At 61.2% G+C, this 57,428-nt stretch carries 49 protein-coding genes and 3 tRNA genes (2 of these 52 running past the window's edge); 31 read left to right on the top strand and 21 right to left on the bottom strand.

Translation table 11 applies throughout. The annotated features are described in order from the left end of the window. From AB7M32_RS14505 to AB7M32_RS14485, 5 genes are all read left to right on the top strand, one after another. Positions 1–593: the 3' portion of an N-formylglutamate amidohydrolase gene (locus tag AB7M32_RS14505; protein ID WP_072405318.1), read on the top strand. It extends 160 nt beyond the left edge of the window; only the last 593 of its 753 coding nucleotides appear in the window; its start codon lies beyond the left edge, outside the window; its stop codon occupies positions 591–593. A 71-nt stretch (positions 594–664) separates the two neighbouring features. Then, a complete protein-coding gene (locus AB7M32_RS14500) occupies positions 665–2,014 on the top strand; it encodes an APC family permease (RefSeq protein WP_454250296.1) in 1,350 nt (449 codons plus the stop codon). 111 nt (positions 2,015–2,125) lie between these two features. Continuing rightward, positions 2,126–3,142 carry an arginine N-succinyltransferase gene (locus AB7M32_RS14495; protein ID WP_454250295.1) on the top strand — a complete coding sequence of 339 codons (1,017 nt, stop codon included), beginning with the start codon at positions 2,126–2,128 and terminating at the stop codon, positions 3,140–3,142. 61 nt (positions 3,143–3,203) lie between these two features. Further along, the gene (astA, locus tag AB7M32_RS14490) at positions 3,204–4,238 is read left to right on the top strand and encodes an arginine N-succinyltransferase (protein ID WP_454250294.1); all 1,035 of its coding nucleotides are present in this window, start codon (positions 3,204–3,206) and stop codon (positions 4,236–4,238) included. Between the two features lie 416 nt (positions 4,239–4,654). Beyond that, positions 4,655–5,524 carry an isocitrate lyase/PEP mutase family protein gene (locus AB7M32_RS14485; protein ID WP_060738292.1) on the top strand — a complete coding sequence of 290 codons (870 nt, stop codon included), beginning with the start codon at positions 4,655–4,657 and terminating at the stop codon, positions 5,522–5,524. 227 nt (positions 5,525–5,751) lie between these two features. On the opposite strand, the gene AB7M32_RS14480 is transcribed toward AB7M32_RS14485, so the two are convergent. Next, positions 5,752–6,981, bottom strand: coding sequence for an acyl-CoA dehydrogenase (locus AB7M32_RS14480; RefSeq protein WP_434656871.1), 1,230 nt, complete (start codon positions 6,979–6,981; stop codon positions 5,752–5,754). Between the two features lie 177 nt (positions 6,982–7,158). Between AB7M32_RS14480 and AB7M32_RS14475 the strand changes: the two genes are divergently transcribed. The 3 genes from AB7M32_RS14475 (at position 7,159) to AB7M32_RS14465 (ending at position 9,726) form a co-directional block, all read left to right on the top strand. Further along, complete coding sequence (locus AB7M32_RS14475; RefSeq protein WP_072405323.1) at positions 7,159–8,088, top strand: LysR family transcriptional regulator; 930 nt, start codon at positions 7,159–7,161, stop codon at positions 8,086–8,088. 187 nt (positions 8,089–8,275) lie between these two features. Beyond that, the gene (locus tag AB7M32_RS14470; protein WP_072405324.1) at positions 8,276–8,677 is read left to right on the top strand and encodes a MerR family transcriptional regulator; all 402 of its coding nucleotides are present in this window, start codon (positions 8,276–8,278) and stop codon (positions 8,675–8,677) included. A 149-nt stretch (positions 8,678–8,826) separates the two neighbouring features. Next, complete coding sequence (locus AB7M32_RS14465; RefSeq protein WP_072405325.1) at positions 8,827–9,726, top strand: hydroxymethylglutaryl-CoA lyase; 900 nt, start codon at positions 8,827–8,829, stop codon at positions 9,724–9,726. Positions 9,727–10,376: 650 nt separating this feature from the next. Here the strand turns inward: AB7M32_RS14465 and AB7M32_RS14460 are convergent. After that, the gene (locus AB7M32_RS14460; RefSeq protein WP_454250293.1) at positions 10,377–12,074 is read right to left on the bottom strand and encodes an AMP-binding protein; all 1,698 of its coding nucleotides are present in this window, start codon (positions 12,072–12,074) and stop codon (positions 10,377–10,379) included. Positions 12,075–12,270: 196 nt separating this feature from the next. Between AB7M32_RS14460 and AB7M32_RS14455 the strand changes: the two genes are divergently transcribed. Genes AB7M32_RS14455 through AB7M32_RS14440 form a run of 4 tightly spaced genes read left to right on the top strand, consistent with a single transcriptional unit; the run spans position 12,271 to position 17,834 of the window. Then, positions 12,271–13,434, top strand: coding sequence for an isovaleryl-CoA dehydrogenase (locus tag AB7M32_RS14455; RefSeq protein ID WP_454250292.1), 1,164 nt, complete (start codon positions 12,271–12,273; stop codon positions 13,432–13,434). 11 nt (positions 13,435–13,445) lie between these two features. Continuing rightward, complete coding sequence (locus tag AB7M32_RS14450; protein ID WP_454250291.1) at positions 13,446–15,053, top strand: carboxyl transferase domain-containing protein; 1,608 nt, start codon at positions 13,446–13,448, stop codon at positions 15,051–15,053. A gap of 13 nt (positions 15,054–15,066) precedes the next feature. Continuing rightward, positions 15,067–15,888 (top strand): gamma-carboxygeranoyl-CoA hydratase, encoded by an 822-nt coding sequence (locus AB7M32_RS14445; RefSeq protein ID WP_060738298.1) that lies wholly within the window; start codon positions 15,067–15,069, stop codon positions 15,886–15,888. Beyond that, positions 15,885–17,834: an acetyl/propionyl/methylcrotonyl-CoA carboxylase subunit alpha gene (locus AB7M32_RS14440; protein ID WP_454250290.1), complete on the top strand. Its 1,950-nt coding sequence runs from the start codon at positions 15,885–15,887 to the stop codon at positions 17,832–17,834. Before AB7M32_RS14445 ends, AB7M32_RS14440 begins: the two co-directional genes overlap by 4 nt. Positions 17,835–17,863: 29 nt before the next feature. Here AB7M32_RS14440 and AB7M32_RS14435 read toward each other — a convergent pair whose 3' ends face one another. Next, on the bottom strand, positions 17,864–18,511 hold the full coding sequence (locus tag AB7M32_RS14435) for a LexA family protein (protein ID WP_454250289.1): 648 nt from the start codon (positions 18,509–18,511) through the stop codon (positions 17,864–17,866). 130 nt (positions 18,512–18,641) lie between these two features. Between AB7M32_RS14435 and AB7M32_RS14430 the strand changes: the two genes are divergently transcribed. Then, positions 18,642–18,983, top strand: coding sequence for a DUF6124 family protein (locus tag AB7M32_RS14430; RefSeq protein WP_454250288.1), 342 nt, complete (start codon positions 18,642–18,644; stop codon positions 18,981–18,983). Positions 18,984–19,490: 507 nt separating this feature from the next. After that, the gene (locus AB7M32_RS14425; RefSeq protein ID WP_454250287.1) at positions 19,491–20,642 is read left to right on the top strand and encodes a M14 family metallopeptidase; all 1,152 of its coding nucleotides are present in this window, start codon (positions 19,491–19,493) and stop codon (positions 20,640–20,642) included. Positions 20,643–20,843: 201 nt separating this feature from the next. On the opposite strand, the gene AB7M32_RS14420 is transcribed toward AB7M32_RS14425, so the two are convergent. Both AB7M32_RS14420 and AB7M32_RS14415 read right to left on the bottom strand, forming a co-directional pair. Beyond that, the gene (locus AB7M32_RS14420) at positions 20,844–21,380 is read right to left on the bottom strand and encodes a cytochrome b (protein ID WP_454250286.1); all 537 of its coding nucleotides are present in this window, start codon (positions 21,378–21,380) and stop codon (positions 20,844–20,846) included. Then, positions 21,377–22,459, bottom strand: coding sequence for a catalase family peroxidase (locus AB7M32_RS14415; RefSeq protein WP_454250285.1), 1,083 nt, complete (start codon positions 22,457–22,459; stop codon positions 21,377–21,379). The genes AB7M32_RS14420 and AB7M32_RS14415 overlap by 4 nt, the downstream gene beginning before the upstream one ends. Positions 22,460–22,626: 167 nt before the next feature. On the opposite strand from AB7M32_RS14415, the gene AB7M32_RS14410 reads away from it, so the two are divergent. Both AB7M32_RS14410 and AB7M32_RS14405 read left to right on the top strand, forming a co-directional pair. Further along, positions 22,627–23,133 carry a sigma-70 family RNA polymerase sigma factor gene (locus tag AB7M32_RS14410; RefSeq protein ID WP_454250284.1) on the top strand — a complete coding sequence of 169 codons (507 nt, stop codon included), beginning with the start codon at positions 22,627–22,629 and terminating at the stop codon, positions 23,131–23,133. Further along, positions 23,130–23,882: an anti-sigma factor family protein gene (locus AB7M32_RS14405; RefSeq protein WP_454250283.1), complete on the top strand. Its 753-nt coding sequence runs from the start codon at positions 23,130–23,132 to the stop codon at positions 23,880–23,882. The genes AB7M32_RS14410 and AB7M32_RS14405 overlap by 4 nt, the downstream gene beginning before the upstream one ends. A gap of 134 nt (positions 23,883–24,016) precedes the next feature. On the opposite strand, the gene AB7M32_RS14400 is transcribed toward AB7M32_RS14405, so the two are convergent. Further along, a complete protein-coding gene (locus tag AB7M32_RS14400; RefSeq protein WP_454250282.1) occupies positions 24,017–24,853 on the bottom strand; it encodes an IclR family transcriptional regulator in 837 nt (278 codons plus the stop codon). Between the two features lie 247 nt (positions 24,854–25,100). On the opposite strand from AB7M32_RS14400, the gene AB7M32_RS14395 reads away from it, so the two are divergent. The 8 genes from AB7M32_RS14395 to AB7M32_RS14360 all read left to right on the top strand — a co-directional run bounded on the left by AB7M32_RS14395 (position 25,101) and on the right by AB7M32_RS14360 (position 33,499). After that, entirely contained in the window at positions 25,101–26,126 is a 1,026-nt protein-coding gene (locus tag AB7M32_RS14395; RefSeq protein ID WP_454250281.1) for an ABC transporter ATP-binding protein, read from the top strand. Continuing rightward, positions 26,123–26,992, top strand: a complete 870-nt coding sequence (locus tag AB7M32_RS14390; protein WP_454250280.1) for an ABC transporter permease — start codon at positions 26,123–26,125, stop codon at positions 26,990–26,992. The genes AB7M32_RS14395 and AB7M32_RS14390 overlap by 4 nt, the downstream gene beginning before the upstream one ends. Before the next feature lie 6 nt (positions 26,993–26,998). Further along, positions 26,999–27,793 carry an ABC transporter permease gene (locus AB7M32_RS14385; protein WP_072405341.1) on the top strand — a complete coding sequence of 265 codons (795 nt, stop codon included), beginning with the start codon at positions 26,999–27,001 and terminating at the stop codon, positions 27,791–27,793. A 7-nt stretch (positions 27,794–27,800) separates the two neighbouring features. Beyond that, entirely contained in the window at positions 27,801–28,091 is a 291-nt protein-coding gene (locus tag AB7M32_RS14380) for a (2Fe-2S)-binding protein (RefSeq protein ID WP_454250279.1), read from the top strand. 301 nt (positions 28,092–28,392) lie between these two features. Next, a complete protein-coding gene (locus AB7M32_RS14375) occupies positions 28,393–29,748 on the top strand; it encodes an FAD-dependent oxidoreductase (protein WP_454250278.1) in 1,356 nt (451 codons plus the stop codon). Then, positions 29,745–30,860 carry an NAD(P)/FAD-dependent oxidoreductase gene (locus tag AB7M32_RS14370; RefSeq protein ID WP_454250277.1) on the top strand — a complete coding sequence of 372 codons (1,116 nt, stop codon included), beginning with the start codon at positions 29,745–29,747 and terminating at the stop codon, positions 30,858–30,860. The genes AB7M32_RS14375 and AB7M32_RS14370 overlap by 4 nt, the downstream gene beginning before the upstream one ends. Before the next feature lie 18 nt (positions 30,861–30,878). Next, the gene (locus AB7M32_RS14365; RefSeq protein ID WP_072405345.1) at positions 30,879–31,940 is read left to right on the top strand and encodes an ABC transporter substrate-binding protein; all 1,062 of its coding nucleotides are present in this window, start codon (positions 30,879–30,881) and stop codon (positions 31,938–31,940) included. A 233-nt stretch (positions 31,941–32,173) separates the two neighbouring features. Next, positions 32,174–33,499 (top strand): leucine-rich repeat-containing protein kinase family protein, encoded by a 1,326-nt coding sequence (locus AB7M32_RS14360; RefSeq protein ID WP_454250276.1) that lies wholly within the window; start codon positions 32,174–32,176, stop codon positions 33,497–33,499. 202 nt (positions 33,500–33,701) lie between these two features. Here AB7M32_RS14360 and AB7M32_RS14355 read toward each other — a convergent pair whose 3' ends face one another. Next, positions 33,702–34,406, bottom strand: a complete 705-nt coding sequence (locus tag AB7M32_RS14355; protein ID WP_003183149.1) for a YebC/PmpR family DNA-binding transcriptional regulator — start codon at positions 34,404–34,406, stop codon at positions 33,702–33,704. 219 nt (positions 34,407–34,625) lie between these two features. Between AB7M32_RS14355 and AB7M32_RS14350 the strand changes: the two genes are divergently transcribed. Then, a complete protein-coding gene (locus tag AB7M32_RS14350; RefSeq protein WP_454250275.1) occupies positions 34,626–36,029 on the top strand; it encodes a type VI secretion system Vgr family protein in 1,404 nt (467 codons plus the stop codon). 122 nt (positions 36,030–36,151) lie between these two features. Then, positions 36,152–36,700: a cytochrome b gene (locus AB7M32_RS14345; RefSeq protein WP_454250274.1), complete on the top strand. Its 549-nt coding sequence runs from the start codon at positions 36,152–36,154 to the stop codon at positions 36,698–36,700. A 7-nt stretch (positions 36,701–36,707) separates the two neighbouring features. On the opposite strand, the gene AB7M32_RS14340 is transcribed toward AB7M32_RS14345, so the two are convergent. Both AB7M32_RS14340 and AB7M32_RS14335 read right to left on the bottom strand, forming a co-directional pair. Further along, positions 36,708–37,616: a 1-aminocyclopropane-1-carboxylate deaminase/D-cysteine desulfhydrase gene (locus AB7M32_RS14340; protein WP_454250273.1), complete on the bottom strand. Its 909-nt coding sequence runs from the start codon at positions 37,614–37,616 to the stop codon at positions 36,708–36,710. A 187-nt stretch (positions 37,617–37,803) separates the two neighbouring features. Further along, positions 37,804–39,843 (bottom strand): oxidoreductase, encoded by a 2,040-nt coding sequence (locus tag AB7M32_RS14335; protein WP_454250272.1) that lies wholly within the window; start codon positions 39,841–39,843, stop codon positions 37,804–37,806. 238 nt (positions 39,844–40,081) lie between these two features. Between AB7M32_RS14335 and AB7M32_RS14330 the strand changes: the two genes are divergently transcribed. The 3 genes from AB7M32_RS14330 to AB7M32_RS14320 all read left to right on the top strand — a co-directional run bounded on the left by AB7M32_RS14330 (position 40,082) and on the right by AB7M32_RS14320 (position 43,642). Then, on the top strand, positions 40,082–41,299 hold the full coding sequence (locus AB7M32_RS14330; protein WP_454250271.1) for a DUF3422 domain-containing protein: 1,218 nt from the start codon (positions 40,082–40,084) through the stop codon (positions 41,297–41,299). A 172-nt stretch (positions 41,300–41,471) separates the two neighbouring features. Beyond that, positions 41,472–42,602: a carbon-nitrogen hydrolase family protein gene (locus tag AB7M32_RS14325; protein ID WP_454250270.1), complete on the top strand. Its 1,131-nt coding sequence runs from the start codon at positions 41,472–41,474 to the stop codon at positions 42,600–42,602. Between the two features lie 2 nt (positions 42,603–42,604). After that, complete coding sequence (locus tag AB7M32_RS14320; RefSeq protein ID WP_454250269.1) at positions 42,605–43,642, top strand: AraC family transcriptional regulator; 1,038 nt, start codon at positions 42,605–42,607, stop codon at positions 43,640–43,642. Between the two features lie 277 nt (positions 43,643–43,919). Here AB7M32_RS14320 and AB7M32_RS14315 read toward each other — a convergent pair whose 3' ends face one another. From AB7M32_RS14315 to AB7M32_RS14270, 10 genes are all read right to left on the bottom strand, one after another. Then, positions 43,920–44,807 carry a DUF2242 domain-containing protein gene (locus AB7M32_RS14315; RefSeq protein WP_454250268.1) on the bottom strand — a complete coding sequence of 296 codons (888 nt, stop codon included), beginning with the start codon at positions 44,805–44,807 and terminating at the stop codon, positions 43,920–43,922. A gap of 330 nt (positions 44,808–45,137) precedes the next feature. Next, entirely contained in the window at positions 45,138–47,009 is a 1,872-nt protein-coding gene (locus AB7M32_RS14310) for a SurA N-terminal domain-containing protein (protein WP_072405354.1), read from the bottom strand. Positions 47,010–47,233: 224 nt separating this feature from the next. Further along, positions 47,234–47,506 (bottom strand): HU family DNA-binding protein, encoded by a 273-nt coding sequence (locus AB7M32_RS14305; RefSeq protein ID WP_003183171.1) that lies wholly within the window; start codon positions 47,504–47,506, stop codon positions 47,234–47,236. 149 nt (positions 47,507–47,655) lie between these two features. Next, the gene (gene lon / locus AB7M32_RS14300) at positions 47,656–50,052 is read right to left on the bottom strand and encodes an endopeptidase La (protein ID WP_454250267.1); all 2,397 of its coding nucleotides are present in this window, start codon (positions 50,050–50,052) and stop codon (positions 47,656–47,658) included. Between the two features lie 161 nt (positions 50,053–50,213). Then, complete coding sequence (gene clpX, locus AB7M32_RS14295; protein WP_024778305.1) at positions 50,214–51,497, bottom strand: ATP-dependent Clp protease ATP-binding subunit ClpX; 1,284 nt, start codon at positions 51,495–51,497, stop codon at positions 50,214–50,216. 107 nt (positions 51,498–51,604) lie between these two features. Then, on the bottom strand, positions 51,605–52,246 hold the full coding sequence (gene clpP, locus AB7M32_RS14290; RefSeq protein WP_003183177.1) for an ATP-dependent Clp endopeptidase proteolytic subunit ClpP: 642 nt from the start codon (positions 52,244–52,246) through the stop codon (positions 51,605–51,607). 93 nt (positions 52,247–52,339) lie between these two features. Next, positions 52,340–53,650 (bottom strand): trigger factor, encoded by a 1,311-nt coding sequence (gene tig, locus AB7M32_RS14285; RefSeq protein ID WP_122568033.1) that lies wholly within the window; start codon positions 53,648–53,650, stop codon positions 52,340–52,342. Positions 53,651–54,072: 422 nt separating this feature from the next. Beyond that, positions 54,073–54,157 (bottom strand) — tRNA-Leu (locus tag AB7M32_RS14280). A gap of 58 nt (positions 54,158–54,215) precedes the next feature. Next, a tRNA-His gene (locus tag AB7M32_RS14275) sits at positions 54,216–54,291 on the bottom strand. A 41-nt stretch (positions 54,292–54,332) separates the two neighbouring features. After that, positions 54,333–54,409 (bottom strand) — tRNA-Arg (locus tag AB7M32_RS14270). Positions 54,410–54,690: 281 nt separating this feature from the next. Here AB7M32_RS14270 and folD point away from each other — a divergent pair. Both folD and pbpG read left to right on the top strand, forming a co-directional pair. Further along, complete coding sequence (gene folD, locus AB7M32_RS14265; RefSeq protein ID WP_053120836.1) at positions 54,691–55,545, top strand: bifunctional methylenetetrahydrofolate dehydrogenase/methenyltetrahydrofolate cyclohydrolase FolD; 855 nt, start codon at positions 54,691–54,693, stop codon at positions 55,543–55,545. Between the two features lie 331 nt (positions 55,546–55,876). Further along, complete coding sequence (gene pbpG / locus AB7M32_RS14260) at positions 55,877–56,815, top strand: D-alanyl-D-alanine endopeptidase (RefSeq protein WP_454250266.1); 939 nt, start codon at positions 55,877–55,879, stop codon at positions 56,813–56,815. Between the two features lie 44 nt (positions 56,816–56,859). On the opposite strand, the gene AB7M32_RS14255 is transcribed toward pbpG, so the two are convergent. Further along, a complete protein-coding gene (locus AB7M32_RS14255) occupies positions 56,860–57,054 on the bottom strand; it encodes a DUF6021 family protein (RefSeq protein ID WP_072405356.1) in 195 nt (64 codons plus the stop codon). Between the two features lie 100 nt (positions 57,055–57,154). Next, positions 57,155–57,428 carry the 3' end of a peptidase C39 family protein gene (locus AB7M32_RS14250; protein WP_454250265.1) on the bottom strand. It continues 404 nt past the right edge of the window, so 274 of the gene's 678 nt are visible here — the last part of the coding sequence; its start codon lies off the right edge, out of view; it ends in the stop codon at positions 57,155–57,157.

Below are 57,428 nucleotides of genomic sequence, written 5' to 3'. Positions count from 1 at the left end.
CCCAGGAACACATCGCCTGGGACATCGGTGCCCTGCTCCTGGCCGAACGCCTGTCCGAAACCCTCGGCGCGACCTTGCTGTCGGCCAATTACTCACGGCTGTTGATCGACCTCAACCGCCCGCTGCACGTACCGGACAGCATTCCGGCCCAGAGCGAGATCTACCAGGTCCCGGGCAACCACGACCTGGACGAAGCCACGCGCGAATATCGCCAGCAGTGCCTGTTTCATCCTTTCCATGATCGCTTGCGGGCGCTGATCGACCGCCGCCTGGCCGCCAATCGGCCGGTGCGCGTGGTGGGCATCCACAGTTTCACCCCGGTGTTCTATGGCCAGCCACGCGCCTTGGAGGCCGGCGTGCTGTTCGGCGAAGCCAAGGAATACGCCCAGCGCATCGTCGACGGACTGAGCCGGCATTCGCTGCGGGCAGCGGGCAACCAGCCCTACAAGATCAACCCCCTGACCGACATGACGGTCCCGGTGCACGGCGATGGCCGCGGCCTGGATTCGGTGCTGATCGAAGTGCGCAACGACCAGCTGCGCAGCCCCGAAGGGGTACGGACCTGGAGCGCCTACCTGGCGCCCTTGCTGTAGCGGCAGCGACAAGTTTCCAGCGACAGACAGCAAGCAAGCGCAACCCACACAGCTGAAAAGGAAAACGGCTCATGAGCATTGAGGCATTTGGCTACAAACAGGAATTGAAACGCGGCCTGTCGCTGACAGACCTGGTGGTATACGGGATGATTTTCATGATCCCCATCGCACCGTTCGGCGTGTTTGGCTACGTCAACGCCGAGGCACCGGGGATGGTGCCGCTGGCGTACATCATCGGTATGGTGGCGATGCTGTTTACCGCCTTGAGCTACGGCAGCATGGCCCGGGCGTTTCCGGTGGCGGGTTCGGTCTATTCCTACGCGCAACGAGGCCTTAACCCACACGTCGGGTTCATCGCTGGCTGGCTGATGCTGCTGGACTACCTGCTGATCCCGCCGCTGCTCTATGTCTACGCCGCCATGGCGCTGAACCATTTGTACCCGGACATTCCCAAGGTCGGTTTCATCCTGGCATTCCTGGTGAGCGCGACCTTCGTCAACCTGCGGGGTATCACGTTCACCGCACGGATGAATATCATTTTCCTGCTGGCACAGTTGGTGGTGCTGGGGATTTTCCTGTTCTACGCCTGGACTGCCCTGCACGGTGGGGCCGGTCACGGCCAACTGACCCTGGCGCCGCTGTACAGCCCGGAACACTTCAACTTCGCCCTGCTGATGCAAGCCGTGTCCATCGCGGTCCTGTCGTTCCTGGGCTTCGACGCCATTTCCACCCTGGCCGAAGAAATCAAGGGCGACCCGGGCCGCAGCGTCGGTAAGGCTGCCTTGGTGACCTTGCTGGTGATGGGGGCGATTTTCGTGGTGCAGACCTGGATCGCCACCGATCTGGCGGCCGGCATGGGCTTCAAGTCCGCCGATACCGCCTTCTATGAAATCGCCGAATTGGCGGCCGGCAGTTGGCTGGCCACCTTGACCGCGGTGGCCACCGCCCTGGCCTGGGGCGTAGCGGTGGCGATCACCTCCCAGGCAGCGGTGTCGCGCCTGTTGTTCGGCATGGCCCGGGACGGCCAGTTGCCCATGGTGCTGGCCAAGGTCCATCCGAAACACAACACCCCCTACATGAGCATCTACCTGGTGGCGGTGCTGTCGTTGCTGATCTGCTACCTGTTCATCAACGCCGTGGACACCCTGACCTCCCTGGTCAACTTCGGCGCCCTGAGCGGCTTCATGTTGCTGCACATCACGGTCATCAACCATTACTGGCGCCGCCAGCGGTCCGGCCAATTAATTCGTCACTTGATCTGCCCGCTGGTGGGCTTCGTGATCGTCGCGGCCATCATGTACAACATGGGCGTGGCCGCGCAGAAACTCGGCCTGATCTGGATCGCCGCGGGTGTGGTCTATCTGTGCCTGCTCAACAAATTCGGCAGTCGTACCGTCCTGCCCGATCCGGCGGGTCAATGAAAAGCGGCGGTCGAAGGGTTCGGCCAGCCGTGGCTGTAACGCGTGGACATCGACAGTGATCGTCAAGCCCGGTGCCGGTTACCGGGCTCTCTGGGAACAGGAGTGCAATCCATGCTGGCCTTACGTCCAGTTCAAATAGCCGATCTGCCGCAACTGCAACAACTGGCCCGTGACAGCCTGGTGGGCGTCACGTCGCTGCCGGACGATACCCGGCGGCTGGAGGAAAAAATCCTCGACTCGTGCGCCTCGTTCGCAGCCGATGCGCAAGGGCCGGGGGCGGAGAATTACTTTTTCGTCTTGCAGGACCTGGAATCCGGGCGCCTGGTCGGTTGTTCGGAAATCCTCTCCAGCACCGGTTGCAACGAACCGTTCTACAGCCTGCGCAACCGGCCGTTTTCCAGCGAATCCCGGGAATTGAACATCCAGCACGGCGTACCCGCGTTGTCACTGTGCCAGGACCTCAACGGGCAAACATTGCTGCGTGGCTTCCACATCGACGCCGAACGGGTGCGCACGCCGGAATCAGAGCTGCTGTCCCGGGCCCGGCTGATGTTCATCGCCGCCCACCCCCAGCGTTTTGCCGAATCGGTCATCACCGAAATCGTCGGCTTCAGCAGCGAAGACGGCCAGTCACCCTTCTGGGACGCCATCGGCCAGCATTTCTTCGACCTGCCCTACGTCGAAGCCGAACGGTTGTGTGGCTTGCAAAGCCGGACCTTTCTCGCCGAGCTGATGCCGCAGTACCCGATCTACGTGCCCATGCTGCCGCCCGCAGCCCAGGCCTGCATCGGCCGGGTGCATCCCGACGGCCAGGAAGCCTTCGACATCCTCGAGCGCGAAGGTTTCGAGACCAATAGCTACGTCGACATCTTCGACGGCGGGCCGACCTTGCATGCCCGTATCGCTAATATCCGCTCCATCACCCAGAGTCGCACCACTACGGCCAGGCAGAGCCCGCAGATCGACGCACGGGGCCTTTACCTGGTGAGCAACGAGCGCCTTGGCAACTACCGGGCCATCGTCGCCGAGCTGGACGTCGGCGCCGACGGCCCTGTGGACCTATCGCCCGCCATGCTGACGGCCCTGGACATTCAGGATGGCGCGCGGATCCGGGTGATTGCCCTATGAACCTCACTCGATCCCATGGCCTGCACCGACGTTTGGACCGACACGATGAAGGAGCTGCATCATGATTGTCCGTCCGGTGGCCATCACCGATCTGCCTGCCTTGCTGGACCTGGCCCGTTGCGCGGGCCCGGGGTTCACCAGCCTGCCGGCCAACGAAGAGCGTCTGGCCCACCGCATTCGCTGGGCCCAGCGGACCTTCGCCGGCCAAGTCGAACGTGCCGACGCCGACTACCTGTTCGTGCTCGAAGACGATGATCGGCAGGTGGTGGGGATCAGCGCCCTGACCGGGGCGGTGGGACTGCGTGAGCCCTGGTACAACTATCGGGTCGGGGTCACGGTCAGCTCGGCGCCGGAGTTGGGAATCCAGCGGCAGATCCCGACGCTGTTTCTCAACAACGAGATGTCCGGGCAATCGGAAATCTGCTCGTTGTTCCTGCACCCCGAGCAACGCCACGGGTACAACGGACGCCTGCTGTCCCTGGCGCGCCTGCTGTTCGTGGCCGAGTTTTCCCAGCTGTTCGGCGAAAAACTCATTGCCGAGCTGCGGGGCCATGCCGACGAACAAGGCTGTTCGCCGTTCTGGGACAGCCTGGGACGGCATTTTTTCCAGAAGGATTTCAGCTATGCCGACCAGTTGTCCGGGATGGGCAACAAGTCGTTCATCGCCGAGCTGATGCCACGCCAGCCGCTGTACACCTGCCTGCTTACCGAACAGGCCCAGGCGGTGATCGGCAAGGCTCACCCGAACACCGAACCGGCCCTGAAGATCCTCAGTGCCGAAGGTTTCAGCCATAGGGGCTACATCGACATTTTCGACGGCGGCCCGGTGATCGAAGCGCCGGTGTCGAAAATCCGCAGCGTACGCGACAGCCAGGCGCTGACCCTGGCCATTGGCACCCCGGACGAACGGGCGCCGGTGTGGCTGATCCACAACAGGCGTCTGGAAAACTGCCGCGTCACCAGCGCCCGCGCACACTTGCATGGCCACAGCCTGCTCGTCGATCGCCTCACCGCCAAACGCCTGCAGGTGCAACCGGGTGATACGGTGCGCGCCGTGGCGCTGCTCAAGCAGGGGCAGCAGGCAGTGGCGGCATAGCCTTTCTCGCGCCTCGTACATCGATATCCGATCACCGCCGCCCGGCGGCCGGTCCCATCGCCCTGCCAAAAGCGCAGAAACGTTCATCTATAACCTTGAACCACAGCCACGACTTCGAGATACATGCCGTTGGCTACAGCGGTGACAGCTATACCACTATCACCCGCGAGATACTCTACGACCTACCGCTGCAAAAGAATAAGAAACCGCTCCAGGGTGAAGAGTGCAGACAGAGCGATACACAAAGGACGCTTTCGCTGGCCGCAGACTTACCGGGTTGACGACCTTTTCCCATGCAGCCAAAGCATCGCCCATACACATTCGTCATCATCTTTACGCTTGCCACGTGATAGCCTTTGGCTCTTTCGGCGTTGACACTTTTGTTCAAGCCTTTCCATTCCATTGGTGGAACTCATATGTCCAGGCTTTCCCATCAAGATTTGCGTCGTAACTTTCGTCAACTGCTGGCTTCCAAGACCTGCTACCACACCGCCTCGGTGTTTGACCCGATGTCAGCGCGCATCGCCGCCGACTTGGGTTTTGAAGTAGGCATCCTGGGAGGCTCGGTCGCGTCGTTGCAAGTATTGGGCGCGCCGGACTTCGCCCTGATCACCCTCAGCGAATTTGCCGAACAGGCCACCCGTATCGGTCGCGTGGCCCAGTTGCCGGTCATTGCCGACGCCGATCATGGCTACGGCAATGCCCTGAACGTGATGCGCACCATCATCGAACTGGAACGGGCCGGCGTCGCGGCGCTGACCATCGAAGACACCTTGCTGCCGGCCCAGTTCGGACGTAAATCCACCGACCTGATCGGTGTAGCCGAAGGCGTCGGCAAGATTCGGGCAGCGCTGGAGGCACGCGTCGATCCGGAAATGGCGATCATCGCCCGGACCAACGCCGGGATCTTGCCGGTCCAGGAAATCATCAGCCGGACCCAGCAATATGAGCGTGCCGGGGCCGACGGGATTTGCATGGTGGGCGTGCAAGACTTCGATCATCTGGAAAAAATCAGTGAAAACCTGACGGTGCCGTTGATGCTTGTCACCTACGGCAATCCACTGCTGCGCGACGACAAGCGCCTGGCCGACCTGGGCGTACGCGTGACCATCGATGGCCACGGCGCCTACTTCGCCGCGATCAAGGCCACCTATGACAGCCTTCGCGAACAACGGCAGATCTTCACCCAGGCGTCGGACCTCAGCGCCACCGAACTGACCCACACCTACACCCAGCCCGAGGACTACATCCGTTGGGCCGAGGAGTACATGAGCGTCAAGGAGTAAGGCTCACTGTCCTGGAAACCGCCATCGCGAGCAAGCTCGCTCCCACAGGGTTTGCGGTGCGACGTCTATCTCGGGCACACCCCACACTCCCAGTGGGAGCGAGCTTGCTCGCGATAGCGGTGCTTCAGCTTGCACGAGTGTTGGATGTGCCAACGCCATCGCGAGCAGGCTCGCTCCCACAGGGGATTTTTGTGAGCGCGATGGCGTTGCCAGGGTGAAACAGGCCTTCAGCGGCCGCTACGCAACATCTCCTTGGGCACGTACTTGCCGATCTCGAACTTGCCGATGGCGGCGCGGTGGACTTCATCCGGGCCGTCGGCCAGGCGCAGGGTGCGCTGCATGGCGTACATGTAGGCCAGCGGGAAATCGTTGGAAACCCCGGCGCCACCGTGGATCTGGATCGCCCGGTCGATGACCTTCAAGGCCACGTTCGGCGCGACGACCTTGATCTGGGCGATTTCACTCTTGGCCACTTTATTGCCGACGGTGTCCATCATGTACGCCGCCTTCAACGTCAGCAGGCGCGCCATGTCGATCTCCATCCGCGAGTCGGCGATCTTATCGATGTTACCGCCCAGGCGCGCCAACGGCTGGCCGAAAGCGGTGCGACTGATGGCACGCTTGCACATCAATTCCAGTGCGCGCTCGGCCATGCCGATGGAACGCATGCAGTGGTGAATCCGGCCTGGGCCGAGTCGACCCTGGGCTATTTCAAAACCGCGACCTTCGCCCAGCAGGACGTTTTCGTACGGCACTCGCACGTTGTCGAACAGCACTTCGGCATGCCCGTGAGGCGCATCGTCGTAGCCAAACACCGGTAACGGTCGGACGATCTTGACCCCGGGGGTGTCCACCGGGACCAGGATCATCGAATGCTGGGCATGGCGCGGCGCATCGGGGTTGCTCAGGCCCATGAAGATCAGGATCTTGCAGCGCGGGTCGCAGGCGCCCGAGGTCCACCATTTCTTGCCGTTGATCACCCACTGGTCGCCGTCACGCTCGGCGCGGGCAGCCATGTTGGTGGCGTCCGAAGAGGCCACGTCCGGCTCGGTCATGGCAAAGGCCGAACGAATCTCGCCGCGCAACAGCGGCTCGAGCCAGCGTTGCTTCTGTTCTTCGTTGGCGTAGCGCACCAGCACTTCCATGTTACCGGTGTCCGGCGCCGAGCAGTTGAACGGCTCCGGCCCCAGCAGCGAGCGCCCCATGATCTCTGCCAGCGGCGCATATTCCAGATTGGTCAGGCCGGCGCCCAGCTCGGATTCCGGCAGAAACAGGTTCCACAGGCCTTCTGCCTTAGCCTTGGCCTTGAGCTCTTCCATGATAGCCGTGGGTTGCCAGCGGTCGCCCTCGGCCACTTGTCGTTCGAACACCGCTTCGGCCGGGTAGACGTAGGCGTCCATGAACGCCGTGACGCGTTCACGCAGTTCCTGAACCTTGGGGGAATAGGCAAAATCCATGAGCAGCACCTTCTTGGCAGAGGTTGTTTTAGGTCATGAAATCGATGCTAGTTCAGCTACGAAAATTTACCTAACCTATTCTCGGCGTGTATTAACATTCATCACCGATATATGTTTCACTGATTCGCATCGCCACCCGGCACCTCACAACAAGCCCAAGAACAAGAGTGCAGCGCCATGAATCTGAGCAAGGTCGACCTCAACCTTTTCATTGTCTTCGATGCGATCTACACCGAAGCCAACCTGACCCGCGCCGGGCAGATCGTCGGCATCACTCAGCCAGCCGTGTCCAATGCCCTGGCGCGTCTGCGCGAGACCTTCAACGACCCGCTCTTCGTGCGCACCGCCCAAGGGATGGTGCCGACGCCCATGGCCCAGAACATCATCGGCCCGGTGCGCAACGCCTTGTCGTTGCTGCGGGTGTCGGTACAGGAAAGCCGGATCTTCAACCCGCTGCAGGCCGTCAAGACCTACCGCATCAGCATGACCGACCTCACCGAAGGCGTGATCCTGCCGCTGCTGTTCCAGCGCTTGCGCCGACTGGCGCCAACCGTGGCGATCGAGAGCTTCCTGTCCAAGCGTCGTGAAACCACCAAGGAACTGGCCGCAGGCCGCCTTGACTTCGCCGTGGACGCGCCGCTCAACACCGACCCACAGGTGCGCCACGTCAAGTTGATGGAAGATCGCTACGTGTGCGCCATGCGCAAGGGCCATCCGCTGGCGGGCAAGGAAAAGATCAACCTCGATGATTACCTGGCCCAGACCCACGTGCACATTTCCAGCCGCCGCAACGGACTGGGTTACGTCGACCTGGCCCTTGGCAAGATGGGCATCCAGCGCAAGATCGCCCTGCGTTCCCAGCATTACCTGATGGCCTCCCAGGTGCTGCAGCAGACCGACATGGTCATGACCGTCCCCGAGCGCTTTGCACGGCGTCACGATTTGCATGCCTTCCTGCTCCCGGTCAACGACGTGCCGCCGGTGGAGACCCATCTCTACTGGCACGAAAGCACCGACCAGGACCCGGCCAACCGCTGGATGCGCGAGCAGATGATCGAGCTGTGCCAACAGGTGACGGCCCATGAGAAGAAGCTCGATCAGGTTTAAAACATCAGAACTGTGGGAGCGAGCTTGCTCGCGATAGCGGTAGACCTGCCAATATCAATGGCGACTGGTCCGACGCCATCGCGAGCAAGCTCGCTCCCACAGGTTTTGTGTGCGGACCCCCATTGCTTGACGCGAACGTCAACCTGCCTTTAGCTTAGCGCCAGCCCCTTTCGTTTCGAGCGCTTCCATGAGCAGCCAGACCTACAGCATCTCCGACCTCGCCCGCGAATTGGACATCACCACCCGGGCCATCCGTTTCTATGAAGAACAAGGCCTGTTGAGCCCTGAGCGACGGGGCCAGGAGCGCATTTATTCGCCGCGGGACAAGGTCAGCCTGAAGCTGATCCTGCGCGGCAAGCGCATTGGTTTTTCCCTGGCCGAGTGCCGCGAGTTGATCGAACTCTACGACCCCTCCAGCGGCAATCAGAAACAGTTGCACAGCATGCTGGCGAAAATCGCCGAGCGCCGTGAACAGCTCGAACAGCAATTGCTGGACATCGAACAGATGAAGCTGGAACTCGACACCGCCGAAGAACGCTGCATCCAGGCGTTGGAGCAGACGATCGAGGGCGAGGAAATCGTCCAGTAACACTCTCCCTGTGGGAGCGAGCTTGCTCGCGATGGCGGCACATTCAACATCAATGCAAGCTGATCCACCGCTATCGCGAGCAAGCTCGCTCCCACAATGGGTTCATCATCGCGCTCGACATATTGGCAACTCACTACAGGTCAATCCCCATGTCCCTCCCCTCCTTTGTACGCTTGATCGAAGTCGGCCCCCGCGACGGGCTGCAGAACGAAGCACAACCCATCAGCGTCGCCGACAAGGTGCGCCTGGTGGATGCCCTGAGCGCCGCCGGCCTGGGTTACATCGAGGTCGGCAGTTTTGTCTCGCCCAAGTGGGTGCCGCAAATGGCCGGGTCCGCCGAGGTGTTCGCGCAGATCCAGCGCAAGCCGGGTGTGACCTATGGCGCCCTGGCGCCGAACCTGCGGGGGTTTGAAGATGCACTGGCGGCGGGCGTGAAAGAGGTGGCGGTATTCGCCGCCGCGTCCGAAGCGTTTTCCCAGCGCAACATCAACTGCTCCATCAAGGAAAGCCTGGAGCGCTTCGCGCCGATCATGGAGGCCGCAAAACAGCACGGTGTCAGTGTGCGCGGCTACGTGTCCTGCGTGCTGGGTTGCCCCTATGAAGGGGCGGTCAAGCCTGAGCAGGTGGCGTGGGTCGCCCGGGAGCTGTATGCGATGGGCTGCTACGAGGTATCCCTGGGCGACACCATCGGCACAGGTACCGCTGGCGCCACACGCAGGCTATTCGAAGTGGTGGGCGCCGAGGTACCCCGGGACAAACTCGCTGGACACTTCCACGATACCTACGGCCAGGCCATGGCCAATGTCTACGCCAGCCTGCTGGAAGGCATCGCGGTGTTCGACAGCTCCATCGCCGGCCTTGGCGGCTGTCCTTACGCCAAGGGCGCCAGCGGTAACGTCGCCACCGAAGACGTGCTGTACCTGCTCGATGGGTTGGGTATCGAAACCGGTGTCGACCTGGACGCACTGATCGCCGCGGGCCGGCAGATTTGTGATGTGCTCGGCCGCCCGAGCGGTTCGCGCGTGGCCAAGGCCCGCAACGCACAGTGAGGTGTTACCGCCGGCTTTGTAACAGCGGCGAAACGAGTAACACGGAAACAATTTGTCAGGTTTGGTCGGTCATACTTTTTAGCCAAAAATCGCAACCACTTGATTTATATAGATTTTAAAAAGTTGGCACGCCACCTGCTATATCTCTTGCATAACAAGAATAAAAAAAACGCAGCAAACCCAATAAAAACAAGACGAAACGACTCTGACATAACAAAAACAACACGGCAGAGACGCAGCTAACAGATTTTTTTGGAGAAGATGTGCTTTTCAGGGTGCTTCCAGAAGCAACCCGCAACCGGGCAGAGAACAATAAAACTACCTTCAGGTAGCTCCCGAATCGGTTGGATCGCGAGGCGAAAAAGCAGATCAGCGCTCAAAAAAATACGTTTGCTCTTGATCCCGGATGGGGATCGCCAAAAACAGTGGTAAAGGGCCACGGCTACTAAAAACAACAACAGGCCGCCCCTCAATAATAAAAAAGAGCACGCGACGACAAAATTAAAGGGGAGCTTCGGCTCCCCTTTGTGCTTTCTACCGTTTGGATTTTCTTGTGGGAGCGGGCTTGCTCGCGAAAGCGGTGTACCAAGCGACATAAATGTTGACCATGCCGCCGTCTTCGCGAGCAAGCCCGCTCCCACAGATATACCTCAGCCGTCGCTATCGCGCAGTTCTTCGATACTGATCTCGCGCATGCGAAATTTCTGGACCTTGCCGGTCACGGTCATTGGAAACTCTTCGACGAATTTGAAATGTCGTGGCGTCTTGAAGTGGGCGATGCGCTCCTTGCACCAGGCTTGCAGCTCTTGCTCGGTGGTGCTGTGGCCAGGATGAAACTTGATCCACGCCACGATTTCTTCGCCATAGCGTGAACACGGGATGCCGATCACTTGCACATCTGCCACCGCCGGATGGGTGAAGAAGAACTCCTCCAGCTCACGCGGGTAAATATTCTCCCCGCCACGGATGATCATGTCCTTGTTACGCCCGACGATGCAGACGTAGCCCTGCTCATCCATGGTCGCCAAGTCGCCGGTGTGCATCCAGCCATCCCGGTCGATGGCATCGGCGGTGCCCTTGGGGTTGTTCCAGTAGCCGAGCATCACGCTGTAGCCACGGGTACACAATTCGCCGACAGCGCCACGCGGAACGAGATTGCCCGCCTCATCGATAATCTTGCTTTCCAGTTGCGGCTGGGTGCGGCCGACGGTGGTTACACGCAGTTCCAGTTCGTCTGAAGGCCCGGTCTGCAACGACACCGGGCTGGTTTCCGTCATGCCGTAGGCAATCTGCACTTCGGCCATGTGCATTTCGTTGATGACCCGTCGCATCACTTCGATGGGACAGGTGGCCCCGGCCATGATGCCGGTGCGCAGGCTGGACAGGTCGTATTCGCCCCGCTGCGGCTGGTCCAGCAGGGCAATGAACATCGTGGGCACGCCATACAACGCAGTGGCTTTTTCCTCGGCCACGGCCTTGAGCGTCAGCAACGGGTCGAAGGCATCGTTGGGGTAGATCATGGTGCTGCCATGGGTCATGCAGCCCAGGTTACCCATGACCATGCCGAAGCAATGGTAGAGCGGCACCGGGATAACCAGCCGGTCACCAGCCGTCAGGCCCAGGCTTTCGCCAACCATGTACCCGTTGTTGAGAATGTTGTGATGGCTGAGGGTTGCGCCTTTGGGAAAGCCCGTGGTGCCGGAGGTGTACTGGATATTCACCGGCTGATCGAACCGCAGGCTGGATTGGCGCTCGGCCAGTTGTCCAGGCGTCACCGCCGCCCCCAGGGCGGCCAGTTGCGACCAGGGCAGGAAGCCTGACGGTGGCTGGGAATCGAGGCTGATCACACCGCGCAACTCCGGCAGGCGCTCGCTCTGCATCTGGCCGATCGATTGCTCTGCCAGCTCCGGCGCCAGCGCTTGCAGCATGGCGTGATAATCCGAGGTCTTGAACGCGCCGGCGCACACCAGCCATTGGCATCCGGATTGTTTGAGCACGTATTCGAGTTCGGAAACGCGATAGGCCGGATTGATGTTGACCAGAATCACGCCGAGCTTCGCACTGGCGAACTGGCTGATACACCACTGGGCGCAATTGGGCGCCCACACGCCGAGACGATCACCGGTTTTCAAGCCTAGCGCCAACAAGGCTCGGGCATGCAGATCGACGGCCTCAGCCAGTTGTTGCCAGGTATAGCGTAGCGATTGATGACGAACCACCAACGCCTCGCCCTCCGGATAACGGGCCACCGTCTGGTCGAAAACCTCGCCGATGGTTTGGGCCAGCAAGGCCTTGGCTACGGAACCACGGGTATAGCTGAGCTGCGAATGCGAACCGGGTTGATCCATGACGCCCCCTCTTGTCTTTATTAGTGGGTGTAGCGGTAACCTGATGCAACAACATGCCTTGGTGGGCACTTACTCTGGCCCAAGTTGACGTTAACGTAAAGGGCGATTGACAGCGTCTCGCCTCAGGCTTACGTTAACGTAAAGGTGAGAACCACTCCCCGCTCTCCGCACCCCATAAAAAAGCCAAAGGTGTCCCATGAGTTATCCATCCCTGAACTTTGCCCTCGGCGAAACCATCGACATGTTGCGCGATCAGGTGCAGGCCTTCGTCAAGGCCGAGCTGGCCCCCCGGGCAGCGCAGATCGATATCGACAACCTGTTTCCCGCCGACATGTGGCGCAAGTTCGGTGACATGGGCCTGCTGGGCATCACCGTACCGGAAGAATACGGCGGCGCTGGCCTGGGCTATCTGGCCCACGTGGTGGCGATGGAAGAAATCAGCCGCGGCTCGGCCTCGGTCGCCCTCTCCTACGGTGCCCATTCCAACCTCTGCGTGAACCAGATCAACCGCAACGGCAATCACGAACAGAAAACCAAGTACCTGCCCAAGCTGATCAGCGGCGAACACGTCGGCGCCCTGGCGATGAGCGAACCGAACGCCGGCTCCGACGTGGTTTCGATGAAACTGCGAGCCGACAAGCGTGGCGACCGTTACGTGCTCAACGGCAGCAAGACCTGGATCACCAACGGTCCCGATGCCAACACCTACGTGATCTACGCCAAGACCGACCTGGAAAAGGGTCCTCACGGCATCACCGCCTTCATCGTCGAGCGCGACTGGAAAGGTTTCAGCCGCAGCAACAAATTCGACAAGCTCGGCATGCGCGGCTCCAACACGTGCGAGCTGTTTTTCGATGACGTCGAAGTGCCGGAAGAAAACATCCTCGGCACGCTCAACGGTGGCGTGAGAGTCCTGATGAGTGGCCTCGACTATGAGCGCGTGGTGCTCTCGGGCGGCCCGACCGGGATCATGCAGGCCTGCATGGACCTGATCGTGCCCTACATCCACGACCGCAAACAGTTCGGCCAGAGCATCGGCGAATTCCAGCTGATCCAGGGCAAGGTCGCGGACATGTACACCCAGCTCAACGCCAGCCGCGCCTACCTGTATGCGGTGGCCCAGGCTTGCGAGCGCGGTGAAACCACCCGCAAGGACGCCGCCGGGGTGATCCTCTACAGCGCCGAACGCGCCACGCAAATGGCCCTCGACGCCATCCAGATTCTGGGCGGCAACGGCTACATCAATGAATTCCCCGCTGGTCGTCTGCTGCGTGACGCCAAGCTGTACGAAATCGGTGCCGGCACCAGTGAGATTCGTCGGATGTTGATCGGCCGCGAACTGTTCAACGAAACCCGCTAACGGAGCTGACCATGGCCACGCTGCACACTCAGCTCAACCCACGTTCGCCGGAGTTCATCGCCAACCGCGAGGCGATGCTCGGGCACGTCGAGGCCCTGCGCGCCTTGCTCGCGCAAATCCGCCAGGGCGGCGGCCTCAAGGCCCAGGAGCGGCACACCTCTCGGGGCAAGTTGCTCCCCCGTGAACGTATCAACCGGCTGCTGGATCCGGGCTCGCCGTTTTTGGAAATCAGCCCATTGGCGGCCCACGAAGTCTATGGCGAAGACGTGCCGGCGGCTGGCGTGATTGCCGGCATCGGCCGCGTGGAAGGCGTCGAATGCATGATTGTCGCCAACGACGCGACGGTCAAAGGAGGCTCCTACTATCCACTGACGGTGAAAAAGCACCTGCGCGCTCAGACCATTGCCCAGCAGAATCGCCTGCCGTGCATTTACCTGGTGGATTCCGGCGGCGCCAACCTGCCGCGCCAGGATGAAGTGTTCCCGGACCGCGAGCACTTCGGCCGGATCTTCTTCAACCAGGCCAACATGAGTGCCCAGGGCATCCCGCAGATCGCCGTGGTCATGGGTTCCTGCACCGCCGGCGGTGCCTATGTGCCGGCCATGGCGGACGAGGCGATCATGGTCCGCCAGCAGGCGACGATATTCCTCGCCGGCCCACCGCTGGTGAAGGCCGCCACCGGCGAGGTGGTCAGTGCCGAGGACCTGGGTGGCGCCGATGTGCACTGCAAGATTTCCGGGGTCGCCGACCACTACGCCGAGAGCGACGAACACGCCCTGGCCATCGCCCGCCGCAGCATTGCCAATCTCAACTGGCGCAAACTCGGTGAGCTGCAGCAACGCCAGCCCATCGCCCCGCTTTATTCGAGTGACGAGCTGTACGGTGTGGTGTCGGCCGATGCCAAGCAGCCGTTCGATGTGCGGGAGGTGATCGCACGCCTGGTGGACGGTTCGGTGTTCGATGAGTTCAAGGCGCTGTTCGGGACGACATTGGTGTGCGGCTTCGCCCATCTGCACGGCTACCCGGTCGCGATCCTGGCCAACAATGGCATCCTCTTCGCCGAGGCCGCGCAGAAAGGCGCGCATTTCATCGAGCTGGCGTGTCAGCGAGGGATCCCGCTGCTGTTCCTGCAGAACATCACCGGTTTCATGGTCGGGCAGAAATACGAAGCCGGCGGCATCGCCAAACATGGCGCAAAACTGGTGACCGCGGTGGCCTGTGCCAAGGTGCCGAAATTCACCGTGATCATCGGCGGCAGTTTCGGCGCAGGTAACTACGGCATGTGCGGCCGCGCCTATGACCCGCGATTCCTGTGGATGTGGCCAAACGCGCGGATTGGCGTAATGGGGGCCGAGCAGGCGGCCGGCGTGCTGGTGCAGGTCAAGCGTGAACAGGCCGAACGCAGTGGCCACCCCTTCAGCGCCGAGCAGGAAGCCGAGATCAAGCAACCGATCCTTGATCAGTACGAAGAACAGGGGCACCCCTACTATTCCAGCGCGCGACTGTGGGACGACGGCGTCATCGACCCGGCCCAGACCCGCGATGTACTGGGCCTGGCCTTGTCCGCGTCACTGAACGCGCCTATCGAACCGAGCCGCTTCGGCGTGTTCCGGATGTAAACGAGGAATGCCCATGGATAATTTCAACACCCTCGAACTGCACAGCGACCCACGGGGCGTTGCCACCCTGTGGCTCAGCCGCGAGTCGAAAAACAACGCGTTCAACGCCGAAATGATCCGCGAACTGATCCTCGCCCTGGACCACGTCAGCAGCGATCCAAACCTGCGCTTCCTGCTGATCCGCGGTCGCGGCAAGCATTTCAGCGCCGGTGCCGACCTGGCCTGGATGCAGCAATCGGCCGAGCTCGACTACCACACCAACCTCGATGACGCCCGGGAACTGGCAGAGCTGATGTACAACCTCGCCAAACTGAAAATTCCTACGCTGGCCGTCGTCCAGGGTGCCGCGTTTGGTGGCGCGCTGGGGCTTATCAGTGCTTGCGACATGGCCATAGGCGCCGATGAAGCACAGTTCTGCCTGTCGGAAGTGCGCATTGGCCTGGCACCGGCGGTGATCAGCCCGTTCGTGGTGCAAGCCATCGGCGAGCGGGCGGCGCGTCGTTATGCCCTGACGGCTGAACGCTTCGATGGGCAACGTGCGAAAGAGATCGGTTTGCTGTCGGAAAGTTATCCGGTCGAGACCCTGGACCAGCAGGTCGAACAGTGGATCGACAACCTGTTGCTCAACAGTCCGGCCGCCATGCGCGCGAGCAAGGAACTGCTGCGTGAAGTCGGCAACGGCGCCCTTACCCCGGCGCTGCGACGCTACACCGAAAACGCCATCGCCCGCATCCGCGTCAGTCCGGAGGGCCAGGAAGGCCTGCGCGCCTTCCTGCAAAAACGTGCGCCGAACTGGCAAGCCGAGTCGAACAATAACAAGGAGCCGCGTCGATGAGCGCCCCTGCCCTCACCACGTTGCTGGTGGCCAACCGTGGCGAAATCGCCTGCCGCGTAATGCGCACCGCCAAGGCCATGGGCCTGACCACCGTTGCGGTACACAGCGCCACCGACCGTGATGCCCGCCACAGTCGTGAAGCCGACATTCGCGTCGATCTGGGCGGCAGCAAGGCCGCCGACAGTTACCTGCAAATCGACAAACTGATCGCCGCAGCGAAAGCCAGCGGCGCCCAAGCCATCCACCCCGGTTATGGTTTTCTGTCCGAGAACGCCGGGTTCGCCCGGGCGATTGAAAATGCCGGGCTGATCTTCGTCGGCCCACCGGCTTCGGCCATCGACGCCATGGGCAGCAAATCGGCGGCCAAGACGCTGATGGAAACCGCCGGCGTGCCCCTGGTGCCCGGTTATCATGGCGAAGCCCAGGACCTGGAGACCTTTCGCGACGCCGCCGAGCGCATTGGCTACCCGGTATTGCTCAAAGCCACTGCCGGCGGTGGCGGCAAGGGCATGAAAGTCGTCGAGGACGTGAGCCAACTGGCCGAAGCCCTGGCCTCGGCCCAGCGCGAAGCACAGTCCTCGTTCGGCGATTCACGGATGCTGGTGGAAAAATACCTGCTCAAGCCGCGCCATGTGGAGATCCAGGTATTTGCCGATCAACACGGCAACTGCCTGTACCTCAACGAGCGCGATTGCTCGATCCAACGCCGCCACCAGAAAGTCGTGGAAGAAGCCCCCGCCCCCGGGCTGACCCCGCAACTTCGCCGGGCGATGGGGGAAGCCGCCGTACGCGCGGCCCAAGCGATCGGTTATGTCGGGGCCGGTACGGTAGAGTTCCTGCTGGATGCCCGGGGCGAGTTTTTCTTCATGGAAATGAACACTCGATTGCAGGTCGAGCATCCGGTCACCGAGGCGATCACCGGGCTGGACCTGGTGGCCTGGCAGATCCGCGTCGCCCAAGGCGAGCCATTGCCCATCACTCAAGCGCAAGTGCCGCTGCTCGGTCACGCCATCGAAGTGCGGCTGTATGCCGAAGACCCGGGCAACGATTTCCTGCCGGCCACCGGGCGCCTGTCATTGTATCGCGAGGCGGCCGAGGGGCCGGGTCGGCGGATCGACAGCGGGGTTGAAGAAGGCGATGAAATCTCGCCGTTCTACGACCCGATGCTCGGCAAGCTGATTGCCTGGGGTGAAGACCGTGAGCAGGCGCGTTTGCGGTTGTTGAGCATGCTCGATGAATTTGTCATTGGCGGGCTGAAAACCAATATCGGGTTTCTGCGCCGAATCGTCGCCCATCCCGCCTTCGCGGCGGCAGAGCTGGACACCGGATTTATCCCACGTTACCAGGCGCAATTACTGCCAGAGCCCGGCGAATTGGATGACGCATTCTGGTTCGCCGCCGCCCAGGGGGTCGCCTTGAGCCTGGCACCGCATGTACGCGGCGATGACGCCAGCTCACCGTGGGCCAGCACCACCGGGATGCGCCTGGGGTTGCCGAGGGAAACCACCTTGCACCTGAGCTGTAATGGTCAGGATCGTGCGCTGACGCTGGACGTCACAGGCCATGGCGCGGAACTCAAGGGTGAGCGACTGACGATCGAACACCACGGTGTGCGCCGCAGCCATCGGGCCATTCGCCAGGGCAACAGCCTGTACCTGCAATGGGAAGGGGACTTGCACCGGATCGATCTGCACGACCCGCTGGCCGCCGCCGAAGCCAGCCACAGCCATCAAGGCGGCCTGGCTGCGCCCATGAACGGCAGCATCGTGAGAGTCTTGGTGAGTGTCGGCCAGACAGTGGAAGCCGGAGCTCAACTGGTGGTACTGGAGGCCATGAAAATGGAGCACAGCATTCGTGCGCCCAAGGCCGGTGTGGTCAAGGCGCTGTATTGCCAGGAAGGCGAAATGGTCAGCGAGGGCAGTGCCCTGGTGGCGTTCGAAGAATAGGCATCGGCCCGCCCCCAGGGCCGATCCAGTCAGAACCTGATGGTGGCCTGCACCACCACACCGATGATGCGGCATTGTTCGGTGTACAGGTTTTTCGGGTAAGTCGGATTGAGCGGAACCAGGTAACGTTGCCCGCTCTCTTCGATCAATTTGCGAAAGGTCGCGTCACTGCTACCGGGCAGGCAGGCGACCACCAGTTTGCCGGGCACCGCCTCGATGGCCGGATCCACCAGGATCGACATGCCCTCGGGAATGCTCAACCCACTGGGTGCGGTCATCGCATCGCCCACCACCACCAGCCAGAATGCGTCGCCCAGGGCATGGTAGTCCGTCAGTTCGTAGCGCGCCTGGCCGTAGGCGCCGGGATCGCCTTCGCGAACCGCGCCAACCTGGTGCCACTCACTGACCGGGTAACGGAAGTACGGGTTGTACTTCTGCGCCAGGGCCATGCCTTCTTCGGTGGAGGTGTCCGGCTCGCGGATCACCATGGCCACTTCCAAAAACTCCAGCCCCAGCTCCCGCAGGACCCGGTTCATGTCGTCGACACTGGGCTGCCGGCGCTTGGTCAACCAATGGCCGACGCCGCCCTGGGACATTCCCAACCGCTCTGCGAGCACCACTTGCGTGATGCGCAGCTCCTTCATCTTGGCCTTGACCAACTCTATCCATTTATCCATGTGCGGCACGATACGTGGGTGACTCCGACCCGCAAAACACAAATTGTAGTATTTAAATTGTCGTCACAATTACGGTAAGTACTATTCTGGATCCAGGCGTTCAGCCCCTCACACGGAGATTTTCATCATCATGGACACACCCAATACAGACCAGCCCAGCAGCCCTTTCGACGGCACGTTCCCATCACTGCAGGATTGTCCGGCGGCCAAACGCGCCCTCGATTACTACTTGAAACCAGGTGTTTCGCCAGCCCAGACAGAACATCGCTTTTTCGAGGTCAGCCACAGCGTCAGCGCGGAAGAAGCCCTGGTCCATGCCTGCGACCTGCTGCGCTGTGCAGCGGCGACCGCCCATGAGTCGGCCAACCAGTTAGAAGGTTCGAGCCGTGACCTGGCATTCTCGGTGGTGCATATGATCGATCTGGTCAAGGTGATGCTTGACCCATCCTTAGATGGCTACCCTACTCGCTAGCGGTAACCCTTGGGAATGTCGTGGCGAACGCGGACGACGAGAAAATTTTTTCCAATCGATGCAATAAAACCATTTGACTTGCAAATGATAATGATTATTATTGCATCAGCTGGTCGCGAGATCAGTCGATAGACCAGAAGACCTTAGGTCGGACTTCTGGAATATCTCCTCATCAGGCTAATCACGGTTTTTGACCCGGCTTTTTGCCGGGTCTTTTTTTTGCCGATTTTTAGGCTTATGTCTTCAGGCTAATGAAGTCTTTTGGGGTGCTGCCAATTCGTTGGCGGCGATGATAGCAAATGAATATCCGTTTACAAGCGTCCCCCCGCCACACGGGCGAAAACTATCGACAACCAGCACTTGAGAATCAATTGCAGACTCTCTAAGCTGACTCGGCGTCCAGGGAGGACGTCCCCTCGTTTACGTGACGTAAATCGTCCCGGTTTCCCCTTTCTTGCGTGTTTCTTGCGTGTAAAGTAACGGCCATGAAAATCCTTTCCTGGAATCGTGACCGTGGCTAAATCTTCCTTTGATATCAGCGCCAATTTCGACAGCGGCAACATCGAGGTCGTCGACATCAGCAACCCGTTGCAGTCATTGCTCAAGATCAGGCCCGACACCCGCAGCGCCCATTTCCAGTGGTTTCACTTCAAGGCCAGCGGTTTGCACGTCGGCCAGGAGCATTCGTTCCGCCTGCTCAACGCCAGTCAATCGTCTTACAACAAGGCCTGGTCGGGCTACCAGACCGTCGCCTCCTACGATCACGTCAATTGGTTCCGCATTCCGACCCAGTTTGAAGGCGACGCCCTGCGCTTTCATCTGGAAGCCGAACAACCCCACGCCTGGTTCGCCTACTTCGAACCCTACAGCCGTGGCCGTCATGACTGGCTGATCGAACAAGCGCAGCGCAAGGCCGGCACTGAGCTATTGGCCGTTGGTAAAAGTGTGGAAGGCCGTGACATTCAACTGCTGCGCAAGGGCAACGGTGCCGAAGGCCGGCGCAAAATCTGGATCATCGCCCAGCAGCACCCCGGCGAGCACATGGCCGAGTGGTTCATGGAAGGCGTGATCGAACGCCTCCAGCAGCATGACGATGGGCAACTGAACCGGTTGCTCGCCAAGGCCGACCTGTACCTGGTGCCGAACATGAACCCGGACGGCGCGTTCCACGGTCATCTGCGGACCAACGCCATGGGCCAGGACCTCAACCGTGCCTGGCAGAACGCCAGTCCGGAAATCAGCCCCGAAGTCTTTTTCGTACAGCAGCAAATGGAAAAGTACGGCGTCGATCTGTTCCTCGACGCTCACGGCGATGAGGAAATTCCCCATGTCTTCACCGCCGGTTGCGAAGGCAACCCGGGCTACACGCCGCGCATCGCCGAACTCGAAGAGCGCTTTCGCAACCATCTCAAGCACCAGACCAAAGACTTCCAGACCGCTCACGGCTACACCCGCGACGAACCGGGCCAGGCCAACATGACCCTGGCCTGTAACGCGGTCGGGCAGAAATATGACTGCCTGTCCCTGACCCTGGAAATGCCATTCAAGGACCATGACGATCACCCGAACCCGATCACCGGCTGGTCTGGCAAACGCTCGATGCAGCTGGGCAAGGATGTGTTGAGCACCATCGAGGCCATGGTTGATGAATTGCGCTGATCCAACGACCTGATCAACCCTATCCAAAGTGGACACGCTGGGTGGGAGCAAGCTTTGCTCCCACCATTATCTAAGTCCCCTGAATCCCTGTGGGAGCGAGCTCGCTCGCGATAGCGGCGAATCAGCTTGCAGAGATGTTGGCTGTGCTGCCGTCATCGCAAGCAAGCTCGCTCCCACAGTATTTTGAGTCGTGCACCAACTTCAGCCCTTGCCGCGCAACATACTGCCCAACACCTCGTCCCGGCGCACCCACGCGTGAAACAGCGCCGCCGCCAGATGCACCAGCACAGTCAGGAACAACAAGTAAGCCAGGTACCCGTGGGCCTTGCGCAGCAGTGCGAACGTCTGAGCGTGGGCGGGCAGGATCGAAGGCAGTTGCAGCCAGTTACCGAGCATCACTGGATCCCCCGCCGCCGAAATCATGCCCCAACCCAACAATGGCAAAACCAGCATCAAGGCGTACAACAGCACATGGGAGGCGTTTGCCGCCAGTACCTGCCAGCCCGGCAGATCGGCCGGAAGCGGCGGTTGGCGGGTAGTAAAACGCACCACCAGGCGCACGATCACCAACAGCAAAATCGCGATGCCCAATGGTTTGTGCAACTGCAGCAGCCATTCATGGCGTGCGGACACCGAAGCGACCATGCCGGCGCCGATAAACAGCATGGCGATGATCATCAATGCCATCAGCCAGTGCAGCAGCCGAGCCAGCGGTGCGAAGTGACGAGGGGCGCTCATGGGCGGGACTCCTGGGTGGCGGGCAATTGGCTCACTTCGCTGGTACGACGCAGATAGGAACTGGCATAAGCAGCGGAACGTGCGACCAACAACGGATCGTCAGACCCTTCGATCCCTTGGGGCAGGATCAACGGGTCATAGTTGATGTCGCGGCATTCGCCGTTGTCCTGCGCCTGAGTGCGCTCCAGCACCAGCGTGCCGGCGTTGAGCACCTTGCGGTCAGCGGGCCAGGCCTTGCTGGCGTCGTTCACCGGGTCCCCCGGGTTGGCCAAGGTGATGTTCAGTTGCCAGCGCAACGGCCCGGCGGCGAGACGCTTCGCCAGGTCTTGCTCAAGGAAGTCGGCGCCCTGGGGTGGCGTCGCATCGGCAGCGTCCTGGCTCAGCGGTACCACGCTCCAGCGCACGGCCTGGCGCTGCCCGGCGGGGTTGACCAGATAGAAGGCGTTGATGCCGTTGTAGGTTTCCGTGGCGTAGCTGGCCGACGGTTTGGCGGTCTTGATCCATTGCAGGAACGGCACGGCCTCGGGATGCGCGGCAAAAAACGCCGGTACGGCCGCGGGATTCGGTTTCCCTGTGGCAGGGTCCGGCGACTGGGCTTGCTGGAGTTGGTAGAAGGCTTCGGGGGTGCCCACCGGAAATACGGGCATGCTGTTCATGCCGGTGCGCCATTGCTGGCCGTTGGCCTGGGTAAAACGCAGCGCCAGGCTGCGAATCGGCACACTGCCGTCCGGTGCATAAGGGTTGCCGCTGGGCAAGGCGAAACGCCCAACCACGGGCGTTTGCGGCAGCGAGAACACCTGGGCGCTGGAATAGGCGCTGGCCTCGCCCGAGCTTTGGAAATAACCCGCGACGCAGACCCCTTTCGAGTGGTTGCGTCGAAAGCCCGGGTGAACGCCGTTATTTTTTTCCAAGACGTTGACCAACGCTTCCGGTGTCAGGCGCTGTGGGTCAAGGCTGCCATTGACGTAGGCAAACAGCCCGGCCAGCGCGGCAACAATCACGGCAATGCCACTCAGGCGCAGTGTCAGGGCGGCGGCACTCAAGGGCGGCCGGCCCGTCGAGGGTGAAGGATCAACCATAAGAAAGCTCCAGGGCTCGAGGCCATTTGTTGGAAAGGACCTGTCAGACGAAGGCCTGGCAGGTTTATTCCCACGCTCCGTATTTATTTTTGCTGCTCTGGAATAATCTCGTTCGCGGATCGTCTTTCCAGTCCCGGCGCAGTGATTGCCTACAGAAGCCACCTTCCATGAATGCACTCGACGAACAGTTGCGCGAACTCATCCCCAGACTACGGCGTTTTGCCGTATCGCTGACGCGCAACCCAAGCAACGCCGACGACTTGGTGCAGATGTGCCTGGAACGGGCGTTGTCCAAATGGCACGACAAGCGCCCGGACAGTGATCTGCGAGCCTGGCTGTTTTCGATCCTGTATCGGCAGTTTCTCGACGGCCATCGCCGCTCCCGCCGGTACGCGCGCATGCTGGAGTTTTTCACCGGCCGCGACGATGCCCACCCTTCGGCCGAGCGCAGCGTGATCGCACAGTCGTCTTTGCAGGCCTTCGATCAACTCACCACAGAACAGCGTGCGCTGTTGTTATGGGTGTCGGTGGAAGGCTTGAGTTACCAGCAAATCGCCGACATCCTCGGCGTACCGACCGGCACGGTGATGTCCCGCCTGTCCCGCGCCCGCCAGGCCCTGCGCCAACTCAGCGACGGCGAAATCACCCGCCCCACCCTGCGGATACTCAAATGATCAGCATGCCCCCCAGCGATAGCGACCTGCACGCCTACGTGGATCGTCAACTGAGCGAGGCCGACCAGCGCCTGGTCGAGACCTACCTGGCCAACCAGCCCGAAGTCGCCGCCCGCATCCGGGCCTGGCAACAGGACGCACAGCATCTGCGCACGGCCCTGAGCGGAGCCTTGCAACAACCGCCCAACCCGGACCTCGACCCGGCCATGATTCGCCAACGCCTGAAACATCGCGCCCATCGCCACCTGGCCAGTGCCGCGGTGTTGCTGCTGGCGGTCAGCGTGGGAGGCTTCGGTGGCTGGCAGGCGCGGCAAATGACCCTGCTCAGCGCCGTTGCGCCCATGGCCGATGCCCTCCAGGCATACCGGTTGATTGCCCAGCAGGGCATCCTTCCAGCCGATTACCAGAGCGGCGACGAGCAGCACATGCAAGATTGGCTCGACCGCTACTTCACCCAGGCCGACCGGCTGCCCAACCTGTCCAGCGCCGGCTTCAAACCGGTCAGCGGGCGATTGCTCAGCACCGAGCAAGGCGCGGCGGCGATGGTGGTCTATCAGGACCCGGGCGGTCAGAAAATCAGCTTCTACGTGCGCCCACCCGGCCCGAAAAACTTCCTGCTGCCCCGGGGCAGTCGCCGCGATGGCGAGCTGGAAGCCGAGTACTGGTCTGGGCCGGGCTACAACTATGCGATGGTCATACCCAGTGACACGCCGACGATGCAAAGACTTAAGCAGACATTGGACTTCTGATCCGCGCAGATCCCTGTGGGAGCGAGCTTGCTCGCGATAGCAGTGTGTCAGTCAACATCATTGCTAATTGAACGACCGCCATCGCGAGCAAGCTCGCTCCCACAAGGGGATCAGCGGTGGTCTTGAGGCAGTATTCACCCCTGCCCAAACACCTGCGAAGGCCTGCGCAGCAACGGGTCGAACGGGTTGATCCGCGGCCCGATCAGGGCCGCCTCCCGCTTGAGCATGTCCACCACCGTCGGCAGGCGATCGGGCCCCAACCGGTCGCTCACGGTTGCCACGCTCAAGGCGGCCACGGCCCGGCCATCACGGTCTAGGATCGGCACGGCCACCCCGGCCATGCCTTGCAATACACCGGTGTTGCGCCCGGCGTAGCCCAGCGCGCGCACGTTCTCCACTTCCGAACGCAGGAAGACTTCGTCGTACAGATGGAAATCCTTGAGCCGTGGCAGGTTGTATTGAATCACCGTGTCGCGCTCCTCTTCCGGCAGGAAGGCCAGGATCGCCAGGCTGCCCTGCCCCACGCCCAACGCCACGCGGCCACCAATGTCACCGGTGAACGTGCGGATCGGAAACGGCCCCTCGCTGCGGTCCAGGCAGATGGCATCGAAACCACTGCGGGCGAGCAAAAACAGCGAGTCCCCCAACGACGCTGACAACCGCAGCATGGCCGGGCGCATCAGGTCGCGCAGGTTGCCGGTATTGCCGGCGCGGGCCGCCAGGGCGAAGAACTCCAGGCTCAAGCGATAACGTTTGCTGCGGGCATCCTGCTCGACCATGCCCTCGTCCATCAGGCTGCGCAGCAAGCGATGCGTGGTGGGCTGGGACAGGCCGATGCGTTGGGCCAATTGCGTCACTCGCTCGCCGCCTTCGGCGGTGTCACCCAAGCTGCGCAACACGGCAAACAGCCTGGAGACCGCTCCGACACCGACTTCGCCTCGCTCGTTATTCCGCTCAGTGGAATCAATCATGCTATTTCTCATTATTAAATTTAACCACTGAATAAAACTGAAAATAGTCTTCATCTCAGTGAAATAGTCCATTGAGCCCATCCTATTCTTCGTCCTACTCTTCGTCCAGACAGGGGCGATTCGAACAACAGCGGCAGCCGACTCGAGGTCGAGCGCCAACGCACCCCAGCAGCACCCTTTCGTATCTGCCCATATAAAAAAGCGCGCCCTTGCGGCGACGCATAACAATCCCAGGTGGAGCGCAGCGATGGCTTTTGTGCAACTTGAAGGACTTGGCAAACGCTACGGCGACATCGACGCCGTGGTCGCCACCAACCTGTCGGTGGAAAAAGGCGAGTTTGTCTCGCTACTGGGGCCCTCCGGCTGCGGCAAGACCACGACCCTGCAAATGATTGCCGGCTTCGTCGAAGTCAGCAGCGGGCGCATCCTGCTGGACGGTCGCGACATTACCCACGCCAAGCCCGCCAGCCGTGGTCTGGGGGTGGTGTTCCAGAGCTACGCGCTGTTCCCCCATATGACCGTCAAGGACAACGTCGCTTTCGGACTGCGCATGCGCAAAGTAGCCAGCACCGAACTACAACAACGGGTGGACCGGGTGTTGAAACTGGTCCGCCTGGACCGCCACGCCGACCGCTACCCGCGAGAACTCTCCGGCGGTCAGCGCCAACGCGTGGCATTGGCCCGGGCTTTGGTGATCGAACCGCCGGTGCTGTTGCTCGACGAGCCGCTGTCCAACCTCGATGCCAACTTGCGCGAAGAGATGCAATACGAAATTCGCCGCATCCAGCGCGAAGTCGGAATCACCACATTGATGGTGACCCACGACCAATCCGAAGCCCTGTCGATCAGTGACCGGGTCGTGGTGATGCAGGCCGGGCGCATCACCCAGATCGACGCGCCATACACCCTCTACGAGCACCCGCGCACCGAATTCATTTCAAGCTTCGTCGGCAAAGCCAACCTGTTGCCCGGCGTTCGGGACAGTGCGGGCGTCGTTCAAGTCTGCAGCCAGGCCGATGGCGAGCTGACCCTGAGCCTGCGCCCGGAAAAAATCGACGTGTGCGAGGCCGGTTCAGGGCGACTGCAAGGCACCCTTGTCAGCCGTTTTTTCCTGGGCAGCCAATGGCTGTACGGCGTGTCCACCTGCCTGGGTGAACTCTGCGTGGTACGCCGCAACGACGGCTCGGCGCCCTTGGTCGAAGGCACGGCGGTGGGCCTGGACTGGGATCCGGCACTGCTGCGGGTGCTGAGCGTGGACGAGGTGCCGGCATGAAACTGATCGATGCGATGCGCCGCGGTCGGCAAGGCTATCTGATGTCCGCGCCGGCCCTGGCCTTGTACCTCGGCTTGCTGGTGATTCCCTTGGGCTTGACCGTGGTCCTGTCGTTCAACGTCTTCGACTACAGTTCGGGCATCGACGGCGACGCCTACACCCTCGAGCACTACACCAGCCTGCTGGGTGACCCGTACTTCTACGAGATCTTTCTGCGCACATTCTGGATCAGCGCCCTGACCACTGTTTTGTGCGTGCTGATCGGCGTGCCCGAGGCGTACATCCTCAGCCGCATGGGCGCGCCGTGGCGCTCGATTTTCCTGATTCTGATTCTCACGCCGCTACTGATTTCGGTGGTAGTGCGAGCCTTCGGCTGGAGCCTGTTGCTCGGCGCCGACGGCCTGATCAACCAGGCCCTGCAAGCCTTCGGCGGTGCGCCGGTGAAGCTGCTCTATACACCGTTCGCCGTGGTCATCGCCCTGGTCCATGTGATGTTGCCGTTCATGATCATTCCGGTCTGGACCTCGTTGCAGAAACTCGACCCGGCCGCCGAACAGGCCGCGCTGTCCCTGGGGGCGAGCCAGTTCACAGTGATCCGCAAAGTCGTGTTGCCGCAAATCATGCCCGGCGTGCTGTCCGGCACCCTCATTGTGTTCGGCCTCGCCGCCAGCTCCTTCGCGATCCCCGGCCTGCTCGGCGGACGGCGCCTGAAGATGGTCGCCACGTTGATCTACGACCAGTACCTCTCGGAGCTGAACTGGCCGATGGGCGCGGCCATTGCCGTCGCGCTGCTGCTACTCAACCTGCTGATCATGCTGTCGTGGAACCGGATGATCGAAGGCCGCTACAAGAAGTCATTGGGATAATTCGTCATGTCCAGAAACGGTCCTTTCGCGCTGCTATTCCACGCCTTGGTGGTGGTCTTCATGCTCGCGCCGCTGGTGGTGGTCTGCCTCGTCGCTTTCACCCCGGAAAACACCCTGAGCCTGCCGACCACCGAGTTTTCCCTGCGCTGGTTTCGCGCGGTGTTCGAACGCGCGGATTTTGTCGACGCGTTCTACAACAGCCTGGTCCTGGCGTTCTGCGCGGCCTCCCTGGCGACGCTGATTGCGGTGCCGGCGGCCCTGGCGATCACCCGGCTGGAGTTCCCGGGCCGGGATTTCTTCAACGGCTTGTTCCTGTCACCGATCATCATTCCGCACCTGGTGCTGGGGGTCGCCTTGCTGCGCCTGTTTGCGCTGATGGGCGTGAACGGCAGCTTCGCCTGGCTGATCTTCGCCCATGTGCTGGTGATCACGCCGTATGTGCTGCGCCTGGTGCTGGCCTCGGCCATCGGCCTGGACCGCAGCGCCGAACAGGCCGCGCAATCGTTGGGGGCCGGGCGCTTCACGCTGTTCCGGCAAATCACCTTGCCAATGATCCTGCCAGGGGTTGCCGGGGGCTGGCTGCTGGCGTTCATCAACAGTTTCGATGAAGTCACGCTGTCGATCTTCGTCACCTCGCCGGCCACGCAAACCCTGCCGGTGCGCATGTACGTGTACGCCACCGAATCCATCGACCCGATGATGGCGGCGGTGTCGGCGCTGGTCATCGGGCTCACCGCGCTGACCATGATTCTACTCGACCGGGTCTATGGCCTGGATCGGGTCCTGGTAGGCAAACAATGAGGGTGTCATGGCACTGCTGAAACGACTGGCCGAAGGCGACCGCCCGGCCCTGGACTTCACCCTCGACGGCCAGCCCGCTACCGGCCTGCAGGGGGACACGCTGCTGACCGCCGTGCTGACCTGCAGCGAACACCTGCGCGGCAGTGATTTCAGCGCCGAGCCCAGGGCTGGCTTCTGCCTGATGGGTGCCTGCCAAGACTGCTGGGTGCGCCTGGGCGATGGCCGCCGCGTGCGCGCCTGCTCGACCCTGCTGGAAGCCGGGCAACACGTCAGCCGCGAACCGGGGCGCCAGGTATGAACATTGTCGACAGGCCGAGCCTCATCGCGAGCAAGCTCGCTCCCACAGGGGATTTGCGGCGTGCACAAGATAAAGCATCACCCCAAATCAAATGTGGGAGCGGGCTTGCTCGCGAAAGCGGTCTATCTACCGAAACCGTCGTTGGATGTGCCGCCGTCATCGCGAGCAAGCCCGCTCCCACGGGGGGACCGTGGCGTGCACAAAACCAGACGCCACAACCGATCTATTGTGGGAGCGAGCTTGCTCGTGATGGCGGCTTCGACAACCCCAAAAATCCCCCGGCCCTGCTCGTGAGGTGGCGATGAAACCGATAGCCATCATCGGCGCCGGCCCGGCCGGTATCCGCGCCGCGCAGACCCTGGTCACCTATGGCCTGTACCCGGTCCTGCTGGACGAAGCCGCTCGCGGTGGCGGCCAGATCTATCGGCGCCAACCGGCCAATTTCAAGCGCTCGCCTGGCAAGCTCTATGGCTTCGAAGCACACAAGGCCAACGCCATCCACCAGACGCTCGACGCATTGCGCAAACAACTCGATTACCGCCCCGACACCCTGGTGTGGAACGCCGAGGCCGGCTTGCTCGATACCCTGCATGAAGGCCGCGTCGACCGCCTCGAGTACGCCAGCGTGATCGTCGCAACCGGCGCCACCGACCGGATCCTGCCCGTGCCGGGATGGACCCTGCCCGGGGTCTACAGCCTGGGCGCGGCGCAGATTGCCCTGAAGTTCCAGGGCTGCGCCATCGGCGAACGGGTGGTGTTCGCTGGCAGCGGTCCCTTGTTGTATCTGGTGGCCTATCAATACGCCCGGGCCGGCGCCAATGTGGTCGCCGTCCTCGACAGTTCGCCCTTCAGCGCCCAAGTCCGTGCCCTGCCCGGCCTGCTGGCACAACCGGCCACCCTCGCCAAGGGCCTCTACTACCGCGCCTGGCTGGCCGCCCGCGGCATCGCCGTGCATCAAGGCGCAAGCCTGACGCGTCTCGACGGACAACGGCGAGTGCAGTCGCTGCGATGGCGCAACGCAAGCGGCGAGCACACCCTCGACTGTGACGCAGTGGCCTTCGCCCATGGCTTGCGCAGCGAAACCCAGCTGGCCGACCTGTTGGGCTGCGAGTTTGCCTGGAATGCCCTCAACCGCACCTGGCTGCCCCAACGGGACCGCGCCGGACGCAGCAGCGTACCGGGGGTTTACCTGGCCGGTGACGGTGCCGGAATCATGGGTGCCGACGCGGCGGAAATGGCCGGTGAACGGGCGGCCCTGGCCTTGCTCGAAGACCTCGGCTACTCGACCGACCCGCAGCGTTGCACGCAACTGGAAGAAGCCCTTGAGCGCATCGGCCGATTCCGGGAAGGCCTGGAGCGCGCCTTTGCCTTTCCTGAATACTGGGCCGCCGACGCTGCCGATCATCTGATGATCTGCCGCTGCGAAGAAGTCAGCGCCGGCGATATCCGCCGGGTGGTGGGCGAAGGCCATTGGGAGATCAACCGGGTCAAGGCCCATTGCCGGGTCGGCATGGGCCGCTGCCAGGGACGGATGTGCGGCGCCGCTGCCGCGGAAATCATTGCTTGCGAAAGTGGCCGCACCGTCGCCAGCATCGGCCGTTTGCGGGCCCAGGCACCGATCAAGCCCGTGCCGTTCGGCCTGGAGGTCGAGCCATGATCGAAGTGGATGCAGTGATCATTGGTGGCGGTATCGTCGGCGCCTCGGCCGCGTTGTTCCTGAGCCAGGCCGGACGCCGGGTGGCGTTGCTGGAGCGCGACTTCTGCGGCTCGCACTCCAGCGGCGTGAACTACGGTGGTGTGCGCCGCCAGGGCCGCCCCCTGTCGCAACTGCCCCTGTCGCAACGGGCCCATGACATCTGGCGCCAGTTGCCCCAGTTGATCGGCATCGACGGCGAGTATCAGCGCAGCGGTCATCTGAAGCTGGCCCGCAGCGCTGAAGACCTGCAAGCGCTGCACGACTACGCCGTCGCCAGCCAAGGCTTCGGCCTGGATCTGCAACTGCTCGATCGCACCGCCCTGCGCGCGCGTTTTCCGTGGGTCGGCGCCGTCGCGGTCGGGGCGTCGCTGTGCCCGGATGACGGCCATGCCAATCCGCGCCTGGTATCCCCAGCCTTTGCCCAGGCCGCTCGCCGGCAGGGTGCGCAAGTCCATGAACAATGCACCGTCAGCAGCGCGGTGCACGACGGCCAGCGCTTTGTCGTACAGACCGCAACGGGCCTGACGTTCCACGCGCCCTGGCTGCTGAACTGCGCCGGAGCCTGGGCCAGCCAGTTCGCCGCGCAATTCGGCGAAGCGGTGCCGATGCACGCCGGGCACCCAGCGATGCTGGTCACCGAACCCTTGCCCCTGATCATGGATGCCAGCACCGGCGTCGAGGGTGGCGGTATTTATGCCCGCCAGGTCTCGCGCGGCAATTGCGTGCTGGGAGGCGGCCAAGGCTTTGCCCTGGATGCCGCTCGCGCCCGGCCCGGCCAGAACGCCGTGCTGGAAATCCTGCGCCAGGCCGTCGAGCTCTACCCGTTTTTGGAAGGCGCCCAGGCGATTCGTACCTGGAGCGGCACCGAAGGTTACCTGCCCGATCGCCAACCGGTGATCGGCCACAGCAGCACCCAGCCCGGTCTATTGCACGCGTTCGGCTTTGCCGGCGCGGGCTTCCAGATCGGCCCGGCGGTGGGCCAGGCGCTCGCCGAGATCATCTGCAGCGGGGCTTCGACCACGCCGCTGGATGCGTTTTCCATCACCCGGTTTCACTCCATCTCCGTTGCTTGATAGAGGAAGGTCGCGCCAATGAATAACGTCAAACGCAGTGCACTGTTCGGTTTCTGCTCGCTGGGTTCCGCTTGCCTGGGCGCCCTGCTCCCGGTCACCCAGGCGTTGGCCGAGCCGACGCTTTACCTGGGCATGAACGGCGGCACCATGGAGCGGCTCTACGCCGACAAAGTCTTGCCGGCGTTCGAGAAAGCCAACAATGTCAAAGTGGTCATCGTGCCCGGTACCTCCGCCGACATCCTGGCGAAAGTCCAGGCCAGCAAAGGCAACCCACAGATGCACGTGATGTTCCTCGATGACGGCATCATGTACCGCGCCATCGCCATGGGACTGTGCGACAAGCTCGAGGACAGCCCGACCCTGGCGCAGATCCCGGCCAAGGGGCGAATCAAGGATCAGGCCGTGGCCGTCAGCCTCGGGGTAACGGGGCTGGCCTACAACACCCGGTTGTTCAAGGAAAAAGGCTGGAATACGCCCACTTCATGGATGGACCTGGCCGATCCGCGCTTCAAGGACAAAGTGGTGTTCCAGTCGATGGCCTCGTCCACCTTCGGCCTGCACGGCTTTTTGATGTTCAACCGGATCCAGGGCGGCAGCGAAACCGACGTCGAGCCAGGTTTCAAGGCGTGGCCGAACACGGTGGGGCGCAACGTGCTGGAGTACATACCGAGCTCGGCGAAGATATCCGAAATGCTGCAGACCGACGAAGCCGCGCTGTTCCCGCTGACACCGACCCAGGTGACCGCGCTGAAACTCAAGGGCATGCCCGTCGAATATGCCCAGCCGAAGGAAGGCGCCGTGGTCCTCAACGTCGCCGAATGCACCATCGCGCAAAACACCCAGCCGGAACTGGCGCAAAAGCTCGCCGCTTTCCTGCTGACCCCGCAAGCCCAGGCCATTGCCCTGGAAGAAGGCGACCAGATCCCTTCCAACCCCAACACCCCGACCACCGACAAGACCCGTGGCCAGGTGGAGGCGATGAAGCAATACCTGGAAACAGCGATTGCCGTGGATTGGGACCAGGTCAACGAACAACGCCCGGCCTGGAACGCCCGTTGGAACCGCAGCATCGAGCGCTAGCCCGATTGACTGTGGCCAGCGGAGCAGCACTGTTATGGAAAAACTGCTGTGGGAGCAAGGCTTGCCCGCGATGCAGGCGCCTCGTTTTCTCAGAGACCCCGTCGTCTTCATCGCGGGCAAGCCTTGCTCCCACAGATAAATCCCCTCGCCACAGGGTGTTGTACTGAGCTGATTATTGGTTAACTGTCTGGCTACAGGCGCCAGCCCCCCCTTGATCAACAGCGAACCCTGCCATGCACACCCTCGCCCAATTACGCGCCGGCCAGCTCTCGGGCATTACCCGGCTGGACCTGGCCTGCGGCTTGACGGAGTTTCCCCGGGAAATCTTCGAGCTGGCCGATTCCCTCGAGATCCTCAACCTCAGCGGCAATCAGTTGGACAAGCTGCCCGACGACCTGCATCGACTGACTCGCCTGCGCGTGCTGTTCTGTTCCGACAACCGCTTCACTGAACTGCCCGAATGCCTGGGCCGTTGCAACGCGTTGACCATGGTCGGTTTCAAGGCCAACCGCATCACCCGCGTCACGGGCGCCGCGCTGCCACCACAGCTGCGCTGGCTGATCCTGACCGACAACGACGTCAGCCACTTGCCGGACGAGCTGGGCCAACGCCCGCACCTGCAAAAACTGATGCTGGCCGGCAACCGTTTGCAGCAGTTGCCGGCGAGCCTGGGCCAGTGTCATCGTCTGGAACTGCTGCGCATCGCCGCCAACCAACTGACCGAACTGCCGCAATGGTTGCTGGAGCTGCCAAGCCTCAGTTGGCTGGCCTACGCCGGCAACCCACTGGAAACCCAGGCCGATGCCGCAGCCTTGAACACCGCGCACCCCATCGACTGGTCGCAACTGACGCTGCAACGACCACTGGGCGAAGGCGCCTCCGGGGTGATTCACCAAGCGCTCTGGCAGGCGCCCGGCCAGGTGGCACGAAACGTCGCGGTCAAACTGTACAAAGGCCAGATGACCAGCGACGGCTCACCCCTGCATGAAATGCATGCCTGCATCACGGCCGGTCGACACCCGAACCTGATTGACGTGTTGGGCCAGGTCCGCGGGCACCCCGAGCAACAGGCCGGGCTGGTCATGGCACTGATCGAGCCCAGCTATCGTAACCTCGCCGGGCTGCCGAGCCTGGCGTCATGCACCCGCGACGTGTATGCCGATGAACTGCGCCTGAGCGCCCCGGTGGCCTTGCGCATCGCCCACGGCATCGCCTCGGTGGCGGCGCACCTGCACCGCCAGGGCATCACCCATGGGGATCTGTACGGGCACAATATCCTGTGCAATGACCAGGGCGATTGCCTGCTGGGGGACTTTGGCGCGGCGTCGTTTCACGCCACTGCAGACACCGTGCAAACCCGGGCGCTGCAACGCATCGAGGTACGGGCCTTCGGGATTTTGCTGGGGGAATTGCTGGCGCGGATCGAACCGACACTCAGTGCGCAGGATCTTGCATGGCTGCTGGATTTGGAGGCGCGTTGCTGTCAGCCGGAGGTGCTGGCACGGCCAGGGTTCGATGAAATCGAAAGCTTACTGCGCGAGTTCAAACACAGCGGTTGAGCCAGCAGCACCAACCTGTCAAGCACACCACCTATTGTGGCGAGGGGATTTATCCCCGCTGGGCTGCGCAGCAGCCCCCTAAACCCTGCAGAGTCAGCCAGACATACTCAAGTCGTCTGGTTTTAGGGCCGCTTCGCGGCCCAGCGGGGATAAATCCCCTCGCCACATCTCCATCATGTCCCTGACCCAAACAGCGTGGTGCTTAACCCGCCAACCCGACAAACATGTCCTGCACGTCATCATGGTTGTCGAGGCCTTCGAGGAAGGCTTCGACTTCAGCCATCTGTTCGTCGGTCAAGCCGCTGACCGGGTTCTTCGGCTGGTAGCCCAGCTTGGCCGACAACACGGTGAAGCCCTGCTCCGGCAAAGCCTTCTGCACGGCATCGAGGTCGGCAGGATCGGTGAGAAACAACGTCGCGCCGTCTTCGCCCGGCTCGAAATCCTGGGCACCAGCCTCGATGGCGGCCATTTCCGGGTCGGCGTCCGGACTGTCCGGCGCGGCCTCGATCATGCCGACGTGGTTGAAGTCCCACGCCACCGAACCCGAGGCGCCCAGTTGGCCCTTGCGGAACGCGACGCGAATTTCGGCGACGGTACGGTTGATGTTGTCGGTCACGCATTCAACGATCAGCGGCACCTGGTGCGGCGCGAACCCTTCGTAGGTGACGCGGTGGTATTGCACGGTTTCACCGAGCTGGCCAGAACCTTTCTTGATCGCACGTTCCAGGGTCTCGCGGGGCATCGAGGCCTTCTTCGCCTGCTCGACCACCAGACGCAAATGCGCGTTGGTAGCGGTATCAGCACCGTTGCGTGCGGCAATGGTGATTTCTTTCACCAGTTTGCCGAAGATCTTGCCCTTTGCGTTGGCAGCCGCTTCTTTGTGTTTAACCTTCCACTGTGCGCCCATTACTCACTCTCTTGTCTGACGCGCCGAGACATCTGCCGGCCGGCGCTGTGGCGCAAGTTTATACGGCCTAAACCGGCTGATCGACCAAAAAATTCACCCCGCCGGATCGACATTTTCACAGTGTGTTGTAGGGCTTTTCTGAAATAGCGGCTCGCAAGCACCGTTCCCTCCCGCGGTTTCGTACCCTCTGGGCCTCTGTTTCTGCCAGTAGGAGGCGCGATGCGCAACGACATGGAAAGTCCCTTCAGCCTGACGCTCACGCAAAACGACTTGCAACTGCAAGTCTTGCGCTTCAATGGCCGCGAAGCCCTCAACCAGCCATACCGCTTTGACCTCGAACTGATCGGCCTGGCCCCACCGATAAACCCCGACCTGCTATTGGGGCATCCGGCGTTCCTGCGCCTGGACGGCGAGTCGGGCATCCATGGGATGATCCACAGCGTCAGCCTGAGTGCCTCGGCACCGCGGCGCATCGGCTATCGCGTGACGTTGGTTCCCTATCTGCTGCGATTGGAACAAGGTCAGCAGCGTCGGGTTTTCCATCGGCTCAGCGTGGTGCAACTGCTGCAACGCCTACTGGAAGACAACGCTCTGCCCGCCGACAGTTACCGTTTCGAGCTGCCCCATGGGCAATATCCGTGTCGCCCATTCTGCATCCAGTACGACGAAAGCGACCTGGCGCTCCTGCAACGGCTGTGTGAGGAAGAAGGTATTCATTACCACTTCGAACACACTCCCCAGGGCCACGTCCTGGTGTTTGCCGAAGACCCGAAGAGTTTCCCCGCGCGCCCCGTCGAACTGCCTCTGCGACCGAACGACAACTCGATACCGGCCATCAAGCGCTTGTATTTACGCCATCACGCGATGGTGCCTGGCGTGCCTGTCGGGTTCCGTGACCGGGCGGTGACCGAAACCGAGGCCCAGGCGGCGAATCACCCCCTCGAGCAGATCGACCATGAGGCCATGCACGGCGACCCGGCCCTGACTCACCGTTACCAAGCCGGACGCCGCCATCTGGAACGGTTGCGCTGTCGACAACGGGAAATCCATGGCCACAGTGATCAACCGGCCCTGCACAGCGGCGACATCGTGCAGATCTGCGAACACCCGGTGTCCACCTTCAACGATCAATGGCTGATCACCGAGGTCCAGCATCGCGGGCGGCAGTTTTCGATCCTTGAACCGGACCTGCCCACCACACCGTCGGCCCGTAACTACCGCAACCGGTTCACCGCCATTCCCTGGTCCACCGTGTTCAGGCCGGCCCTCAAGCATCCCAAACCGTCCATTCCCGGGTATCACCTGGCCCATGTGCTCGGTCGCACCGGCCAGCCGGCCCCGTTCGATGAGCGCGGCCAAGTGAGTGTCAGCCTCTGGGCACCGGACCAGGAAGGCATCACGCTGCCCGTGTCGCGACTGACGCTGGGCGACAGCCCTCCCCTGATGGCCGGCAGCGAAGTGCTGGTGAGCTTTCTCGATGGCGACCCCGACCGACCGGTGCTGTGCCCAGGGGCGGTCGATATCGACGCAGGACCCGCCGCCCCACCGAAACCGTCCCCTGGCAATCACGATGCCGGGCTGCTGTTGGACTGGCTGCTGAACCCACCAGACTTCACACCCTGATCCTGCCCTTTGGCTTCTTGCCGGCAAACCTGATCTGGCTCATGCAAACCCAGCGAAACGGGCTTACAGTAAAGGCACGCCGCGCTAGACGGCGCTTTACCCTGATGTTGGAGATACCCGCGATGCCCTGGAAAAACTCGGAAAACCGCTACAGTACCGTCACGGTAACCTTGCATTGGCTGATGCTGGTCCTGCTGGCCGTGGTTTATGCCTGCATTGAGTTGCGGGGAATTTTTCCCAAGGGCAGCGGCGGCCGGACATTGATCAAGGAAGCGCATTTCATGCTCGGCCTGACGGTGTTCGTGCTGGTCTGGCTGCGCCTGTTCGCCCGCAGCATGGGCAAGGCACCGGCGATTTTCCCGGCATCGCCAGCCTGGCAAACCGTCCTCGCTCGCCTGATGCACTGGGCACTGTACCTGTTCATGATCGCCATGCCGCTGCTGGGCTGGCTGATCACCAGCGCCGAAGGGCACCAAGTGATGTTCTACGGTTTCGATCTGCCGTTGCCCATCAATCAAGACAAGGAGTTCGCCAAGCAACTGGAAGGCTGGCACGTGCTGGGCGGTACCATCGGCTATTGGTTGATTGGCCTGCATGCCTTGGCGGGGCTGTATCACCACTACGTGGTAAGGGACAACACGCTGCTGCGGATGATGCCCAAACGCGGCTGATTGCCCGTCAATCGAACCCTCGGCGGCCTTGCAAACCGCCGGTGTGGACAAAGACCAGGCGCATACCGGGGGCAAAGTCCCCCGCCTCGACCCGCGCCTTGAGCACCATCAAGGCCTTGCCGGTGTACAACGGCTCCAGTTCGATGGCCGTCGTGGTTTCGATGAAGGCCGTGAGCTCGGCATCGACCCGGGCGAACCCGCCACGGCTGCCGTCGAACAACTCATGACGCGGGCTGCAAAGCCCCGCTTCCCCCACGATGCGCTCGACCTGCCGGGCCACGCCATGGTCCGGGGGCACGGCCAGCACGCCGTAGACCGGGCGCTCGCCCGCTTCGGCCAGCACCAGTCCGGCCAGCGACGTCCCGGTGCCGCAGGCCAACCACCAGCCGTGATAATCCGCCCATCCCAGCGCCGCCAGTTGTTCACGGACACTGGCCACCCACGTCATGCAACCTTGCGCCCCAGGCAATCCCGAACCGCCCTCGGGCACCGGATGCAAATGTGGATAGCGAATCTGCCACGGCTCCCAGAAATCCGCGGCGTGCCGCTCTCGGTATCCGCCATACCCCAACCAGTGCAGGTCCATGCCAAACGCTTTGAGGTCGCGCACCGTCGGCGTGTCCTGGGGATGACCGCGCAACAGCCCGGCCGTGGGAAAGTCGAAGCGCTTGCCGGCCGCCGCCAACGCATGCAAATGGTTGGAATAGGCACCGCCCAGGCTCATGACCCCTTGGGCACCGGCCTCATGGGCGGCGCTCAGATGATGGGCCAGCTTGAACCACTTGTTGCCGCTGATCAGCGGATCGATCCGGTCCAGGCGCAACACCGCCACTTCGACACCGGCACGGGCGAGCCAGTCCAGGTGAAGGGGTTCGAGTCGGGGCTGGGGATGCCAGTCGAGGGCGGAAAGCAGCATGGCGGCAGGCCGGGTGGAAACAGGCCGGTATCTTAACAGCTTGGTGGCAGGTGACTTCAGGTTCACCCCTCCCCACTGTGGGAGCGAGCTTGCTCGCGATAGCGGCAGATCAGCCAACATCCATGCAACCGACTCACCGCATTCGCGAGCAAGCTCGCTCCCACAAGGGTTTTCCTGGGATTGAGCCTTACAACTGCGCCGCCAACCGCGAACCCTGGTTGATCGCCCGCTTGGCATCCAGTTCCGCCGCCACGTCGGCACCGCCAATGAGGTGAACGGTCTGCCCCGCCGCTTCCAGGCCTTCCTGCAACTCGCGCAGCGGATCCTGGCCGGCGCAGATCACGATGTTATCCACGGCCAGCACTTGCGGCTCGCCGGTTTCGCCGATGCGAATGTGCAGTCCGTCATCGTCGATCTTCAGGTATTCGACGCTGTTGAGCATCTGCACCTGCTTGTTCTTCAGGCCCGTGCGATGGATCCAGCCGGTGGTCTTGCCCAGGCCGTCACCGACCTTCGAGGTCTTGCGTTGCAGCAGGAACACCTGGCGCGCCGGTGCATGGGGTTCAGCCTTGATCCCGGCCACGCCGCCGCGGGCCTCAAGGTGGGTGTCGATGCCCCACTCCTTCCAGAACGCCTCACGGTCCTGGCTGGTGGCGACGCCCTGGTGAACCAGGAACTCCGACACGTCGAAGCCAATACCGCCGGCACCGATCACCGCGACGCTGCGGCCCACCGGCTTGCGCTCGAGGATCACGTCCAGATAGCTCAAGACCTTGGCATGCTCCACCCCGGGAATCGCCGGTACGCGTGGGGCGATGCCGGTGGCGAGGATGATCTCGTCGTAACCGCCAGCCACTAATTGCGCCACATCCACCCGGGTGTCGAGGCACAGCTCGACATGGCTGGTCTGCAATTTGCGCTTGAAGTAGCGCAGGGTTTCGAAAAACTCTTCCTTGCCCGGCACACGCTTGGCGATGTTGAACTGACCACCGATTTCACTGGCCGAATCGAACAGCGTCACCTGGTGCCCACGCTCGGCCGCCACCGTGGCCGCGGACAACCCGGCGGGGCCTGCACCGACCACGGCGATTTTCTTCACCTGGGTCACCGGCAGGTAGTTCAGCTCGGTTTCATGGCAGGCCCGTGGGTTGACCAGGCAGGTGGTGAGCTTGCCGCCAAAGGTGTGGTCCAGGCACGCCTGGTTGCAGCCGATGCAGGTGTTGATTTCATCGCTGCGACCGGCAGCGGCCTTGTTGACGAACTCTGGATCGGCCAGGAACGGCCGCGCCATGGAGACCATGTCGGCATCGCCTTCGGCCAGGATCTGCTCGGCCACTTCCGGGGTGTTGATGCGGTTGGTGGTGATCAGCGGGATACTCACCGAACCGCGCAGCTTGGCCGTGACTTTGCTGAACGCCGCCCGCGGAACCTTGGTGGCGATGGTGGGAATTCGTGCTTCGTGCCAACCGATACCGGTGTTGATGATCGTCGCGCCGGCCTGCTCGATGGCCTTGGCCAAGTGGACGATTTCGTCCCAGGTGCTGCCGCCGTCCACCAGATCGAGCATCGACAGGCGAAAGATGATGATGAAATTCGGGCCCACCGCTTCGCGCACCCGACGGACGATTTCCACCGGCAGACGCATGCGGTTTTCATAGCTGCCGCCCCAACGGTCGGTGCGGTGGTTAGTGTGGGCCGCCAGGAACTGGTTAATGAAATAACCTTCCGACCCCATGATCTCCACGCCGTCGTATTCGGCCTTCTGGGCCAGGACCGAGCACGTGACGAAATCGCTGATCTGCTTCTCGATACCCTCCTCGTCCAGTGCCTTGGGCTTGAACGGGTTGATCGGCGCCTGGATCGCGCTCGGTGCCACTTGCTTGGGGCTGTAGGCATAGCGCCCGGCGTGAAGAATCTGCATGCAGATCTTGCCACCGGCCTCGTGCACGGCCCGGGTCACGATCCGGTGCTTGAGCGCCTCTTCTTCCGTGGTCAGCTTGGCCGCGCCGGAGTAGACACCGCCCTCGTCGTTCGGCCCGATCCCGCCGGTGACCATCAGGCCCACGCCGCCCCGGGCGCGCTCGGCAAAATACGCCGCCATGCGTTCGAAGCCGCCGGGTTTCTCTTCCAGGCCGGTGTGCATCGAGCCCATCAGGGTACGGTTGCGCAACGTGGTGAAACCCAGGTCCAGCGGGGCCAGCAGATGCGGGTAATGGGAGGCGGTCATCGGTAACTCCACAACGGGCGATCACGGAAAAAGCGCAAGCTCTGCGGCTTGCGTCTGTCATGACCCACAGCGTAAGAGTCCGGATGCAGGCGCTCAATGACCGTAACTGACAAGTTAATGATCCAAATGTGCAGAGCGCCGATCAGCTGGGCGTGACTCTCAGCGCAATGCACCAGTCCTATCAACGCTGGCCCAGGTGCTCAATCCTGAAATAACCCTAATAACACGGTCGCCTCCCATGCATCCCCAACGAAAAATGCTGCACAACGAGTTGCACGCCCGCCCGTCGCTGTATTTCGACGAACCGGCTCACGTCTTTCACTTGGCGTTTCTGGGCGACAACGCCCAGTGCGACGCGCTGCTCGAGCGACTGTGCCCTGATACCGTCACCGCGCAGGCCGCACAAGGCATCACCCGCCTGGAAGGACATCCGCTGAAGTGGGAACGCCACGCCGAGTTCTTCACCCTGACCCTGGTCGTGCCGGCCAGCAGCAATGAGTTGCAATGGACGACGCTGCCGGAAAGCCTTGCCCGGGGGATCGAAGGTCACGCCCAGCACCTCATCAATGCCGTTCAGGTGGTGGTGCGCGCAGAAGCTGGTCTCGACCTGCCCAGCTACAGTTTCAGGGATCCTTGCGGTTCATGCGTGGGTGGTGGCGATGCCGTGGTCTGGAGCGATTTTCGCCTGACCGAGGACGGCACCAATCGCCTGCTGTTCATCAACCGACGACTCAACGCGTATCGCCAGGGGCGCATGATCCGGCGCCTGCTGGAAATCGAGACCTATCGCATGATGGCGTCCTTGTCGCTCAATATCGCCAAGGCACTGGACCCGCAACTGAACGAATTCGATCGCACCCTGGTGAGCCTGTCCGAACGCAACGCCAATGCCAGCGGCGTACATGCCAAGGCCCTGCTGGAGGATATCGCCCTGCTGTCGCGCCAGGTGGTCAGCAGCACGGTCAGGAATCGCCACCGTTTCAGCGCGACCCGCGCCTACGCACAATTGGTGTTCGAACGCTTGGGGGAGTTGCGTGAAAGTCACCTGGGGGATTGCCAGCGACTGGGCGTGTTCATCGAACGGCGTTTCAAACCCACGGTGCGTTATTGCGCAGCCACCGAACAGCGCCTCGAACAACTGGCGATGAGCGTCGCCAACCTGGGTGATCTGCTGCAAGCCCGCGTGCAAGTGGAGATGGAAGACCAGAACGCCGAGATCCTGCGCAGCCTCAATGCCCGTGCCGATGCACAGATCAAGATCCAGCGTGCGGTGGAAGGCCTGTCGATCATTGCCATCACCTACTACCTGATCAACCTGTTCAAGTTGGTCTACAGCGGGTTGCATACCTTGGGCGCAAACCTCTCGGCCCGTGACGCGCTGCTGGGCATGACGCCGCCGGTGCTGTTGATCATGCTGCTGATTCTGATCCGAATCAGAAAGGCCAAAAGTCACTAGCGCGCCTTGCCAACACAGAGGGTGTCCAAGACGCCTTGGACACCCTCTGTGTGTGCTTGCCGTGCGTACAAATCAACGCCCGCCCTTCGCTAATCCCTTGTTTTACCGTACCCTGCCCCGTAGCTTCTGATGAAAAATCACGAACCTGCACACGGCCGCTGACTGTTCCCCCATGCGCAAATTTCTGTACCTGCTGTTTTCACTGGCCTTGATTGCCGCCCTGGTCACCTACGCACTGTGGACGACCGATCGTCCGGTGGGTCATTACCTATCAGACCTGCGTATCAACCTGGCGGTCGACCAGGGCACGCCCGCCGACCGCGGCAATCTGCTGGGCATCCAGCCCGAACTGTTCCCCACCGACTACCAGAGCCCCGAGCGCCTGCACCGCAAACTGGCGGCCTACCTACAGGCGGCTCGCGACCAGGGTTTTCTCAATGCCAAGACCGTGGTGGTCCTGCCCGAGCACATCGGCACCTGGCTGATGGTCGGTGGCGAAAAAGACGAGTTGTACCAGGCCACCACCCTGAAGGAAGCCATGCACTGGCTGGCGGTCAGCAATCCGCTGGCGTTTATCCAGGCGCTCGTCAGCGCTCAAGGCGATAACCGCCTGGAGGATGCCTACCTGCGCATGAAGGCCGATAACATGGCCCGCGACTATCAAGCGCTGTTTGGCGGACTGGCCAAGGAGTTCGGCATCACCCTGGTGGCCGGCTCCATCGTGCTGCCCGAGCCCAGCGTCAGCGACGGCGAGCTGAAGATTGGCCGCGGCGCGTTGTACAACAGCAGCCTGGTGTTCAGCAGCGATGGCCGGCCGATCGGCCAACCGCAACGCCAACGACATCCGGTATTCGAACAGCAGGATGTGCTGGGCGCCGACCATCCGGTCCCCCCGCTCGTCATCGACACCCCTGCCGGGCGCCTGGGCGTGCTGATTGGCAGCGACAGCTGGTACCCGCTCCACTACCGGCAGCTCAACGAACAGGGGGCGCAACTGATCGCGGTGCCCGCCTTCGTCATCGGTCGCGGCGCCTGGGAAAAACCCTGGAGCGGTTATAAAGGCCTGTCCACACCGAGCGAAGTGAGCCTCAAGCCCGGTGAAGTGAGCGAGGGGCAAGCCTGGCATCGCCTGACACTGACCGGCCAATTGCCCATTAGCCAGGCCCGGGGCGGTGTCAGCGTATTCCTGCGTGGCCAGTTCTGGGACAGCGGCAGCGCCGGCCAGAGTTTCATCAGCCACAACGGCCAGCACTTCCCCGATGGCGAAGCCCGGGGCGCGCGCCTGCTTAACCTGTGGTTATGACCATGAAGCCGCAGCCGATGCGCCTGGGGGACCTGTCAGTAGGCTTCGTCCACAGCCTGGCTGAGGCAATTGCCAGCCATGGGCAAGACCCCAAGCCTCTGCTGGAGCAGTACGGCCTCGATGCCGCGCGCCTGGCCGAGCCCGGCGCACGCCTGTCGATCCCACGCTACATGCGCCTGGGCCACGCCGCGATTCAACAGACCCGGGACCCGGCCCTGGGCCTGCGCATGGGCCAGCTCGGGCGCTTGAGCCAGGCCGGACTGGCGGGCGTTACCGCTGCCCAGGCGCCGACCGTGCGCGAGGCGGCCCGCTGCATGATCCGCTTCGAGCCGCTGTATGGCTCCAACTACCGCGGCCAATCGAGTTTTCATGAGGATGCCCGCGGCGCTTGGCTACGGTTCTATTCCATCAGCCCGTACAACGCCTACAACCGCTTCGTGGTGGATTCGATCATCGCCGGCTGGCTGGCCCAACTGTCCAGTGTCAGCGGCATCGCGCTGCGGCCCGAACGCATCGAAATCGAATTCGAGGAACCGGCGTACCTGGAGGCTTACCGCACGCTCGGAGACTGCCCGATCCAGTTTGGCGCCGAACAGAATCAACTGCGACTGGGCCTGGACAGCCTCGCCCAGCGCAACCCACAGCATTGCCCCAGCACCTGGCACCACCTGGTTCAATTGTGTGAACGGGAACTGGAACAACTGACGCGCACCCGCAGTCTGCGTGAGCGCATCATCCAACTGCTGGGACCGTTGCTCAGCGGAGGCCGGGAACCCGACCTGGAAGAAGTGGCGGCCCGCCTGAAACTGCCGACGTGGACCCTGCGGCGCAAGCTGGCCGAGGAAGGCACGCAATTTCGCGCCATCCTCAACGACACCCGCCGCGACCTGGCCATGACCTACATACGCGATACCGAACTGGCGTTCGGCGAAATCGCCTATTTGTTGGGGTTTGCCTCAGCCGAGGCCTTTCAACGAGCCTTCAAGCGCTGGAACGACCAGACGCCTGGGGAATTTCGTCGCAGTCACAGAGGGCGTTGAGCTTCAAGCGCTAGCTTGCTCTCACAACTCCGTTGCATCTTCGGCGGGTTCCAGCGGGTCCAGTTCATAGGCCTGGTATTCCAGCAGCTCTTCCTGATAATCGTCCATTACGTGTCCTTCCCCTGTCATTGAATCCAATGCCTGATGGCGCTGGCATCAGCATAAAGCTGCTTTATGAACAAAACATGAAGCAAAGGCTTCATGAATTAAACGTAGCACAGGGTCGGGAAATTACCGCGTGAAGTGTGACAGGGCGTAACACCCTGCCACGGGGCTCTCAGGAAGCCGGAAGCGGCTGGATCGGCTCGCTCGGGGCCGGTAACGAGCTGGACGGTGGTGGTGGCGGTGTCACGGTTTCCGACGTCGGCGCGGACTCGAACGACTCTGGCGCAATCGGCGCTGGCTCGCTCGGCGGTGCGACGGGCTCCGACACCGCAGGGGCGGTTTCGACAGGGGCCGGCGCAGCCTCCCCTACCGGCGTGACCGCGGCGGGCGCAGGCGCAACCGGCTCCGACGCAGGTGCTGCAGCTGGAGCCGGAGCCGGCATCAAGGCGGCCGGCTCAACCTTGGTTTCCGGGACGCCCAGCTCCGTTTTTGGCTTATCGGTATTCTCAGCCTTCTCGGCAGTTTTCTTCGCTTCGGGGGGCAGGAACAGCTCCACCAAGGCAAAGAAACGCTCATAGAACTTGGCCGCCGACACGGTTTCGCTGGCGACCTTGACCATCGAATCATCCGAAGAGCCGATAGGCATCGACACCGAACCCAGCACGCCCACACCCAGGCTGGCGGAGTTGTTGGTTTTCTTCAGGGCATAACGGTCCTGCAAGGCGTTGGCGAACATGGTCGCACGGTGTCCGGCACCGCCGTCCTCGGCACAGACCAGGTTGAAACTGATCTCCATGTGGGTCTCGCCGGTCTGCTGGAAACTCTTGTGGCCACTGACCAGCTTCGGATCGCTGCTGGTGATGATGTAGCCCTGGCTGAGCAACGCACGGCGTCCGGCCTCGCAGGTCGCCGTGTCGCTCACTGCGTACGTGCGCGAGAACGTGCCGGAATCATCAAAGTTCTCGTGCTCGTAGATGGCGGCTTTCTTCGACGAGCAACCGGCTGCGGCGGCCAGCACCAATGCAAGCCCGACGGTGCGCATGTGAAATGATTTGAACATTGAACATCCTGAGAGAAACGGTCCGGGGCGTATTGTGCAACAGAACGCGACCTGGCAGCGTGGCTAATCTTGTTTCAAGGGGGTTACAAGTTTACTGGGGGTTGTTTGCAGGAAAAAGACACTAATCCGGTAGATCGACGAACACCCGCTTTTGGGCAACAAGCAGATACAAAAACCTTGGCGTTTTGGCCCGATGCCGCTCAGTTGAGCCGTTGCCGAAGAAATGGATACCCCCCCAAAAAACCAAAAAAAACGGCGCTTCCCATTTCTGAAGAAGCGCCGTTTTTAAGTCAGCTGCATCACAGCCAGGTTTGAAAAAACATCAAGCGATTAGAAACGCTTGATATCCGCCTGACTCTCCAACTGCTTGCGATAGGCCGCGAAGTCCTGCTGACCCACACGGGACGCAAGGTAACGACGATACTCCGCTTTCTCTTCGTCAGTCGGTGCCGCCGCTTCGTTCACGCCGTTCAGACGCACGATCACCAGGCTGCCGTCAGGCAAGGTCACGCTGCTGAACGTCGGCTTGTCCTTGGACTCAGGCTTGGGCATGCGGAACAGTGCTTGCAGCACCGCCGGGTCGATGCCTTCCTGGTTGCGGGTGGCCGCCTCGGTGGCTTTCCAGCCTTGGCCGTCAACCGGTTTGTCCAATGCTGTCTTGCCGTCGCGCAGGCTAGCGATCAGCTCGTCGGCGCGGGTCTTGGCCGCTGCGCTAGCATGTTCCTTGGCCAGTTGAGCACGAATCGGCCCGGCCACTTTTTCCAGCGGCAATTGCTCAGGCTTGCGGTGCTCCTTGGCACGCAGCACCACGACGGTTTCCGGGTCCAGCTCGATGGCGGTGCTGTTGGCACCTTCATCCAGCACTTCCGGGCTGAACGCGGCAGTGACCACGGCGCGATTGGCCGCAATCCCTTCACCGCCTTCACGACCGAACGGGGCCGATGTGTGAACGGTCAGCTTCAGGTCCTGGGCCGGCTGCGCCAGATCGGACGCTTCGAACGAGGCATCCTCCAGTTGCTTGGTCGCCTCCACGAAGCGCTGCTCCACCTGCTGAGTCTTCAGTTCGCGAGTCAGCTTGTCCTTGAGGCTGGCAAAGGTCGGGACTTCAGGCGCTTCGACACCCAGCAGCTTGATCAGGTGCAGGCCGAAATCGGTGCGGACCGGTGCTGAGACCTGGTCCTTGCTCAAAGCGTACAAGGCCTTTTCGAATTCCGGATCGTAGACGCCTGGGCCGGCATAGCCGAGATCGCCGCCGTTGTTCGCCGAACCCGGATCCTGGGAAAACTCCTTCGCCAGGGCTTCAAACGACTCGCCTTTGGCCAGGCGAGCCTGGATCTCTTCGATCTTCGCCTTGGCCTGGGCTTCGGTCACCTTGTCGTTCACTTCGATCAGGATGTGCGCAGCGCGACGCTGTTCGGACAGGTTGGCGATTTCTTTCTGATAGGCCGCTTGCAGGTCTTCGTCCTTGACGCTGACCTGATCGAAGAAAGAGGCTTTCTTCAGCTCGAGGTAATCGATGACCACCTGGTCAGGCGTCATGAATTCCTTGGCGTGTTGGTCGTAGTAAGCCTTGACCTCATCATCGGTCAGCTTGACCGACGCAGGATCGGCCTTGATGTTCAAGGTGGCGAAATCACGGGTCTGCTTTTCCAGGCGCGCGAATGCCAACACTTGGGCATCGGTGACAAAACCGCTGCCCGCCAGGCCGGCGCGCAACTGACCGATCAGCATTTCCTGAGCCAGCATCTGGCGGAATTGCATACGGCTGTAACCCAGCTGGCGGATCACCTGATCAAAACGCTCGGCGCTGAATTTGCCATCGACCTGGAACTCAGGCGTTTGCAGGATGACTTGATCAAGCGCAGCTTCCGAGAAAGCGAATTTCGCATCGTGCGCGCCTTGCAGCAGCAACTTGCGATCGATCAGGCCCTTGAGCGCCGAATCGCGCAGCATTTTTTCGTCCAGCAGGGAAGCGTCGAAATCCTTGCCCAACTGTTGCATGAGCTGACGGCGTTGCATGTCGACCGCCTGGCTCAGCTCGTTCTGGCTGATTTTTTCGCCGTTGACCTTGGCCGCGTCATTGCTGTTGGTGGTGGCTTGAAAAATGGCATCGAAACCGGTCAACGCCATCAATGCGACGATGACCCCGATGATGGTCTTGGCAATCCAGCCTTGTGAATTGTCCCTGATATTCTGCAGCATGCGTCCCCCAGAAACGGTTGAACTTCAAATTTAGGCAACCGTGGAGCGTGGGTAGAATCCGGATAGAAGAAAGGCGCATCCGAGGATGCGCCTTCTCGTAACTGGCGGAGCGGACCGGGCTCGAACCTGCAAGCCCTGGCGTCACAAACCGGTAGCAACCGGTCGCATTACCGCTCCGCTGCCAAGCCAGGCATGACCCCGACCCGGATAAACTCAATGAAACCTTAGTTAACGGCTTCTTTCAGCGCTTTACCAGCTTTGAAACCTGGCTTTTTGGCAGCAGGAATCTCCAGCGTCTTGCCGGTCTGCGGGTTGCGACCGGTACGAGCTGGGCGATCAGTCACGGAGAAGGTGCCGAAACCAACCAGAACAACGGAGTCGCCAGCCTTGAGAGCGCCAGTGACGGATTCGATTACAGCGTCCAGCGCACGGCCAGCAGCAGCTTTCGGGATATCAGCGGATGCAGCGATAGCATCAATCAGTTCCGACTTGTTCACTCTAAGTCCCCTTATATCTATTTGAGATGATTCTAAGTTTTTTTGGTGAAAGCAAAAACGAGTGCTGAATGGCCTGCAGACACTTAAGAGCCGCTTTATAACAAGGGCTCTAAAAAACTGTCAAGGAAGGCCCCCCAGACAAATGCGTATTAATGCGTGCTAATTCTTTCCTTAGAGTCAGACTCTCGCTTTTCTTCCTTTGCGACAATCTCCGGAGCCACATCCGGCAAGGGCTCCGGCGCGTATTGCAGCGCAATTTGCAGGACTTCGTCAATCCATTTAACCGGTTTGATCTGAAGATCTTGCTTGATGTTGTCAGGAATTTCCTTCAGATCGCGGACATTCTCTTCAGGAATGATCACGATCTTGATCCCGCCACGGTGTGCCGCCAGCAGTTTTTCCTTCAGGCCGCCAATCGCCAGGACCTGGCCGCGCAGCGTGATTTCACCCGTCATGGCGACGTCGGCGCGCACCGGTATGCCGGTCAATGCCGAGACCAGCGCAGTGCACATGCCTACGCCGGCGCTTGGGCCGTCCTTGGGCGTAGCCCCTTCAGGCATGTGGATGTGCGTGTCGCGCTTTTCATGGAAGTCCAGGGGAATGCCCAGGCTCCGGGCACGACTGCGCACCACCGTCAGCGCTGCGGTGATCGACTCGACCATCACGTCGCCCAGGGAACCGGTCTTGATCAGTTGCCCCTTGCCCGGCACCACGGCCGCTTCGATGGTCAGCAATTCACCGCCGACCTGAGTCCACGCCAGGCCAGTCACCTGGCCGATCTGGTCCTGCTGCTCGGCCAGGCCGTAGCGGAACTTGCGCACACCCAGGAAGTGCTCCAGCAGGTCCGCAGTGACCTTGACCGCGAAGCGTTTTTCCAGGGCATGTTCCTTGACCGCCTTGCGGCAGACCTTGGCAATCTGTCGCTCCAGGCCACGCACGCCCGCTTCGCGAGTGTAGTAGCGGATGATGTCGCGAATCGCTTCCTCGTCGAATTCCAGCTCGCCTTTTTTCAGGCCGTTGGCCTGGATCTGCTTGGGCGAAAGGTACTTCACGGCGATGTTGATCTTCTCGTCTTCGGTGTAGCCCGGCAGACGAATCACCTCCATCCGGTCCAGCAATGCCGGCGGAATGTTCATGGAGTTGGAGGTGCAGAGGAACATCACGTCCGACAGGTCGTAGTCGACCTCGAGGTAGTGATCGTTGAAGTTGTGATTCTGCTCAGGATCGAGCACTTCGAGCAACGCAGAGGCGGGATCGCCGCGCATGTCGCTGCCCATCTTGTCGATTTCGTCCAAAAGGAACAGCGGATTGCGCACGCCGACCTTTGTCATTTTTTGAATCAATCTTCCTGGCATCGAACCGATGTAGGTCCGGCGATGACCACGAATTTCCGCCTCGTCACGCACGCCACCCAAGGCCATGCGGACGAATTTGCGGTTGGTCGCATGGGCAATCGACTCCGCGAGGGAGGTTTTACCGACCCCGGGAGGACCGACCAGGCACAGGACCGGGCCGCGAATCTTTTTCACGCGTTTCTGTACGGCGAGATACTCAAGGATGCGTTCCTTGACCTCTTCCAGGCCGTAATGGTCGGCGTCGAGGATGTCTTCGGCGCGTGCCAGGTCCAGACGCACCTTGCTCTGGGCTTTCCACGGCACCTGGACCAGCCAGTCGATGTAGGAGCGCACCACGGTGGCCTCGGCAGACATCGGCGACATTTGCTTGAGCTTGTTCAACTCAGCCTGAGCCTTGGCCAAGGCATCCTTGGGCAAGCCAGCGGCATCGATGCGCTTTTTCAGCTCTTCGATTTCGTTGTGACCTTCGTCGCCATCGCCCAGCTCTTTCTGAATGGCCTTCATCTGCTCGTTCAGGTAGTACTCGCGCTGGCTGCGCTCCATCTGCTTCTTGACGCGACCGCGAATGCGCTTCTCGACCTGCAACAGATCGATCTCGCCGTCGAGCAATGCCAGCACGTGCTCGACACGGGCCGACAGGTCGATGATCTCGAGGATTTCCTGCTTCTGCTCGATCTTGAGGGCCATGTGGGCCGCCATCGTATCGACCAGCCGCCCAGGCTCGTCGATGCTGTTGAGCGACGACAGGACCTCTGCAGGCACCTTCTTGCCCAGTTGCACGTATTGTTCGAACTGTGACAGCAGGCTGCGGACAAATACCTCTGATTCACGCTCGGGCGCATTGACTTCTTCGATCAGCGACACTTCGGCCCGGCAATGGCCGTCCACTTCGCTGAAACGTTCGACAGTACCGCGCTGCTCGCCTTCGACCAGGACCTTGACGGTACCGTCGGGCAACTTGAGCAATTGCAGAACCGTTGCAATCGTACCTACGCGATACAGTGCATCTTCGCCGGGATCATCGTCGGCTGGATTTCTCTGAGCCAGCAGAAGAATCTGCTTGTCACCCGTCATCGCAGCCTCGAGGGCTTCGATGGACTTCTCGCGCCCCACGAACAGCGGGATAACCATGTGCGGATACACCACGACATCGCGCAATGGCAGGAGAGGCAATTCGATGGTTGTCTTCATGATTTCGCCTCTACGGCGGCCCTAGGGCCGGAAACAGATGGAAGTAAGCTTGAAACCAAGATGGGGGCAGCCTTGAAAAAAAACAAGCGCTAAGACACGTCTAAAACACGCTAAAAGCAAAGGGGCCCGAAGGCCCCTTCTTTATTCCGGCAGCGGGACGCTTATGCGTCCGGTGCGGCCTTGGCAGCCGGCTCACTGTTTTCATAGATATACAGTGGCTTGGACTTGCCTTCTATAACGCTTTCGTCGATCACGACTTTACTCACCTCGGACTGCGAGGGGATTTCATACATCGTGTCGAGCAATACGCCTTCGAGAATCGAGCGCAACCCACGGGCACCGGTCTTACGCTCCAGGGCACGTTTGGCGACCGATTTCAGCGCGTCGGAACGGAATTCCAGGTCTACACCTTCCATTTCGAACAGCTTGGCATACTGCTTGGTCAGGGCGTTTTTCGGCTCGGTCAGAATCTGCATCAACGCCGCTTCATCCAACTCATCCAGCGTCGCCAGGACTGGCAGACGACCGACGAATTCCGGGATCAGACCGAACTTGACCAGATCGTCAGGCTCGACTTCACGCAGGGACTCACCGACCTTCTTGCCCTCTTCCTTGCTGCGTACTTCGGCATTGAAACCGATGCCACCACGGGTGGAACGGTTTTGAATAACCTTTTCCAGCCCGGAGAACGCACCACCGCAGATGAACAGGATGTTACGGGTGTCGACCTGCAGGAATTCCTGCTGCGGATGCTTGCGACCACCTTGGGGTGGAACGGAAGCGACCGTGCCTTCGATCAACTTGAGCAAGGCCTGCTGCACGCCTTCACCGGAAACATCCCGGGTGATGGACGGGTTGTCGGACTTGCGGGAAATCTTGTCGATTTCATCAATGTAGACAATACCCATCTGGGCTTTTTCCACATCGTAGTCGCACTTCTGCAACAACTTCTGAATGATGTTCTCGACGTCTTCACCTACATAACCCGCCTCGGTGAGGGTGGTTGCGTCGGCGATGGTGAACGGAACGTTCAGCAAACGAGCCAGGGTTTCGGCAAGCAGGGTCTTACCCGAGCCTGTCGGGCCGATCAGCAGGATGTTGCTCTTGCCGAGTTCGACCTCGTCATTCTTTTTGTCACGTTGGTTCAGGCGCTTGTAGTGGTTGTACACCGCTACGGCCAGTACCTTTTTCGCACGTTCCTGACCAATCACATACTGATCAAGGATGCCGCTGATTTCTTTAGGCGAAGGCAATTTATGCGCGCTGCTCTCGGCCTGGGCTTCCTGCACCTCCTCGCGGATGATGTCATTGCACAGGTCGACGCACTCGTCGCAAATGAAGACCGAGGGGCCGGCAATCAATTTGCGCACTTCATGCTGGCTTTTGCCACAGAAGGAGCAATAGAGCAGTTTGCCGTTGTCCTCGCCGTTGCGGGTGTCAGTCATTCGATCGATCCAAATCCGATAGGCTTGCAACACAAGATGAAGGCAATTGCGGGCTTTTTCAAGCCCGCAGGCGGCCGGTCATCCCAACCACCTGCATTTTGAGCGGCTTAGGCAGGCATTTGACGCTTGTTGATCACAGAGTCGATCAGGCCGTATTCGGCTGCACGCTCGGCGCTCATGAAGTTGTCACGCTCGGTGTCGCGCTCAATGGTTTCGAGGCTCTGGCCGGTGTGATGGGCGAGCAACGAATTCAGGCGCGAACGAATGTGGAGGATTTCCTTGGCATGGATGTCGATATCCGACGCCTGGCCCTGGAAGCCGCCCAATGGCTGGTGAATCATCATCCGCGAGTTAGGCAGGCAGTGACGCTTGCCCGCTGCGCCGCCGGCGAGCAGGAAGGCACCCATGCTGCAGGCCTGGCCGATGCAGATGGTGGAGACGTCAGGCTTGATGAACTGCATGGTGTCGTAGATCGACATGCCCGCAGTCACCGAACCGCCAGGTGAGTTGATGTACAGATGGATATCCTTGTCCGGGTTTTCCGCTTCAAGGAACAACAGCTGCGCCGCGACCAGGTTGGCCATGTAGTCTTCAACGGGGCCGATCAGGAAGATGACGCGTTCCTTGAGCAGGCGCGAGTAGATGTCATAGGCACGTTCGCCGCGGGCGGACTGCTCGATAACCATCGGGACCAGGCCGCCTGCGGCCTGGATGTCAGAGCTCTGCTGATAAAAAGAATTGCGGGACATGTCTCGCAGTCACTCCCAAATAGTTATGTCTTGAATACGCATAAGCCAGCGCGAAGGCTGGCTTATGGGTGTTTATTTCTTACCGCAGAACCATCAATCGGCTTGTGGAGCTTCCACCGGCTTGACCGCTTCTTCGTAAGAGACCGCTTTATCGGTCACGCTAGCTTTCTGCAGAACAGTATCCACAACTTGTTCTTCCAGCACAACCGAACGGACTTCGTTCAGTTGCTGGTCGTTCTTGTAGTACCAGGACACGACTTGCTCAGGCTCTTGATAGGCCGAGGCCATTTCCTGGATCAACTCGCGAACGCGGGCTTCGTCAGGCTTGAGCTCGAACTGCTTGACCACCTCGGCAACGATCAGGCCCAGCACGACGCGGCGCTTGGCTTGTTCTTCGAACAGCTCTGCCGGCAGTTGGTCCGGCTTGATGTTGCCGCCGAACTGCTGCACAGCCTGCACGCGCAGACGGTTCACTTCGTTGTCCAGCAGGGCCTTTGGCACTTCGATCGGGTTGGAAGCCAGCAGACCGTCCATGACCTGGTTCTTGACCTTGGACTTGATGGCCTGGCGCAGCTCGCGCTCCATGTTCTTGCGAACTTCGGCGCGGAAACCTTCCAGACCGGTTTCCTTGATGCCGAACTGAGCGAAGAACTCTTCGTTCAGCTCAGGCAGTTTCGGCTCGGAAACGCTGTTGACGGTCACGGTGAACTCGGCGGCTTTGCCAGCCAGGTCCAGATTCTGGTAATCCTCGGGGAAGGTCACGTTCAGAACGCGCTCTTCACCAGCCTTGGCGCCAACCAGGCCGTCTTCGAAGCCAGGAATCATGCGACCGGAGCCCAGCACCAGCTGGGTGGCCTTGGCGGAACCGCCAGCGAACACTTCACCGTCGACCTTGCCGACGAAATCGATGTTCAGCTGGTCTTCGTTCTGGGCAGCACGCTCGGTCACTTCGAAACGGGTGTTCTGCTTGCGCAGGATGTCCAGCATCTTGTCCAGGTCGGCATCCGACACGTCAGCGCTCAGGCGCTCGACAGCGATGGACTCGAAACCGGCAACCGTGAACTCCGGGAACACTTCGAACGTGGCGACGAATTCCAGGTCCTTGCCTTTTTCCAGCACTTTAGGCTCGACGGACGGTGCGCCAGCCGGGTTCAGCTTCTGCTCGACGACCGCTTCGTAGAACGAAGACTGGATCACGTCGCCCACGGCTTCCTGACGCGCATCAGCTTCGTAACGCTGACGGATCACGCTCATTGGCACTTTGCCTGGGCGGAAACCTGGGATTTTGGCCTTTTGGGCAGTCTGCTGCAGACGCTTGTTGACCTGAGTCTCGATGCGCTCAGCCGGCACGGTGATGCTCATGCGGCGCTCAAGAGCAGAAGTATTTTCAACAGAAACTTGCATGGATATTCCTCGTTGCACAGACGTTGGCCGGGCGTTTCCGACCCCAGAATCAAGGGCATGCATTCTAGTAGGTCAAACTCAAGAAGTCACCCTACTGAAAACGCGCTGGAAACAGGCGCCGGATTTAGGCTGGGGCAAACGGTCATGCCCCACCCGGATTGCAAATACCGTCGATTCAGTCCAAGGCTCTGCGCCAACGCTTCTATATATAGAAGCGGCTTGTCCGGTCGCGCAGCGCCCCGCCCCACAAGGAGACCAACGGGCATACCGCGCATCATCACGAAACACATTCGCGACAAACCGACCGCTGCGCACAACCGCAAAAACAGTATCGACGCCAAACACAGAACCACTGGAAACAAAAACGGCGCAGCCCCTTTCAGGTACTGCGCCGTTTTCTGCTATTTAAATAGCCACTTGTATGGTGCGGACGGAGAGACTCGAACTCTCACACCTTGCGGCGCTGGAACCTAAATCCAGTGTGTCTACCAATTCCACCACATCCGCGTATCAAGCTTTTAAAGCAAAGGCGCCAGATTGTTAGATCTGGCGCCTTTCTAGAATATGGGGTGGACGATGGGGATCGAACCCACGACAACGGGAGTCACAATCCCGTGCTCTACCAACTGAGCTACGCCCACCATATTGCCTTGTTGCCTTACTTGTGCCAAAGCTGCCTAATTGGCGCACCCGGCAGGACTCGAACCTGCGACCATCCGCTTAGAAGGCGGATGCTCTATCCAGCTGAGCTACGGGCGCCTTTTTAATCTGTATTCTTGGACGATTACAAACTAAGTGCTTTCAGTTTTGCCGAGTTGAAACAACCAACTCCGCTCCACCTTCTTAACCAGTGCTAGGCTGTGCCCGACAAGTGCGACGAATGTTATAGACGGCCTGATAGGTCGTCAACTCTTTTTTAAAAAAAATTCATTTAATTAAAGGGGTTAGGGGAATTTGCAGACCAAGCGCCTTTGCCCTCACGCCCCGGCATGCGAGAATGCGTTCTCTTTTTTTCCCCTCTCGATGGTTAACCACGCGCAATGACTGCACAACTTATCGACGGCAAATCGATCGCCGCCAGCCTGCGCCAGCAGATCGCCCAACGAGTCACCGAGCGCCGCCAGCAAGGCCTGCGTACGCCCGGCCTTGCGGTGATCCTGGTCGGCAGCGATCCTGCCTCTCAGGTTTATGTCTCGCACAAGCGTAAAGACTGTGAAGAGGTCGGCTTCCTTTCCCAGGCCTACGACCTGCCTTCCGAAACCACCCAGCAAGCGTTGGCCGATCTGATCGATCGCCTGAACGACGACCCGAACATCGACGGCGTGCTGCTCCAGTTGCCGCTGCCTGAACACCTCGACGCCTCCAAGCTGCTGGAGCGTATCCGCCCGGACAAAGACGTCGACGGTTTCCATCCTTATAACGTCGGCCGCCTGGCCCAGCGTATCCCACTGCTTCGTCCCTGCACCCCCAAAGGCATCATGACCTTGCTGGAAAGCACTGGTGTGGACCTGTATGGCCTCGATGCCGTGGTGGTGGGGGCGTCCAACATCGTCGGCCGCCCGATGGCCATGGAGTTGCTGCTGGCCGGCTGCACCGTGACCGTGACCCATCGCTTCACCAAGGACCTGGCCGGCCATGTCGGCCGTGCCGATCTGGTGGTGGTGGCCGCCGGCAAACCCGGGCTGGTCAGGGGCGAATGGATCAAGGAAGGCGCCATCGTCATCGACGTGGGCATCAATCGCCAGGACGACGGCAAGCTGGTGGGTGACGTAGTCTACGAGACCGCCCTGCCCCGCGCTGGCTGGATCACCCCGGTACCCGGCGGCGTAGGCCCGATGACCCGCGCCTGCCTGCTGGAAAACACGTTGTACGCGGCCGAGACGCTGCATAGCTGATCGACGCGCCAACAAAGACTCTGTGGGAGCGAGCTTGCTCGCGATAGCGGTGCACCGGCCAACATCCAAGTTGACTGACACACTGCTATCGCGCGCAAGCTCGCTCCCACAGGTGTTTCCGGGGTCCGGACTTAGTCGCCAGGTATCGATCGCGCAAACTACAAAATTTTCAGATTCGATTCGCCAGAATCCCCCTTCATTAAACTTTATTTATTCACAAGCCTTGGCGATACAGGCATATAGCGCTGCCATCGCCCATACTCCTAAAATGCGACGTTTTTTTTAAAAGTCGTTGCTCAACGGCACCTTCAACTCCATCGAGTCTACTCGCGTGAAAATCCGCCTTTCGATCATCAGCCTGTTCATCGCTTTCACAGGCCCCTTCATCACGCAAAATGCCGTTGCACAGGAAACCATCGCGGCCCCTCGGGATGCGGCCAAGCTGCAAGTCGCCTCGGGCAGCGCGATGCTGTTGGACCTGCAGACGGATAAAGTCGTTTATTCGAGCAATCCGGACGTGGTAGTGCCCATCGCATCGGTGACCAAATTGATGACCGGCCTGATTGTGCTGGATGCCAAACAGAACCTGGACGAATACATTTCCATCACCATCGCCAATACCCCAGAGATGAAGGGCGTGTTTTCCCGGGTCAAGCTCAACAGCGAACTGTCGCGCCGCGATGTACTGCTGATCGCCCTGATGTCTTCGGAAAACCGCGCCGCCGCCAGCCTCGCCCACCACTACCCGGGCGGCTATGCGGCGTTCATCGCCGCCATGAACGCCAAGGCCAAGGCTCTGGGCATGACCAGCACCCATTACGTCGAACCCACAGGCCTGTCGATCAACAACGTCTCCACCGCCCGGGACCTGACCAAGCTGTTGATCGCCGCCCGCAAGTACCCACTGCTGAGCGAACTGAGTACGACCAAGGAAAAGACCGTTACCTTCCGCAAGCCTGTGTACAGCCTGGGATTTCGCAACACCGACCACCTGGTCCACAAGGCCAACTGGGATATCCAGCTGACCAAGACCGGCTTCACCAACCAAGCCGGCCACTGCCTGGTGCTGGTGACGAAAATGGGCAATCGCCCGATGGCGCTGGTGATCCTCGACGCCTTTGGCAAGTACACGCACTTCGCCGATGCCAGCCGGATTCGTAGCTGGGTGGAAACCGGAAAAAGCGTCGCCGTGCCAGCGGTGGCCCTGCAATACAAGGCCGCCAAGAATCTCAAGAGCCGCCAAAGTGGCGTGGTGGAAGCATCCAAGTAATCCAACGGCACAATAAAAAGCCCCGACTCGTCGGGGCTTTTTATTTATGGCTTCAAGTCACCCAGCGGATCATAGGACTTGGGCTTGCGCTCATCCTTCTTGTCCAGGGGCGCCTTGGCCGGCCCTACCGGGTCGACCTGAGGATCCTCAAGGTCCGGCGAGTCCGGATCGAATCCCAGGTCATCACCGCTGGAATGCTCTGATGAATGTGGCCCCGTAGGTGTTTTCGACTGTGCCATCGTGCCTCCTCCAATCACGGTCGGAAAAATGCCCAACCCTGAGGATAGGAGCCTCAGGCCTGCCGGGTTGTGCCCGGCAAGTGACGAACGGGGCGATCGATCAATGCGCTGCGCCCAAAGCCTTGGTGGCCCGCGCCGCGGCTTGTTCCTGCCCTGCCCCACCCAGATCAGCCGCCGCCTTCAGCCAACGTTGCGCGTCGACATTGGCGGGAAGCTGCGTGGGTCGCTGGACCAGCACCGCCCAGCCGCCCGCGCTCTGGAAGGCCGACTCGAAAGCACTGAAGCTCATCAACTGTCGGCGGTTCATGCCGGCACGCAGCAACACCGTCTGCTTCTGCCGGTTGTAGCCGGCGAGAATCCCATACCGAGGCGCG

It is taken from the genome of Pseudomonas sp. R151218B TE3479 (assembly GCF_053629195.1).
The sequence above is the reverse complement of the archived record's forward strand: the minus strand, read 5'-3'. Positions and strand labels throughout refer to the sequence as shown.

Coding starts and splice junctions, on each gene's coding strand:
- AB7M32_RS14500 (WP_454250296.1), top strand. CDS start 665: ATGAGCATTGAGGCATTTGGCTACAAACAGGAATTGAAACGCGGCCTG.
- AB7M32_RS14495 (WP_454250295.1), top strand. CDS start 2,126: ATGCTGGCCTTACGTCCAGTTCAAATAGCCGATCTGCCGCAACTGCAA.
- astA (WP_454250294.1), top strand. CDS start 3,204: ATGATTGTCCGTCCGGTGGCCATCACCGATCTGCCTGCCTTGCTGGAC.
- AB7M32_RS14485 (WP_060738292.1), top strand. CDS start 4,655: ATGTCCAGGCTTTCCCATCAAGATTTGCGTCGTAACTTTCGTCAACTG.
- AB7M32_RS14480 (WP_434656871.1), bottom strand. CDS start 6,981: ATGGATTTTGCCTATTCCCCCAAGGTTCAGGAACTGCGTGAACGCGTC.
- AB7M32_RS14475 (WP_072405323.1), top strand. CDS start 7,159: ATGAATCTGAGCAAGGTCGACCTCAACCTTTTCATTGTCTTCGATGCG.
- AB7M32_RS14470 (WP_072405324.1), top strand. CDS start 8,276: ATGAGCAGCCAGACCTACAGCATCTCCGACCTCGCCCGCGAATTGGAC.
- AB7M32_RS14465 (WP_072405325.1), top strand. CDS start 8,827: ATGTCCCTCCCCTCCTTTGTACGCTTGATCGAAGTCGGCCCCCGCGAC.
- AB7M32_RS14460 (WP_454250293.1), bottom strand. CDS start 12,074: ATGGATCAACCCGGTTCGCATTCGCAGCTCAGCTATACCCGTGGTTCC.
- AB7M32_RS14455 (WP_454250292.1), top strand. CDS start 12,271: ATGAGTTATCCATCCCTGAACTTTGCCCTCGGCGAAACCATCGACATG.
- AB7M32_RS14450 (WP_454250291.1), top strand. CDS start 13,446: ATGGCCACGCTGCACACTCAGCTCAACCCACGTTCGCCGGAGTTCATC.
- AB7M32_RS14445 (WP_060738298.1), top strand. CDS start 15,067: ATGGATAATTTCAACACCCTCGAACTGCACAGCGACCCACGGGGCGTT.
- AB7M32_RS14440 (WP_454250290.1), top strand. CDS start 15,885: ATGAGCGCCCCTGCCCTCACCACGTTGCTGGTGGCCAACCGTGGCGAA.
- AB7M32_RS14435 (WP_454250289.1), bottom strand. CDS start 18,511: ATGGATAAATGGATAGAGTTGGTCAAGGCCAAGATGAAGGAGCTGCGC.
- AB7M32_RS14430 (WP_454250288.1), top strand. CDS start 18,642: ATGGACACACCCAATACAGACCAGCCCAGCAGCCCTTTCGACGGCACG.
- AB7M32_RS14420 (WP_454250286.1), bottom strand. CDS start 21,380: ATGAGCGCCCCTCGTCACTTCGCACCGCTGGCTCGGCTGCTGCACTGG.
- AB7M32_RS14415 (WP_454250285.1), bottom strand. CDS start 22,459: ATGGTTGATCCTTCACCCTCGACGGGCCGGCCGCCCTTGAGTGCCGCC.
- AB7M32_RS14410 (WP_454250284.1), top strand. CDS start 22,627: ATGAATGCACTCGACGAACAGTTGCGCGAACTCATCCCCAGACTACGG.
- AB7M32_RS14405 (WP_454250283.1), top strand. CDS start 23,130: ATGATCAGCATGCCCCCCAGCGATAGCGACCTGCACGCCTACGTGGAT.
- AB7M32_RS14400 (WP_454250282.1), bottom strand. CDS start 24,853: ATGATTGATTCCACTGAGCGGAATAACGAGCGAGGCGAAGTCGGTGTC.
- AB7M32_RS14395 (WP_454250281.1), top strand. CDS start 25,101: ATGGCTTTTGTGCAACTTGAAGGACTTGGCAAACGCTACGGCGACATC.
- AB7M32_RS14390 (WP_454250280.1), top strand. CDS start 26,123: ATGAAACTGATCGATGCGATGCGCCGCGGTCGGCAAGGCTATCTGATG.
- AB7M32_RS14385 (WP_072405341.1), top strand. CDS start 26,999: ATGTCCAGAAACGGTCCTTTCGCGCTGCTATTCCACGCCTTGGTGGTG.
- AB7M32_RS14380 (WP_454250279.1), top strand. CDS start 27,801: ATGGCACTGCTGAAACGACTGGCCGAAGGCGACCGCCCGGCCCTGGAC.
- AB7M32_RS14375 (WP_454250278.1), top strand. CDS start 28,393: ATGAAACCGATAGCCATCATCGGCGCCGGCCCGGCCGGTATCCGCGCC.
- AB7M32_RS14370 (WP_454250277.1), top strand. CDS start 29,745: ATGATCGAAGTGGATGCAGTGATCATTGGTGGCGGTATCGTCGGCGCC.
- AB7M32_RS14365 (WP_072405345.1), top strand. CDS start 30,879: ATGAATAACGTCAAACGCAGTGCACTGTTCGGTTTCTGCTCGCTGGGT.
- AB7M32_RS14360 (WP_454250276.1), top strand. CDS start 32,174: ATGCACACCCTCGCCCAATTACGCGCCGGCCAGCTCTCGGGCATTACC.
- AB7M32_RS14355 (WP_003183149.1), bottom strand. CDS start 34,406: ATGGGCGCACAGTGGAAGGTTAAACACAAAGAAGCGGCTGCCAACGCA.
- AB7M32_RS14350 (WP_454250275.1), top strand. CDS start 34,626: ATGCGCAACGACATGGAAAGTCCCTTCAGCCTGACGCTCACGCAAAAC.
- AB7M32_RS14345 (WP_454250274.1), top strand. CDS start 36,152: ATGCCCTGGAAAAACTCGGAAAACCGCTACAGTACCGTCACGGTAACC.
- AB7M32_RS14340 (WP_454250273.1), bottom strand. CDS start 37,616: ATGCTGCTTTCCGCCCTCGACTGGCATCCCCAGCCCCGACTCGAACCC.
- AB7M32_RS14335 (WP_454250272.1), bottom strand. CDS start 39,843: ATGACCGCCTCCCATTACCCGCATCTGCTGGCCCCGCTGGACCTGGGT.
- AB7M32_RS14330 (WP_454250271.1), top strand. CDS start 40,082: ATGCATCCCCAACGAAAAATGCTGCACAACGAGTTGCACGCCCGCCCG.
- AB7M32_RS14325 (WP_454250270.1), top strand. CDS start 41,472: ATGCGCAAATTTCTGTACCTGCTGTTTTCACTGGCCTTGATTGCCGCC.
- AB7M32_RS14320 (WP_454250269.1), top strand. CDS start 42,605: ATGAAGCCGCAGCCGATGCGCCTGGGGGACCTGTCAGTAGGCTTCGTC.
- AB7M32_RS14315 (WP_454250268.1), bottom strand. CDS start 44,807: ATGTTCAAATCATTTCACATGCGCACCGTCGGGCTTGCATTGGTGCTG.
- AB7M32_RS14310 (WP_072405354.1), bottom strand. CDS start 47,009: ATGCTGCAGAATATCAGGGACAATTCACAAGGCTGGATTGCCAAGACC.
- lon (WP_454250267.1), bottom strand. CDS start 50,052: ATGAAGACAACCATCGAATTGCCTCTCCTGCCATTGCGCGATGTCGTG.
- clpX (WP_024778305.1), bottom strand. CDS start 51,497: ATGACTGACACCCGCAACGGCGAGGACAACGGCAAACTGCTCTATTGC.
- clpP (WP_003183177.1), bottom strand. CDS start 52,246: ATGTCCCGCAATTCTTTTTATCAGCAGAGCTCTGACATCCAGGCCGCA.
- tig (WP_122568033.1), bottom strand. CDS start 53,650: ATGCAAGTTTCTGTTGAAAATACTTCTGCTCTTGAGCGCCGCATGAGC.
- folD (WP_053120836.1), top strand. CDS start 54,691: ATGACTGCACAACTTATCGACGGCAAATCGATCGCCGCCAGCCTGCGC.
- AB7M32_RS14255 (WP_072405356.1), bottom strand. CDS start 57,054: ATGGCACAGTCGAAAACACCTACGGGGCCACATTCATCAGAGCATTCC.